The following is a 56,018-nucleotide window of genomic DNA, read 5'->3' as shown; positions in this document are numbered from 1 at the left end:
CTGGTGTCGACCAGGCCCGCCACATCCTCGTTGGTGAGCACGCGGGCGGGCTGGTAGTGGCCGACAGCGGCGATACGCGAGCCGTTCATACGGGTGGGCCCCCCAAGGGTTCCGGGTCCGGGATCCACCAGTCTGATCAGTGACTCACGGGTATGGCGGCACGGGATGCCACAGGATTCACCCGCCCGAGTTGTCGGTTTCTATCAGCACCGACACGGCCCGCACGGCGTCCCCGGGCCCGCGAGGCCCTTCTCACCCGGTGAACAGCTGGGTCGCCTTCCGGGCCAGCTCAAGGATTCCGTAGGCCAGCGGCAGCCCGACCCAGAGCCAGGCGAACACGATCAGCGGACGGCGGTCAGGCGGACTCTGGCTGCGCTCGCCGGACATCGGCGGCCTCCCCGGGAACGTGGTGGTGGCGGGTGTGGACGGGCCGGACCAGCTCATTGGCGACAAAGCCGACGACCAGCAGCCCGATCATGATGAGGAAGGACAGTCCGTACAGCTCGGCGCCGGTCTTCCCGGCGCTCTCCTGCCGGTCGGCGATCCAGTTGACGATCAGCGGGCCGAGCACCCCGGCGATGGACCAGGCGGTGAGCAGCCGGCCGTGGATGGCACCGACCTGGTAGGTGCCGAAGAGATCCTTCAGATACGCGGGGACGGTGGCGAAGCCGCCGCCGTAGAAGGACAGGACGACCAGCGCGCACAGCACGAACAGCGGCTTCGAGGAGTCGCCGTAGAGGGCGATGAGGCCGTACATCAGGGCGCCGGCACCCAGGTAGAGGCGGTAGATGTTCTTGCGGCCGACGAGGTCGGAGGTGGAGGACCAGCCGATGCGTCCCGCCATGTTCGCGGCGGAGAGGAGCGCCACGAATCCGGCGGCTGCCGCCGCCGAGACCGGGGTGGGGGTGTCCGCGAAGAAGTCGGTGATCATGGGGGCGGCCTTTTCGAGGATGCCGATGCCCGCGGTGACATTCATGCACAGGACGATCCACAGGCACCAGAACTGGGGGGTGCGGAGGGCTTGGTCCGCGGTCACCTGGGGGCCGGTGGGGGTTGAGCGCGCCCGCGCGGCGGAGTCGCCGACCGCTGCGTCCCGCGCCCCTGGGAGGGGCGTCGGGGGGACCCTGACCAGCAGGACACCCAGTGTCATGAAGACCGCGTAGGTCAGGCCGTGGATCAGGAACGCCAGGGCGATTCCGTCACTGTCCGTGCCGAAGGAGTCCAGCATCCGGGCCGACCAGGGGGACGCGATCAGCGCGCCGCCGCCGAAGCCCATGATGGCGATGCCCGTGGCCATGCCGGGGCGATCCGGGAACCACTTGATCAGAGTGGAGACCGGCGAGATGTAGCCGATGCCCAGGCCGATGCCGCCGACGAAGCCGTAGCCGAAGACGATCAGCCAGTACTGCTCGGTGGCCGCGCCGAGGGCGGAGAGCAGGAAGCCGGAGCAGAAGCAGACCAGGGCGACGGTCATCGCCCAGCGGGGGCCCCGGCGTTCGACCAGGGTGCCGCCGAACGCGGCGGACAGGCCGAGCATCACGATGCCGAGCTGGAAGGGCAGCGCGCTCTGGGTGCCGCTGAGCCCGAGCGCCGATTCGAGCGGTGGCTTGAACACGCTCCAGGCGTACGCCTGGCCGATGGACAGATGGACGGACAGCGCTGCGGGGGGAACGAGCCAGCGGCTCCAGCCCACGGGAGCGATGGGGGGACTCATGATCCGGAACCGTAGGCAGACTCGGGGGCGTTGGAAAGCCGACGGTCAACCGTATGCGATGAGCGGTATGCACCGCGCGGCGAACGGTCGCGCCGGGAACGGTGGTTGCGCGGACCCTTGTCGACCCAACCTCCATACTGTAGACAATATTCCGTCGACCTGCTCGCCCTCCCGGCTTGCTCGCTCCCCCGACCTACTCGCTCTCCCGCCTGCTCGCTCTCCCGGCCATGTCGCTCTCCCTCTCCCCACCTCCCGACCACCTCCGCGGTATCCCTCAAACCGAACGGAGTTGTCCCCGTGAAAGTCGCAGTTCTCGGCGCCGGTGCGATCGGCGCCTATGTGGGTGCCGCGCTGCACCGCGCGGGTGCCGACGTCCATCTCGTCGCCCGTGGACCGCATCTCGCGGCCATGAGGCAGCACGGCGTCCAGGTGCTCAGTCCGCGCGGTGACTTCGTCGCCCGGCCCCATGCCACCGACGACCCGGCCTCGATCGGCCCGGTCGATTTCGTCTTCCTCGGCCTGAAGGCCAACTCGTACGCGGCGTGCGGGCCGCTGATCGAGCCGCTGCTGCACGACCGGACGGCGGTCATCGCCGCCCAGAACGGCATTCCGTGGTGGTACTTCCACCGCCACGGTGGACCGTACGACGGCCACCGGATCGAGAGCGTCGACCCGGGCGGTGCGGTCAGTGCGGTACTGGCCCCGGAGCGGGCCATCGGCTGTGTTGTGTACGCGGCCACCGAGCTGGAGGGCCCCGGCGTCGTCCGCCACTTGGAGGGCACCCGGTTCTCCATCGGGGAGCCCGACCGCAGTGTGTCGCCACGCTGTACGGACTTCAGCGAGGCGATGGTGACCGGCGGGCTGAAGTGCCCGGTCGAGCCGGAGTTGCGCAACGACATCTGGCTGAAGCTGCTCGGCAACATCTCCTTCAACCCGATCAGCGCGCTGGCCCGCGCCACCATGCGGCAGATGTGTCTGCACGGGGGCACCCGCAAGGTCATCGAGATCATGATGACCGAGACGCTCTCGGTCGCCGAGGCGCTCGGCTGCGAGGTCGGGGTGTCCATCGAGCGCCGCCTCGCCGGCGCGGAGAAGGTCGGCGACCACCGCACCTCCACGCTCCAGGACCTGGAGCGCGGCAAGCCGCTGGAACTGGACGTGCTGCTCGCGGCCGTCGTGGAGCTGGCGGAGATCACCGGCGTCCAGGTGCCCACCCTGCGCACCGTGCACGCCATCTCGGACCTGCTCGCGCTGAGGAGCGCCGCATGAGGAAACCCGGCAACAGTCCGCGCAAGGACCGCGAGGACCGCGAGGACCGCCAAGACCGCCGCGAGAACCGCGAGAACCGCAAGGACCGCGCGCCCAAGAGCTACACCCGCCTCACCCACCCCCTCGTCCGCGACTCCCGTGACGAGCCGTTCCGGCGGGCGACCTGGGAGGAGGCGCTGGAGCGCGCGGCCCGGGGCATCGAACGCCACCGGGGCGCCTTCGGCATGTTCTCCTGCGCCCGCGCCACCAACGAGATGAACTACGTGGCGCAGAAGTTCACCCGCGTGGTGATGGGCACCAACAACGTCGACTCCTGCAACCGCACCTGTCACGCCCCGAGCGTGGCCGGGCTGTCGGCGGCGTTCGGCTCCGGCGGCGGGACCTCGTCGTACGAGGAGATCGAGCACACCGATGTCATCGTGATGTGGGGGTCCAACGCCCGCTTCGCGCATCCGATCTTCTTCCAGCGTGTGCTGCGGGGGATCCGCGACGGCGCCCGGATGTACGCGGTCGATCCGCGCCGCACCTCCACCGCCGAGTGGGCGGAGAGCTGGCTCGGGCTGAATGTCGGCACGGACATCCCGATGGCGCACGCGATCGGGCGCGAGATCATCCACGCGGGCCTGGCCAACGAGGCGTTCATCGCGCGGGCGACGACCGGCTTCGAGGAGTACCGGGCGCTGGTCGAGCCATGGACGCTGTCGCTGGCCGAGAAGGTGACCGGGGTGCCCGCGCGGGCGATCCGGGAGCTGGCGCACGCCTATGCCCGCGCCGAGCGCGCCCAGTTGTGCTGGACGCTGGGCATCACCGAGCACCACAACGGCACCGACAACGTCCGGGCGCTGATCAATCTGTCGCTGCTGACCGGGCAGGTCGGGCGGTTCGGCTCGGGGCTCCAGCCGCTGCGCGGGCAGAACAACGTCCAGGGCGGCGGGGACATGGGGGCGATCCCGAACCGGCTGCCCGGCTTCCAGGACATCCTCGACCCGGACACCCGGCTGAAGTTCGAGAGCGCCTGGGACACGGTGATCCAGCCGCACCACGGGCTGACTCTGACCGAGATGTTCGAGGCGATGGAGGAGGGCTCGCTCCGGGCGGTCTACTGCATCGGCGAGAACCCGGCCCAGTCCGAGGCGGACAGCGAGCAGGCGGTCCGGCGGCTGGGGATGCTGGACTTCCTGGTGGTCCAGGACATCTTCCTCACCAGGACCGCGCAGCTCGCCGATGTGGTGCTGCCGGCGACCGCCGGGTGGGCGGAGACCGACGGCACCACCACCAACAGCGAACGCCGGGTGCAGCGGGTGCGGCGGGCGGTCAGCCCGCCCGGCGAGGCCCGGGAGGACATCGACATCCTGTGCGAGCTGGCGTCCCGGCTGGGCCACGACTGGAAGTACGCGGACGCGGAGGCGGTCTGGAACGAGCTGCGCTCGGTGTCCCCGGACCACTACGGGATGACCTATGCGCGGCTGGCCGAGGAGCAGGGCATCCAGTGGCCCTGCCCGTCCACCGACCGCCTGGAGCCGACCTATCTGCACGGCAGGCTGTGGGCCGACGACCCCGCCGAGCGCGGGCGGCTCGCGCCGTTCGGGCTGGTCCAGCACGATCCTCCGGTCGATCTCACCGACGAGGACTTTCCCGTACGGCTCACCACCGGCCGCCGTCTGGACTCCTACAACACCGGCGTGCAGTCCAGCGGGTTCGCCTCGCCGCTGCGGCGCGGGGAGTACATCGAGCTGAGCCCGGAGGACGCCGAGCGGTACGGGGTGGCGGTGGGCGAGGAGGTCCAGGTGTCCTCGCGGCGCGGCGCGGTGGTCGCGCCGGTCTGGGTGGATCCGGCGCTGCGGCCCGGTCTGGCCTTTATGACCATGCACTTTCCCGACGAGGTGGACACCAACCAGCTGACGATCGAGGCCAATTGCCCGATCGCGGGCACGGCGGAGTTCAAGGCGTCGGCGATCCGGATCGAGAAACTGCCCGTCGCGACCATCGTGAGGTGACACCCCGTGGATCTGCACTTCGGTGACAGCAAACCGACGGACGAGGAGCGGGCGGCAATCGACGCGCTGCTCGGTCCGCCGGAGTCCTCCTGGGAGGGGGCGGACCGCAGCGATGCCGATCTGAGGTGGGCCTGCGGCGGGCGGGAGGCCCGGGACCGCCGCGATCTGCTGTTGCCGGGGCTGCACGCGATCAACGACCGGGTGGGCTGGATCAGCGGCGGCGCGCTGGACTATCTGTGCCGCCGGCTGACCGTGCCCCCGGCGGAGGCGTACGGGGTGGCCACCTTCTACGCCCTGTTCGCGGTGACGCCGCGCCCGGCGACCGTGCTGCACATCTGCACGGACCTCGCCTGCGCGGCGGCCGGGGCGCCGGAGCTGTGCGCGGGCGTCGAGGCCCGGCTCGGGTCCGGTGTCCGTGTCGAGCGCGGCCCCTGTCTGGGGCTGTGCGAACGGGCCCCGGCCGCGCTCGCGATCCGGGCGGGCGATCCGGTCCGTACGGCCGTCTCCGCGCCGGCCACCGTGGAGACGGCCGTACTCGCCGCGACGGCGCCCGACTCGGCGCCCGAGGAGCCGCCGGCGGCGCTGGCGGTGCCGCAGGCGGGGGCGCCGGAGCTGATGCTGCTGCGCAGGGTGGGGGTGGTGGACCCGGCCTCGCTGGACGAGTACCGGGCGCACGGCGGGTACGCGGCGCTGCGGGAGGCGTTCCGGCTGGGTCCGGCCGGGGTGATCCGGGAGGTGACCGACTCGGGGCTGGTGGGGCGGGGCGGGGCGGCCTTCCCGACCGGCCGGAAATGGCAGGCGACGGCGGCCCAGCCGGACCATCCGCACTATGTGGTGTGCAACGCCGATGAATCGGAGCCCGGCACCTTCAAGGACCGGGTGATCATGGAGGGCGATCCCTACGCGCTGATCGAGTCCATGACCATCGCCGGGTACGCGACCGGCGCACACCTCGGCTATCTCTATCTGCGCGGGGAGTATCCCCGGGCGCTGGCCCGGCTGGAGCACGCCCTCGCGCAGTGCCGGGCGCGGGGGCTGCTCGGGGACGATGTCCTCGGGCAGGGCTACGTCTTCGACATCGAGATCCGGCGGGGCGCGGGCGCCTATATCTGCGGTGAGGAGACGGCGCTGTTCAACTCCATCGAGGGCTACCGGGGCGAGCCGCGCTCCAAGCCGCCGTTCCCGGTGGAGAAGGGCCTGTTCGGCAAGCCGACGGTGGAGAACAACGTCGAGACGCTGGTCAACGTCCTGCCGATCCTGACGAGGGGCGCCCCCGCGTACGCGGCGATCGGCACCGGCCGCTCCACCGGCCCCAAGCTGTTCTGCGTCTCGGGTGCCGTGGCCCGCCCGGGGATCTACGAGCTGCCGTTCGGGGCGACGCTGGGGGAGCTGCTGACGCTTGCCGGGGTGCGCGAGGGGCTGCGGGCGGTGCTGCTGGGCGGTGCGGCGGGCGGGTTCGTCCGGCCGGACGAGACGGACATCCCGCTGACCTTCGAGGGCACCCGGGAGGCGGGCACCACGCTGGGCTCGGGGGTCGTGATGGCCTTCGGCTCCGCCGTGCCGCTGCCCCGGCTGCTGCTGCGGATCGCCGAGTTCTTCCGGGACGAGTCGTGCGGGCAGTGCGTGCCGTGCCGGGTGGGGACGGTCCGGCAGGAGGAGGCGCTGCACCGGATCGTGGAGCGCACCGGCGCCGAGGCCGCCGGGGACATCGCGCTGCTGCGGGAGGTGGGCCGGGCGATGCGGGACGCCTCGATCTGCGGTCTGGGCCAGACCGCGTGGAACGCCGTGGAATCCGCCATCGACCGTCTGGGAGCGTACGAATGACGGCCGCCGCCGGCAGGAATCCCGTCCTCGGGGCGGGCGTCGACCACTTTCGGGGAGCGCACTCATGACCGTGACCGAGCTGGGCATCCCGCGCCGGCTGCTGGAGTTCACCCTCGACGGGGAGCAGGTGCGGGCCCAGGAGGGGGCGACGATCCTGGACGCCTGCCGGGCCGCCGGGAAGGACATCCCGACCCTGTGCCACGGCGACACCCTCACCCCGAAGAACGCGTGCCGGGTGTGTGTGGTCGAGGTGGAGGGGGCGCGGACGCTGGTCCCGGCGTGCTCGCGCCGGGCGGAGCCGGGCATGGAGGTCCGTACGGACACCGAGCGGGCCCGGCACAGCCGGAAGGTCGTGATCGAGCTGCTGGCGTCCTCGGTCGATCTGTCGACCACCCCGCAGGTCGCCGGCTGGATCAAGGAGTACGGGGCGGAGCCGGACCGGTTCGGCCCCGACGCGGCCCGGCTCGGCGAGGACCCCCGGGTCGACAACGACCTGTACGTCCGGGACTACGACAAGTGCATCCTCTGCTACAAATGCGTCGACGCCTGCGGCGACCAGTGGCAGAACTCCTTCGCGATCTCGGTCGCGGGCCGGGGATTCGACGCCCGGATCGCGGTCGAGCACGACGGCCCGCTGACCGACTCGGCATGTGTGTACTGCGGGAACTGCATCGAGGTGTGCCCGACGGGGGCGCTGTCGTTCAAGTCGGAGTTCGACATGCGGGCGGCCGGCACCTGGGACGAGGAGCGGCAGACGGAGACCACCACGGTGTGCGCGTACTGCGGTGTGGGCTGCAACCTCACGCTCCATGTGCAGGACAATGAGATCGTGAAGGTCACTTCTCCGCATGACAATCCGGTGACCCACGGCAACCTCTGTATCAAGGGACGCTTCGGCTACCAGCACGTACAGAACCGGGACTGAACGGACTGATCGGGACCATGGGACGAGTCACGGAACGACGCAAGGTGATCCGCATCCGCGACGGGGCGGTCTCGACCCGCCCGGACACGCTGGTCGCCGAGGAACCGATGGAGATCCGGCTCAACGGCAAGCCCCTCGCGATCACCATGCGCACCCCGGGGGACGATTTCGCGCTCGCCGCCGGGTTCCTGGTCAGCGAGGGCGTCCTCGCCGAGCGGGCGGACCTCCAGAACATCGTCTACTGCGCGGGGGCCACGGCCGACGGCTCGAACACCTACAACGTGGTGGATGTGCGGACGGGCCCGGGGGTGGTGATCCCGGACATCACCCTGGAGCGGAACGTCTACACCACCTCGTCGTGCGGTCTGTGCGGCAAGGCCAGCCTGGACGCGGTGCGCACCACCGCGCGCTGGCCGATCTCCGACACTCCCCCGGTCCGGGTCGGGCCCGAACTGCTCGCCGGCCTCCCCGACCGGCTGCGGGCGGCGCAGCGGGTCTTCGACCGGACCGGGGGCCTGCACGCGGCGGCGCTGTTCAGCGAGGAGGGTGAGTTGCTGGACGTCCGGGAGGACGTGGGGCGGCACAACGCGGTCGACAAGCTGGTCGGCCGGGCGCTCCAGAGCGGCGGGCTGCCGCTGTCGCGGGCGGTGCTGCTGGTGTCCGGGCGGGCCTCGTTCGAGCTGGCGCAGAAGGCGGTGATGGCGGGGATACCGGTGCTGGCGGCGGTGTCGGCGCCGTCGTCGCTGGCGGTGGACCTGGCGGCGGAGTCGGGGCTGACGCTGGTGGGCTTTCTGCGGGGCGGTTCCATGAACGTGTACGCGGGTGAGCACCGGATCGCCCTGCGGGCCCCGGCCGCTCAGGGCTGAGCCCGGCTCACCGCGACACGGCGGCGGGGCCCCGACCGGCGGGGAGCGCCCCCTGCGCCGCAGGGGCCCCGCCTCACCCTGGCCGCTCCACGGCTCGCTTCACGGTCCGGTCAGCGGTCGTCGGCCGCGATCCGCCCGAGCAGCCGGACGAACTGTTCCCGCTCCGTCGCGCTGAGCGGCGCGAGCAGCACATCGTTGGCCTCGCGGGCGAGCCGCTCGCAGCGGCGCAGCAGCAGATCGCCCTTGCCGGTGAGGGACACGGCGTTCTTGCGGCGGTCGCGGGGGTCGGGCTCGCGGACGACGAACCCGGCGGACTGGAGTTCGTTCAGTATCCCGACGATGTCCTTGGGGTCGAGGCCGACGCCCCGGCCCACGTCCGCCTGGGCGACCGGGCCGAGGTCGCGCACGGCGGACAGCACCAGATGGTGCCAGGTGCGCATACCCTCGGCGGCGAGGGCCTCGGCGACCAGTGCCCGGCCGCGCGCGGCGGCCCGGCCCAGCAGCCAGCTCGGCAGCGAGCGGATCGCGGGCGCGGATGCATCGGCCATGGCCACAGACTAACCTGAAGTTGTTGGACTTTCCTATGATCGTGTGTTAATCATTGGTACCTCCCACGATCTTGGTGGGAACCCCAACGATTACGGAGGACGGTGTCCATGCCCCGTGGCCTTCACGCCCCTCTGAGAACCGTCCTCGTCACCGTCGTCGCCTCCCTGGTGGCGGCCCTGACCCCGGCGACCGGCACGGCGTCCGAGTCCGGCCCGTCCAGGTCCGGGACCGCCTCGGGATTCGAGCAGCAGGTGCTGTTCAAGGCGTCCCAGGACCCCGGCTACGCCTGCTTCCGCATCCCGGCGATCGTCCGCACCACCCGGGGCACCCTGCTGGCCTTCGCCGAGGGCCGGGTCCTGAACTGCGGGGACGCCACCGACATCGACCTCGTCGTCAAGCGCTCCACCGACGGCGGGCGCACCTGGGGCCCGCTCCAGGTGGTCAGCGAGGGCGGCGGCGACACCCATGGCAACCCCTCGCCGCTGGTGGACCGGGAGACCGGGCGGATCCTGCTGGCCCAGACCCGCAACCCCGGCCGCACCGACAGCGCCAGCTGCGAGATCCCCTGCCCGCGCACGCCCTACCTCCAGTACAGCGACGACGACGGCCGCACCTGGTCCGCGCCGCGCGATCTGAGCGCCCAGATCCAGCCCGCGCGCTGGAACTCCTGGTACGCCACCGGCCCGGTGCACGGCGTGCAGATCGACTCCGGCCCCTACGCCGGACGGCTGGTCTTCGGGGTGAACGCCGAGACCTGGAACGGCAGCCGGGTCACCGCCAACGACGCCGCCCTGATCATCAGCGACGACGGCGGCACCACCTGGCGGGTCGGCGCCACCGACTCCTGGCCGATCGCCGCCGACGGCACCTTCGGCCAGAAGCCCTCCGAGGTGACCCTGGAGGCGCAGGCCGACGGCAGTCTGCTGATCAGCGCCCGCGAGCAGGACGGCACCGCCCTCGGCCACCGCAGCCAGGCGGTCAGCACCACCGGCGGCAGCAGCTTCGACACCCCCTTCCAGCACGTCCCCGACCTCTACACCCCGCAGGTGCAGGGCGCGCTGCTGCGGTTCGGCGACCGGATGCTGCTGGCCTGCCCGGCCGACCCGGACCGCCGCCGCACGATGATGGTCCGCTCCTCCTACGACGGCGGACGCACCTGGGACAGCGTCGACCGGGGCACGGTCGTCAGCCGCGACTGGGCCGGCTACTCCGATCTCGCCGACCTCGGCTCGTCCACCGTGGGCCTGCTCTACGAGGGCGGCGCGGTCGACGCCCGCGACGAGATCCGCTTCGCCCGGTTCACCGAGGACTGGCTCGCCCCGCGCCGCGGCCCCGACCCCACCACCGCCGACCAGGCCCCGTCCGCGCCGCCCGCCGCGGTCCTCGGCGGCGCCGCCACCACCCCCGGCGTCCGCGGCAACGCCCTCGCCCTCGACGGCGTGGACGACGCGGTACGGCTGCCCTATGACGCCCGGCTGCCGCTCGGCGCCAAGGACTTCACCGCCTCCCTGTGGTTCCGCTACACCGCGACCACCGGGGAGCAGCCGATGCTGTGGATGGGCGGCACAGGGGTCAATCAGCCGCAGGTGTGGCTGCGCGGCGAACCGGCGAACGGCCGGGTGCGCGGTCTGATCACCACCCGGACCGGCGCCACCGCCTGGCACTCGACGTCCCTGAGCACCTCCGGCGCCCACAACGACGGCGTCTGGCACCATCTGGCGCTGCGCCGCGGCGGCGGTGAACTCACCCTGTCCCTGGACGGCGAGTCGGTCACCACCGCCGATGTCACCGGCTCGGTGAGCCGCAACTCGCCCTTCGGGGTGCACATCGGCCAGCGGATGGACAGCCGCGCCCACTTCACCGGCGCCCTGGACGACGTACGGGTGTACGACAAGGCGCTGACCGACGGGGAGCTGACGGCGTTGCGGCTGACGGGTGTCGGGCCGTACGCCACCCCGGTGCTGCATCTGCCCATGGACCGGATCATCGCGGGCGGCTAACGTCGCGGAGCGTGCCCGACGACGAAGCCCGCCGACGCGGGGGCGTCGGGGCCGGTGTGGTGCTGCTGGCCCTGGTGCTCGCCGCCGTCCTGCTGACCGCCCTGCCCGACGGCGGCGGCCCGGATCCCGACACGGAGGCGTGCGGCCCCCTCACCGTCACCGACTGGTCCCAGGACGAGGGGCTCACCGGCGAGTTCGCCCGCTACGGCGACGACCCGGCCCGCACCGACGACTGGACCGGCGGGGACGGCACCCACTCGGTGCGGCTGCCGGACGGCCGGCTGCTGTGGCTGTTCTCCGACACCTTCCTCGGCCGGGTGTACGGCCCGCCCAACCCGGCCGGCGAGTCGCACACCTGGCGGGACTCCGCCGCCCCGATGGTCCGCAACTCGGCCGTGGTGATGGACGGCGACCGGCTGGACACCACCCTCGCCGCCCCGCTCTTCCCCGACCCGGCCCCGGACCGCTGGCGCTGGCCGGTCGCCGCCCGGGTCGAACCCCGCGCGCCCGGCTCCGCCGAACAGGTGGTCCGGGTCCTGCTCTGGGTGCGGGCGGCCGGGCAGCCGCCCTGGATCTACGGGGTGCCCACCGCCACCGAGGTCGCCACCCTGTCGCTGCCCGCCCTGCGGGTCGAGTCGATCACGACGGTGTTCGACCAGAGCCTGCTGCCGGACCCGTCCCGCCGGGTGCTCTTCGGCACCACCCTGATCGAGGAGGACGGCTGGACGTACGTCTACGGCGGTGACGACGGGCAGGCGGTGTCCCGGCCGGTGTCCTCGGCGTATGTGGCGCGGGTGCCCGAGGGGCGGCTCGGCGATCCGGCGGCCTGGCGGTTCTGGACCGGCTCGGCGTGGAGCGCGCGGGACGGGCCGCGCCCGGTGCTGGGGGACGAGCGGGAGACCGGGGTGGGCAGCGCCTTCTCGGTGGTGCGCGACGGGGGGACCTACGTCCTGTTCACCATGGCGGCGGGCGCGGCGGGTCTGTCGACGGTGACCTCGTACTGGTCCTGCTCCCCCACCGGGCCCTGGCACGGTCCCGGCGAGGGGTTCGCCCCGGCCCTGCCGCGCGCCGGGGTCGCCGCCTACAACCCGCAGGTCCATCCCGAGGTGAGCGGCGCGGACGGGCGGCTGGTGCTCAGCCACGACGTCAACTGGCTGGACACCACGGGCGCGGCGGCGCAGCTCAACGGGAATGTGTCCCTGTACCGACCGCGGTTCGTGACGCTGCGGCTGGCGCCTGCCCGGTGACCGGCGGCAGGGGGTCGCGCGCCCGGCGCTTGGCGATGACCGCGCAGACCATCAGCTGCATCTGGTGGAACAGCATCAGCGGCACCACGGCGAGCGCGGCCTGCGGCCCGAACAGCACACTGGCCATGGGCAGTCCGGCGGCCAGGGACTTCTTGGACCCGGCGAACTGGATCGCGATCCGGTCCTCGCGCCCGAACCGCAGCGCCTTGGCCCCGTACCAGGTCACCGAGAGCAGCACGGCCAGCAGCACCGCCTCGACGACCAGCAGTCCGGCGAGTTCGGCGGGGCTGATCCGGCTCCAGATGCCGTGCACCATGCCCTCGCTGAAGGCGGCGTAGACGACCAGCAGGATCGAGCCGCGGTCGATCAGTCCGAGCACCTTCTTGTGCCGGGTGACGAAGGGGCCGATCCAGCGGCGCAGCCACTGCCCGGCGAGGAACGGCACCAGCAGCATCAGCACGATCTCCAGCACCGACCCGGCCGCGAACCCGCCCGCGCTCCCGCCCAGCAGCGACGCCGCCAGCAGCGGGGTGACGACGATGCCGAGCAGGGAGGAGAAGGACCCGGCGCAGATCGCGGCGGCGACATTGCCCCGGGCGATCGAGGTGAAGGCGATGGACGACTGGATGGTGGAGGGCACCAGGGTGAGGAAGAGCAGGCCCTGGTAGAGCGGGTCGGTGAGCAGCACCGGGACCAGTCCCCGGGCGGCGAGGCCGAGCAGCGGGAAGAGGACGAAGGTGCACACCAGCACAGTGAGGTGGAGCCGCCAGTGCTTGAGGCCGTCGACCGCCTCCCGGGTGGACAGCCGGGTGCCGTAGAGGAAGAAGAGCAGGGCGATGGCGCCGGTCGAGGCGCCCTCCACGGTGTCCGCGGCCACCCCGCGGGCGGGCAGCAGCGCGGCGAACCCCACGGTGGCCAGCATCAGCAGGATGTAGGGGTCGATCGGCATCCAGGCGGGCCATCGCAGGCGTTTCACGGTGCTCCACTTAACTCTGTCCGTCGGCGGTGCTGTCACTCGGCGCGGAGCCCGCGGGCCCCCCGTCCGATTGTGCTCCTCCCTTCCTTGATCGGGAATCCCGCATACCACTCTCACTGTCATCATGATCCGCGATGACCTGGGCTAGCCTCACCCCTATGTACGACCCGACCCAGCTGCGGACCTTCCTCGCGGTGTCCCAGACGCTGAGCTTCACCCAGGCGGCCCGGCGGCTCGGGCTGCGCCAGTCCACCGTGAGCCAGCATGTGCGGCGGCTGGAGGACGCGGCGGGGCGCCCGCTGTTCACCCGGGACACCCACTCCGTGGAGCTGACCGAGGACGGCGAGGCCATGCTCGGCTTCGCCCGGCGGCTGCTGGAGGTGCACGAGCAGGCGACCGCGTTCTTCACCGGCACCCGGGTGCGCGGCAGGCTGCGCTTCGGTGCCTCGGAGGACTTCGTGCTCACCCGGCTGCCGGAGATCCTGGAGGGCTTCCGGCACGACCACCCCGAGGTCGATCTGGAGCTGACCGTCGAACTCTCCGGCACCCTGCACGAGATGCTGGCCGCCGGGAAGCTGGACCTGGTGCTGGCCAAGCGGCGGCGCGGCGACACCCAGGGCGAGCTGGTCTGGCACGACCGGCTGGTGTGGATCGGCGCGGAGCGGCTGCGGCTGGACGCCGAGCGGGCCGTCCCGCTGATCGTCTACCCGCCGCCCGGCCTCACCCGGGCGCTCGCGCTCCAGGCGCTGGAGCGGCAGGGGCGGGAGTGGCGGATCGTGTGCACCAGCGGCAGCCTCAACGGGCTGATCGCGGCGGCCCGCGCGGGCCTGGGGGTGATGGCCCACTCCCGGGGCTTCGTCCCGCCGGGGCTGGTCCGGGTGCCGGACCGGGCCGGGCTGCCGGAGCTGGGGCCGGTGGACTTCGTGCTGGTGCACGGGCGGCGCGGGCCCTCCTCGGCGGGCGCCGCCGACGCGCTGGCCGGGGCGATCCTGGCGGCGGGCGCGGGACTGCATCGCGGGCCGTCACCGCGCCCCTGAGCGGGTCATCGGGTCGTACAGATTCGGTGGAGATTACGGAGCCGAAACTTACTCCTCCGTCAGATACCCGTCCGACACCTCCTCTTATGCGCTGTTCGCCCTACCCCGTCCAGCGCGTTCCCCGCCCCGCGCACCTCTCCCCCCTGTCCCGACCGTGCGGTAACTTTCACGCCCTGTGAGGATCGGCACGGTCACCGGGGAGCGGGTTTGCGCGAGTTCACCAATCCTTCGCCCTCGTCGGCCCGGCCGGTGGGCGGTCTGGCCGACACGGTCTTCCAGCGTGCCCAGGACGACCCCGGGCACCGCACGCTGGGCCGCAAGGACGACACCGGGCGGTGGCGCGATGTCACCGCCGCCGCCTTCCGGGACGAGGTCCTCGCCCTCGCCAAGGGACTCCTCGCCCAGGGTGTGCGGTTCGGCGACCGGGTCGCCCTGATGTCCCGCACCCGCTACGAGTGGACCCTCTTCGACTACGCCCTGTGGACGATCGGCGCCCAGGTGGTGCCCGTCTACCCCACCTCGTCGGCCGAGCAGTGCTCCTGGATACTCTCCGACGCCGAGGTGAGCGCGGTGGTCGTCGAGCACGAGGACCACGCGATGACCCTCGCCACCGTCATCGACCGGCTCCCGGCGCTGCGCCGACTGTGGCAGCTCGACACCGGCGCGGTGCGGGAGCTGTCCGAGGCGGGCGCGGCGATCGGCGACGACGTGGTGCACCGCCACCGGCGGGCCGTCACCCCCGACTCGGTGGCCACCGTCCTCTACACCTCCGGCACCACCGGCCGCCCCAAGGGCTGTGTCCTCACCCACGGCAACTTCATGCACGAGGCGGACACGCTCACCACGCACTGGGAGCCGGTGTTCCGCTCCCGCCGGGGCGACGAGGCGGCCACCCTGCTGTTCCTTCCCCTGGCGCATGTCTTCGGGCGGATGGTGCAGGTCGCGGCGGTCCGGCACGGGGTGCGGTTCGGGCACCAGCCGGAGCTGACCGCCGCCGCCCTGCTGCCCGACCTGGCGCTGTTCCGGCCGACGTTCGTCCTGGCCGTGCCGTACATCTTCGAGAGAGTGTTCCGGGCGGCCCGCCGCAAGGCGGAGCGGGAGGGGCGCCCTGGGCCGTTCGAGAAGGCGGTGGAGGTGGCGGTGCGCTACGCCGACGCGGTGGAGGCCCGCGCCTGGGGCACCGGGCCGGGTCCCTCGGCGGCGCTGCGGATGCAGCACCGGGTCTTCGACCGGCTGGTGTACGCCAAGGTGCGCGCGGCGCTGGGCGGGCGGCTGCGCACCGCCATGTCCGGCGGTGCCGCCATGAACCGCCGCCTGGGCCTGTTCTTCGCGGGCGCGGGCGTCCGGATCTACGAGGGCTACGGGCTGACCGAGTCGACCGCCGCCGCCACCGCCAACCCGCCCGGCCGCACCCGCTACGGCACGGTCGGCCGCCCCATCCCCGGCGTCAGCGTCCGCATCGCCGACGACGGTGAGGTGTGGCTGCGCGGCGGCACCGTCTTCCAGGGCTATCTGAACGACCCCGAGGCCACCGGGGAGGCCCTGCGCGACGGCTGGCTCGCCACCGGTGACCTGGGCACGCTGGACGACGACGGCTATCTCACCCTGACCGGCCGCAAGAAGGAGATCCTGGTGACGGCCGGTGGCAAGAGCCTCTCACCGGCTCCGCTGGAGGCCCGGGTCCGGGACCATCCGCTGGTCAGCCAGTGCCTGGTGGTCGGCGACGACCGGCCGTTCGTCGCCGCCCTGATCACCCTGGACCCGGAGGCGGTCGCGCACTGGCTCCAGCTCCAGGGCAGACCGCAGCCGGGGCCGGAGCGGCTGGTGCGGGACGCGGAGCTGGAGGCGGAGGTGCGGCGCGCGGTGGTGGCCGCCAACACCCTGGTCTCGCAGGCCGAGTCGATCCGCACCTTCCGTATCCTCGCCCGGCCGTTCACCGAGGAGCAGGGGCTGCTCACGCCGTCGCTGAAGCCGAAGCGCAGGGCGATCATGCGCGCCTACGCCGACGAGGTGGAGGCGCTGTACCGGTCGTGACGGCCCTGACAGGGCGCCCGCCGGTCACTCGACGGCTGGTTTGTGCCGTCAGGAATGCGGGACCGCCTTTGATCGTTGACGATGGGAGTTCACCGGACAACGACTTCGAAGGATCGAGAGCGCGTGAGCAGCAAGGTCCCCCCGATCATCCTCAACAACGGCGTCGAGATGCCCCAGCTGGGCTTCGGCGTGTGGCAGGTGCCGGACGCGGAGGCCGAGCGGGCCGTGTCCACCGCGCTGGAGGCCGGCTACCGCAGCATCGACACCGCCGCGATCTACGGCAACGAGAAGGGCACCGGACGGGCCGTCGCCGCCGCCGGCGTCCCCCGCGAGGAACTGTTCATCACCACCAAGCTCTGGAACAGCGACCAGGGCTACGACGCCACCCTCCGGGCGTTCGACACCTCGCTGGCCAAACTGGGCCTGGACTATGTGGACCTGTATCTGATCCACTGGCCGGCCCCCGCCAAGGACCGGTACCTGGACAGCTACAAGGCGTTCGAGAAGCTGTACGCCGACGGCCGGGTCAAGGCGATCGGCGTGTCCAACTTCGAGCGGGAGCACCTGGAGCGGCTGATCGCCGAGACCTCGGTCATCCCGGCCGTCGACCAGATCGAACTGCACCCCCATCTCCAGCAGCACGCGGCCCGCGAGTACCACGCGGAGCAGGGCATCGCCACGGAGGCATGGTCGCCGCTGGGCTCCGGAAAGGGCCTGCTGGAGGTCCCGGCGATCGTGGCGATCGGCCAGAAGCACAACCGCACCCCGGCCCAGATCGTGCTGCGCTGGCATCTTCAGCTGGGCAATGTGGTGATCCCCAAGTCGGTGACCCCGTCGCGGATCCGGGAGAACATCGACGTCTTCGACTTCACCCTGGACGCGGAGGACCTGGCGGCGATCAGCGCGCTGAACGAGGGCCGGCGCACGGGCGCGGACCCGTCGACGTTCAACGTCGGCTGACGCGGGGACCGAGGGGGCGTCTCAGCCGCCGTCCGTGTCCGCGCAGAGGTCCCGGTGCGGTCCCGAGCCGGGGAGGTACTGGGACCACTCGACCTCGTCGGGGCCGCCCCCGGCCCGTACGCAGAGCCGGGCGGCGGCCCGTTCGGGGGTCAGCTCCCGGGTGCGGGCGGTGAGATGGGGCGTGTCGACGGTCAGCCGGCCGTCCCGGTCGACGCGCAGCGCGCGGACCGGCCCGTCGCCGACCGGGAGCACGGTCGGGGCCAGCTCCGGTGACGCGGTCTCCCACACCAGCACGGACCCGTCGGCCGCGCTCGCCGCGAGGAGACCGCCGTCGGGGGAGAACGCCAGGGCCCGGCGGTGCAGATTGTTGGAGTCCATGTGGAGCACGGCGAGCCGCCGCCGGGTCCGGATGTCCCACAGCGTCAGCCGCCCGTGGAGATCGCTGACCGCGAGCAGTTCCCCATCGGCGCTGAAGGCGCCCGCCGCCAGCAGATCCTCACCGGAGACCACCCGCTGGGGGATGTCGATGCCGCCGCCCACGAGATCCCCCTCGAGAGTGAGTGTGCGGCCGGTACCGGGCTGGACGGCGACCACATCCCCCGACTCGCCCGGTTTCCCCGGGTCCGCGCGCTCCGGGTGCCAGGACGCTCCGGTCAGCCCCTGGAGGGACACCGTCCGGATCACCTCGTTCTGGCCTCCGGCGCGATGGCGCAGCACCCCAGCGGGCAGGTCCAGCCGGAGATCGTCGACCACCGCCCCGGCGAGGGGCTGGGTGAACACCGGCTCGCGCGGGGCGCCGTCCGGCGGGGCGGGGGTGTCGGTGCGCCACAGGGCCAGCTCGCCGGTCCGCGAGGTCAGCGCGTAGGGCCCGGCGAACGTCACCTCCCGCACCCCGCCCGCGACCGGCAGCCGGGGCCGCTCGCGGTGGGCGGCGAGGTCCCAGGTGACCACTCCCTCGTCGGTGGCCGCGGCGAGGCCGTCGCCGTCCGAGGTGAAGACCAGATCGCCCGCGCCGCACAGCAGCCGTTCGGTGGCGCGCGGCACGGAGAGGGCGAGCGGGTCGCCGGTGGCGATGTCGAGGACGAGCAGCGCGTCGCCCTCCGAGCACCAGGCGAACCGGTCGGCGCCGGGCGCGAGGACCGGGATCGGGCCGTGGCCGAGGTACCCGTCGTGCCGCAGCAGGAGCCGCCGCCGGGTCAGGTCCCACACCTCCAGCTCGGCCCGCCCGTCCGTGTCCGGCAGGGTCCGGCGCAGCAGCAGGGAATCGCCGTCCGGACCGAACTCCACATCCGTGTCCGCGCCGGTGGCGGTGGTGATGCTGCGGGTGGTGCCCGCGGTGAGATCCGTGATCAGCAGCTCCCTCCCATCCGCGCTCCGGTGGGCGAGGAGCCGCCCGTCGGGGCCGACGGCGAACACGCCCTCCGTGACCCCCGGCAGGGACAGCTCTCCCAGTTGCCGCCCGCTGGGCACGTCCCACCGCACCACCCGGTCGTCGCTCGCCACGAAGGTCAGCGTCCGCCCGTCCCGGCTGAGCCAGCTCGGCTCGTTGTCGTACGGCGATCCGCCCTCCGGCCGGGTGAACGCGTCCTGGTCGCTCTGGGCCGCCGCCGCGCGCAGGGCCCGCCGGGTCTCCGGCAGATCGGCGAGGTGCCAGGAGGCGAGGGCGAGCCGCATCGCGGTACGGGGCTCACCGGTGCGCAGGGTCTCGGCGAGGGCGGCGACCCGGCGGGCCTCCGTCTCCCGCTGGCGGCGGTCGCCGACCTCGTTCTGCCGCCAGGCGGTCAGTCCGGCGACGGCGGCCAGGCACAGCAGCGCGGCGAGCCCGGCCAGCAGGGCGCGGGTGCGGCGCGCGGCCCGGGTCGCGGCCCGCCGGGCGCGGTCGTCGGCGGCGGTGCTGGCGGTGAGGAACGCGGCCTCCGGCCCGGTCAGCTCGGCGGGACCGGCACCGGACGGCGTCCCGAACAGCTCCCGCGCCTCGGCCAGCCGGACGCCCCGGTACAGGGCGCCGTCGTCGCGGCCGAGTTCGTGCCACGCCCCGGCGGCCTGGGTGAGCCTGCGGTGGGCGCGCAGCCGTTCCCGGTCCTCGGTGAGCCAGCCGCCCAGCCGGGGCCAGGCGACGAGCAGCGCCTCATGGGCCAGATCGACGGTGTCGCCGTCGACGGTCAGCAGCCGGGCCCGCACCAGCCGTTCCAGCACCTCGGCGGTGACCGGGTCGGCGCCGAGTTCGGCCCGGTCGGCGGGGCGGCGGGTGTCGGCGGTGCCGTCGCCCGGGGTGACCAGCCGCAGCAGCAGCCGGCGCAGGGCGGTCCGCTCGGCGGGCCCGAGCCCGGCGTAGAGGGTCTCGGCGGTGTGCGCGACGGCTCCGTCGACCCCGCCGATCGCCTCGTACGCGGTGAGGGTGAGGGTCTTGCCGGTGCGGCGGCGCCAGACCTCGCGCAGGGCGTGCGCCATCAGCGGCAGTCCGCCGGGCTGTCCTTCGACATCGGCGACGATCCGGGCGGTGAGGGCGCGTTCGACGATCAGCCGCCGGGCGCCCGCGGGCCGGACCACCGCCTCCCGGAGCTGAGCCGCCGCCATCGGGCCGACCAGGAGGGTGGAGTCCCGCAGCGCCGCCGCGAGCGGCCCGTGCTCGGCGCACCGCCCGTAGAAGTCGGCGCGTACGGCGATCAGGACGCGCAGCCGGTTCGCGGGGTCCAGGGCGGACAGCAGCAGCGTGACGAACCGCTCCCGCTCGGCCGGGTCCCGGCACAGCGCGAAGGTCTCCTCGAACTGGTCGACCACGACGAGGGTGTCCCCGCCACCGGCGCCGGGATGCGGGACGAAGCGCTCCGCGTGGGTGCGGGCGGGGTGGGCGCCGGGGGTGACGACCCGGATGGCGGCGGGCCCGTCCGGTGTGCGGGTCGCGCGCAGGGCGGGGACGAGTCCGGCGCGCAGCAGCGAGGACTTGCCGCTGCCGGACGCGCCGACCACCGCCAGGACGCGGCGGCGGGCGGTGAGGGCGACGAGTTCGGCGATCAGGTCGTCCCGGCCGTGGAAGTGGTCGCCGTCGCCGGTCTCGAAGCGGGCGAGGCCGGGATAGGGGCTGTCGGTGCCGTCGGGGCCATCGGGGGCGGCCGGTTCGGCGGACTCGGCGACGGCCGCCCGCCAGCGCGCGGTCCAGTCGGCCTCGTCGGCCTCGTCGCCGCCGCAGGCCCGGACGTACGCGAGGAGCACCGGCAGGGTCGGCAGCCGCTCCCCCGCCGCCGCGGCGGACAGGGTCGGGCCGGAGTAGCCCGCGCGGGCGGCCATGGCCCGGTAGGTCGGGGCGCCCGCCTCGTCGCGCAGCTTGCGCAGCTCGAAGGCGAAGCGCTGGACGGCCCCCGCGGCCGGATCGAGCGGCTTCTCCCTACGACCCATCTCCCTCATCCCCCCTGACCGGCCGTTCCCACGCTAGCAATCCGCCCCCGCCGATTGATCGGCGCTCCGGAAGGGGGCTGCCCATCAATCGTCCGGCGCCTGGACTCGACGTCTGTCCCTGCCGACGTCATCGCACCGGAGCCCGTCATCGCCACGCTTGAGCACCCCCGCGCCACCACCCGCCGCCCCGCCCCTGCCGCCCGGGACCGGACCCGCGCCGCGCGGGTGGCGGTCCTCGTCCCGGCCGCCGTCTCCCTCGCCCTCGGCCTGTGGGGCGTCCGGCGCGGCGGCACCCTGTGGCGGGACGAGGCGGTGACGTACGACATGGCCCGGCGGGCGCTGCCGGACCTGTGGGGCACGCTCGGCGGGGCGGACGCCGTGCACGGCCTGTACTACCTGCTGATGCACGCCCTGTTCCGGCTGACCGGCGACAGCGATCCGCTGCTGGTCATGCGGCTGCCGTCGGTGCTGGCGACCGCCGTCGCCTGCGGCACCCTCGCCCTGCTCGGCCTGCGCCTCGCGGGCCCCCGGACGGGCCTGGCGGCCGGGCTCACCTTCGCCCTCCTGCCCCCGGTCCAGCGCTACGCCCAGGAGGGCAGGTCGTACGCGCTGGTCTGCGCGCTGGTGATCGGGGCGACGTATCTCCTGGCCCGCGCGGCGGCCACGGGGTCCCGCCGGACCTGGGCCGGGTACGCGGCGGTCCTGCTGACGGCCTGCCTCCTGCACGAGTTCGCGGTCCTGGTGCTCCTGGCGCACGCGGTGGCGGTCCCCGCGCGTGCCCGCCGGGCCTGGCTGACGGCGGCCCTGCCGGTGTGCGCGCTGCTGACCCCGCTGGTGCTGCTGAGCGTCGGGCAGTCGGAGCAGGTGGCGTGGATCGGGGGGATCGAGGGGGGCGCGGTGGCGGGCTTCGCGGGCATGTCGGCGGTGGGGGTGCTGTGCGCGGCGCTGCTCCGCCGGGGACGCCCTTCCCCGGGCGGCCTGCCCGCGCTGTCCCTCGCCCTGCTGGTGGTCCCGCCGTCGGTCCTGCTCCTGGCGTCCCTGGCCAAGCCGCTGTACGTGGACCGGTACGTCCTGTACTCCCAGGCGGGCGCGGCCCTGCTGATCGGCGCGGTACTGGGCCGGGCCCGGCCCCGGGTGCTGCTGGTGGCCGGGGCGGCGGTGCTGGCGCTGGTGCCGTACTCCCTGCATCTGCGCACCCCGGACAGCAGGCTGGACGATGTGACGGCGATATCCGACACCCTCCGCGCGGCGGGCCGGAACGCGGACGGTGTGCTGTACCTCCCCGGCCGGCGCCGGGTCTGGACCCTGGCCGACCCGTCCTCGGTGGCGGGCCTGCGGGACCTCGCCCTGGCCTCCGGCCCGGCCGCCTCCCGCACCCTCTACGGCACGGAGACGGACCCGGCCACCCTCCGCGCCCGCCTGCTCGCGACCCCCCGCGTCCTCGCCGTGAGCGACCCGCAGGGCCAGCCCTTGGACCAGACCCCGTTGGAACGCACCAAACGGGAGGTCCTGGCGACGGCGTTCGAGCCGTGCGGGGAGTGGGGGTTGCGGGGGGCGCGGGTGGTGTTGTTCGTGCGGGTGGGGGGGTGTTGAGGGGTTGATGGGGGGGTGTTGATGGGGGGGTGTTGATGGGGGGGTGTTGATGGGGGGGTGTTGATGGGGGGTGTTGATGGGGGGGGTGTTTCGGGCGCGGGCGCACCCGGCGGGGCCGGGCGGGCGGGGCGGGGTGCTGCCGTCGGAGGGAGCGTCGGCTCGGCGCGGGGCGCCGGGGCGCGGAACCGCCCGCTCCGGGTCGGTCGAGCGGGCACGAGGGTGCCGAGCGCCGGGGCGCGAGCCCCCGGGCGCACGCGGCGGGGATCCTCGGGCGGCGGACACCGCACCCCGGGATCGGCGCAGACACCCTCCGTCCCCCGCGCCCGCCCCACCCCGCCTACGACTCCAGCGCCCGCGTCGCCGTGTGGACCGTCTGTGCCTCCAGGAGGAAGACGTCCGGGCGTCGGTGGACGCTCGCCGGGTCCTCGGGGTCGAGGAGGCGGTCGAGGGTGGTGCGGTCGGTGGGGTCGAGCTGGTCGGCGAAGCCCTCGCGCAGACGGCCGAGGACCTGGGCGACATAGACGCGGGCCCGGTCCGGGGCCGGGGCGGGCAGGTCCAGGAGGAAGCTGCGGGTGCCGGTCGGCTTCAGCCCGGCGGCGGTCAGCAGCGCCTGCCAGTCCTCGGCCTCGGCGACCGAGCCCGGCAGCGACGCGCGCATCTCGGCGAACCGCTCCTCGTGCAGCGCGTCCAGCCGGGCCTGGAGACCGGGGCGGCCGATACCGAGGTCCCGGGGGAGGAAGCGGGCCGGGAGGCCGCCCTCCATCAGGGCCAGGGTGCCGCCGGGCGCGAGGTGCTCCGCAAACGCGGCGAGCGCCGCCCGCTGGTCGCCGAGGTGATGCAGGCTGCGGCTGGCCCAGAGGAGGTCGACGGGGTAGTCGAGGTCGCCCAGCGCGTCCGGCAGGTCCCCCGTCAGCGTGCTGAACCGGTCGGCCACCCCCAGCCGTGCCGCCCGCGCCCGCGCCCGCTCCAGCAGCGGTGCGGCACCGTCGACGGCGACGACCCGGGCCCCGGGGAACGTCTCGGCGAACAGACAGGCGATGACGCCGGGGCCGCTGCCCGCGTCGACGATCAGTCCCGGCGCGGTCTGCCGCTTGCCCAGCCAGGCCACCGCCCGCTCGTTGAGCGGCGCGAACAGCTCCGCCTGGGTCTCCAGGAGGGGGGCCATGGCGGACCAGTCGATGTCCATGTCGCCGTGGCCGTGCCCGTGATGGTGGCCGTCCTGGCCGTGGCCGCTGGTGCCGCTGCCGTGACCGGCCTGGTCGCCGTGGCCGCTGGTGCCGTTGCCGTGACCGGCGCGGTCGCCGTGGCCGCTGGTGCCGTTGCCGTGACCGGCGCGGTCGCCGTGGCCGCTGGTGCCGTTGCCGTGTGCGGCGCGGTCGCCGTGGTCGCCGTGAGCCATGGGGCCGTCTCTCCTCGCCTCGGGGTGCTGTCAGCCTGCCGTGCGCCTCACCGGCAAGCAAATACCTTTGCCGTACCGGCAAAGCCGGGCGCAGATCCGCGCGGGCCCGCGGTGCGGGTGGGACCCGGAGCCAGGGGGGCGGCGGCCGACCGGCACGGTCACACACGCCCCCGCCCACCGACCCACCCGACTCCCACGGCGACGGCCGGAGCAGGCCCGCCATGCGGACGGCACCGGACCCAAGGCGGACCGACGGCCGACCGGCACGCTCACACACGGCCGGGTCCCCGACATCCCACGCCCGGCTGGTGGCGGGGGCTGGTAGGCCCGGGGCTGGCCCTGGACACCGACCGCTGGTTCGTGGTCGCCCCGAACGTCCTGGGCGGCTGCCAGGGCAGCACGGGCCCGTCGTCGCCCCGCCCGGGGGCACGGGCGGTTCCCTGGCGGGTTCGGGCGGCTTCCTGGCTGGCCCGGCGGCTTTCCTGGCGGGCGGGGCGACGTCCGTTGCGGGCCCGGCGGCGTCCGTCGCGGGCTCGGCGGCTTCCCTGGCAGACGCGGCGGCATCCGCTGCGGGCTCTGCGGCTTCCCTGGCAGACGCGGCGGCATCCGTTGCGGGCTCGGCGGCTTCCCTGGCAGACGCGGCGGCATTCCTTGCGGGCTCGGCGGCTTCCCTGGCAGACGCGGCGGCATCCGTTGCGGGCTCGGCGGCTTCCCTGGCGGGCGGGGCAGCGTCTGTCGCGGGCTCGGCAGCGTCTGTCGCGGGACCGGTCCCCCGCCGACCGGCACTGCTCCCACGGCGGCGGCCAGAGCGGACCCGCCATGCGGACGAACCCCGGACCCAAAGCAGGCCGACGGCCGACCGGCACGGCCACGCGCGGCGGGTCCCCCCGCCCACCGACCCGGCCCCCACAGCGACGGACATGGCAGGCCCACCATGCGGACGAACCCCGGACCCAAGGCAGGCCAGCGGCCGACCGGCACGCTCACACACCGCCGGCCCCCGCCGACCGACCCGGCCCCCACAGCGACGCCCAGAGCAAGCCCGCCCAGTGGCCTCACCCGCCCGCATCACAAGGCCGACGGCGTACGCATCGACCCGCGACCCGCCGCAGCGCGCCCTCACGGCGGAGTCCCGCACGCGCCGCGGCGACGCCGCCCCCAGCGCCGCCCCCCTTCACATCACCCCTCCCCCTTTACGTCACCCCTCCCCCCCTCTTCTTCACATCACCCCCTCCCCCCTACCCCCCCCGCCTTCCGAAACCCCCGTAACGCGAACCACGGTTCCGGCCGGTCCCTGTCCTGGTCCGGGAGCGCGGCCAGGCGTTCCGCGTAGCCGTCCGCGCGCGGGTCGCCCGGCGGGAGCGTCATGAACCAGCCCCGGCGCAGATCCGTGACCGCCCGCCGGGGGCTGCGGCCCTGGCCGCGACCGGCGAAACGGGTCCGGCCCGCCGGGACCAGCCCCGCATCGGCCGCGTACCCGGCGACCGCCTCCGAGGCGTCGTGCGCCGGGCCGCGCGGCCGGGTGGCCAGCACGGCGTCGATGTCGCTGCCCACGTTGTGGGAGGCCGCCTTGTCGACCGTGGTGACATACACCCCGCCGGGCCGCAGCACCCGGGCGCACTCGGCGACGACCGCGGCGACCTCCGCCGGGCCGTCCAGCAGATGCAGCAGCCACACACTGCTCACCGCGTCGAACTCGCCGTCCCGGAACGGCAGTCGCCGGCTGTCGGCGAGGACCACCGCGCCGGGCAGCCGGGCGACGGCGTGCCGGGCCATCTCGGGGGTGAGGTCGGCGCCGGTCACCCGCATCGCGGGCCGCGCGGCGGCGAGCCGCCGGGTGACGATCCCGGTGCCGCAGGCCACGTCGAGCAGCCCGCGCGCGTCGGGCGGTATCAGGCTCAGTACGCCCTCGGCCGCCGCCTCGGCCCGGGGCTCGCCGCCGCGCAGGGCGTCGTAGCGGGCCGCCTCCTGCCGGTAGTCGAGCACGGCGGGTTCACTCGGCGCCGTGCGCGGGCGCCAGGGCCTGGACCCGGGTGGCCAGCTCGAAGTCCTTCACGGTGAGCGCGCCGCCCGCGCTGTGGGTGTGCACGGACAGGGTGACGGTGTTGTAGCCGAGGGCGAGGTCGGAGTGGTGGTTCAGCTCCTCCTGCACCTGGGCGATGTGCACGACCAGCGCGGTCGCGGCCAGGTGCGAGGCGAGCCGGTAGGTGCGGCCGATGCGGTCGCCGTCCAGGGTCCAGCCCGGCAGCGCGGCGAGCCGCGCCTCGACGTCCTGCGATGACAGCACTTCAGCACCCATGACCGGACTCCCTCCGAGGAATGGCTCGTCACTTCAGCGTGCCATGCCGAGACCGCCGGTGCCCGGCACCGGCTCAGCGCGGCCCAGCGCGGCCCACGGTCCGGCTCAGCGCGGCCCAGCGCGGCCCACGGTCCGGCTCAGCCCGGTAGAACCCGGCGCATAGTCGTTCGTCCCCCGCCTCCGCCTCGGTTACCGTCGGGGACATGGCCACGCGCACCCCCGTCCCCCCGCCCGTCACCCCCGCCGACCAGGGCGTCGGTCCGCTGCTGCGGGCCTGGCGGGAGGAGCGGCGGGTGAGCCAGTTGGAGCTGTCGCTGCGGGCGGACTCCTCGGCGCGGCACATCAGCTTCATCGAGACGGGGCGTTCCCGGCCGAGTGAGGAGATGGTGCTGCGGCTGGCGGAGCATCTGGAGGTGCCGATGCGGGAGCGCAACGCGCTGCTGCTGGCGGCCGGTTACGCGCCCCGCTTCCCGGAGACCCCGCTCGACGACCCGGCGATGGGACCGCTGCGGGAGGGCATCGAGCGGCTGATCCAGGGGTTCGAGCCGTATCCGGCGCTGGTGGTGGACGCGCACTACACGGTGGTGGCGGCCAACCGGGGCATCGCGATGATCCTGGACGGGCTGCCGGAGCATCTGCTGACCCCGCCGGTGAACGTCGTACGGATCACCCTGCACCCGGAGGGGCTCGCCCCGCGGATCCGGAATCTGGCGGAGTGGCGGGGGCATCTGCTGCACCAGATGCGGGGCCAGATCGCGCTGCGCCGCTCGCGCGCGCTGCGGGAGCTGTACGAGGAGGTCGCGGCCTATCCGGTGCCGGACGCCCCGGCGCACCGCGCCGAGGAGCGGCCCGCCGTGCCGTACATCGCGCTGCCGATGGTGCTGGAGCACGCGGGGCACACCCTGTCGTTCGTGTCGTCGATCTCGACGTTCAACACGCCGATGGATGTGACGGTCGCCGAGCTGGCCATCGAGACACTGCTCCCGGCCGACCCGGCGACGGTCAAGTACCTTCACTCGCTGCTGGCCTGACGGTGGCGCAGGGCCGCCCACTGGAGGGCGGCGAAGCCGCCGACGGTGAGCGCCTGGAGGACGGTCCAGACGGCTCCGGCGGTGGTCGGGGTCAGCCACAGCGCCAGGGCGACCAGGCTGAGCGCGGTCCAGGCGAGGTTGATCTCCACGACGGCTTTCACGGGCAGGACCGCCGGGCGGGGCCGGGTGGCGAGCACCCCGACGGCGGCGCCGTAGGCCGTCAGGATCGCGCCAAGGGTGAGCAGCAGCCCGGAATCGGCGCCGAGGAACCTGCCGAGGGGGCCGGAGGCGGCCAGATAGGCGAGGCCGTTGGCGCCGGTGACCATCGCGTCGAGGGCGAGGAAGCGGCGCAGCATGGGGTCGGGGCCGGAGGTACGGGCGAGCGCGGCGAGTGTGGTCGCGGACATGGCTGGTCACCCTTCGTCGAGGTGGAGGCGCCGCCGCGGCGGCGGGAACCCCGGGTCCGGAGCGGAGTGCGCCGCCCCGGAACCCGGTGCCCCTACGATCGCCCGGCCGGGGGCGGGGGTCGATTACGCGGGAGGTAATGGGCGGGCGCCGGGAGGGGCAACGGCCTTGACGGCGCGGTCCCTTGATCCGAACAAGGTGGCGAGCATCTCTCGCCACACAGGTGATTCGGCCACCGGGACATGACAGACTGCTCGCGTTCTTTCGGCGCGTAGGGGAGGCGTGGCGTGAGTGAGCGGCGGCCCGCGCCGACCGTCGGCCAAGTGGTGCTCGGCAAACGGCTTCAGGAACTGCGGGAGGCGGCCGGTCTGCGGCGTGAGGAGGCGGCCCGGGTTCTGCGGGTGGCCCCGGCGACCGTGCGCCGGATGGAGATGGCCGAGGTCTCGCTGCGGATCCCGTACGTCCAGATCCTGCTGGAGACCTATGGGGTGCCGGCGGACGAGACCGGGGCGTTCGTGGCGCTGGCCGAGGAGGCGAACAAGCCGGGCTGGTGGCAGCGGTTCCACGATGTGCTGCCGGACTGGTTCAGTCTGTATGTCAGCCTGGAGGGCGCGGCCCGGATGATCCGCTCCTACGAGCCGCATTTCGTGCCGGGGCTGCTCCAGACCGAGGACTACGCCCGCGCGGTGCTGGACGCGGGCACGATAGGCCAGGACGGTCCGGAGACCGTGGAGCGGCATGTGACGCTGCGGATGACCCGGCAGAAGCTGCTCCGGGAGCCGAGTCCGCCCCATCTGTGGGTGATCATGGACGAGACGGTGCTGGCGCGGCCGGTGTCCGCGCGGCCCGAGGTGATGCGGGAGCAGATCGACCGGCTGCTGGAGCACGCCGAGTCGGAGCGGATCACGCTCCAGATCGCCGAGTTCGCGGCGGGCCCGCATCCGGGGACCTACGCCCCGTTCTCGCTGTTCCGGTTCGCCGAGCCGGAGCTGCCGGACATGGTGTTCACGGAGTATCTGACCGGGGCGCTGTATCTGGACTCGCGGGCGGAGGTGTCCGCGCATCTGGAGGTGCTGGACAATCTGACCGCGCACGCGGCGTCGGCCTCGCGCACCAAGGACATCCTGCGGGAGTACCGCGACCGGCGGTGACGCCGGGTGCGCTGACCCGTACGGGCGCCGTGAACGGGTGCCTCCCCCCGCCCGCCCCTAGGTTCGGAACCACGGGCGAGCAAGGGAGCTGCCGTGACCGACACCCGGATGCGGGCCCTCGACCTGGACGGCACGCCGGACGCCTCGATCACGGCGGCCGTCGGCACGGACCGGGCCGCCGTCGAGCGGCTGTACCGCCCGCCGGCCATCGCCCCGTACGACGATGCCGTCCCGTGGGAGTCCTGATGCCCTCGGACGCCGTGCTGTACCAGGCCGCCGCGCTCTGTCTGACCTACCCCGACGACGACTTCCGGGCCCGGCTGCCGCTGCTGCGGGAGGCGGCCCCGCAGTTGCGGGAGTTCACCGACCACGCGGCCGTCACCCCCGCGCGGGAGCTGGCCGCGCACTATGCGGAGGTCTTCGACTCCGAGGACCGGCACAGTCTGCATCTGATCCGGTGGGAGGACGGCGACACCCGGCGGCGAGTTACGTCCCTGGTCCGTTTCGAGGAGGTCTACCGCGCCCACGGCCTGGAGCTGACCGGCGAGGAACTCCCCGACTTCCTCCCGGCGGTGCTGGAGTTCACCGCCCGCACCGGCGACACCGGACTCCTCACCGGGCACCGCGAAGCCCTCGACAGGCTCCGCACCCGCCTCACCGCCTTCGGCACCCCGTACGCCCGCGTCCTGGACGCGGTGTGCGCGACCCTGCCGACCACCCGCCCCGGAGCCCCCCGATGACGACCCGGCCGCAGGGCATCCTCCCCGGCACCGTCACGGACCCCCTCGCGGTCATCGACACAGCCCTTCAACGCCCCCGAAGGGGCGCGAGGAACTGCGCGACAAGCCACACACCACCCGCACCCGGCCCACAACCCCCACCCCCTCCCCCGCGAACAACAGTGCCGCACCCCCAACCCAGGGATGCGGCACCGAACTACCCCCCGGAGGGGCTACGCCAGCTTGGCCGACAGCGTGATCGTCGTCCCCGTGAGGGCCTGGCTGACCGGGCAGTTCGCCTTGGCGTCCTCCGCCGCGGAGACGAACGCCGCCTCATCGAGGCCCAGCACCTCACCCTCGACGGTCAGATGGATACCGGTGATGCCGGTGCCCGGCTGGAAGGTGACGTCCGCCGAGGTGGTGAGACGGGTGGGCGGGGTACCGGCGCCGCTCAGGCCGTGCGAGAGGGCCATGGAGAAGCAGCTGGAGTGGGCGGCGGCGATCAGCTCCTCCGGGCTGGTCTTGCCGTTCGCCGCCTCGGAGCGCGACGGCCACGACACCGGCTGCTCGCCGATGCCGGAGGAGTCGAAGGTGACGACGCCGCTTCCCTGGAGAAGGTTGCCTTCCCAGACGGTGTGTGCGGAGCGCGTGGTGGCCACGGTGTTTCCTTTCGCGATACGAGTCGCAGGTACTCACAACAAAGACTGCGCGCGATACGCCGACTGCGCGTACGCGCCCCCTATCCGATCACATTCCGGCTCAGCGCACGCGGAACACCGGTCCGCGTGCACTGAAAGGCAGGCGGGCGCCCTGGGGGATCAGATAGGCGTGCTCGCGCCGCACCCGCAGCACATCGCACCAGCCGTCGGTGATCACCAGGACCGGCGCCCCGGGCGGGAAGTCGTCGGCGCGGTGCAGCAGATCGATCCCGGGCTGGAGGACCGTACCGCCGCGGCCCCGGACCTTCACCCGGCCGGCGATCTCGGTGACCGGAACGTATCCGGCGTCGTGCGGGGCGGCGTCGCAGAAGACGACCCGGGCGGCCGGGACGTCCCGGGCGGCGGCGTAGGAGGCGATGGCGCCGAGGGCCTTGCCGAGCAGGGTGCGGTCCATGGAGCCGGAGGTGTCCAGGACCACCCCGAAGGTGCAGCGCGGGATCTCCTCGGGCGGGAAGTAGCGGCCCGCGCGGGGGATGTCGGGGGTGGCGGCCTGGCGGCGGGAGGGGCGGGCGTAGGAGCGGACCGGTTCGGGGCGGGGCACGAACTCGTCGAACCAGCGGGCGAGCCGGGCGTCCCAGGGCAGCGGGGGCTGGCTGAGCGCGCGGATCTCCTCGATCAGACCGCCGGGCAGCCGGCCGCGCTCCTGGGCGCCGTGCAGTTCCAGGCCCTGGGTGAGGCCGCGCCGGTAGAAGGCGTCCAGGTCGACATAGGCGCCCGGGGCGCCCAGCGGGCCGCCGAGGATGTCGCCGACGCCCTTGCCGCGCAGGGTGGACAGCCGCCGCAGCCGGCGCAGGTCACCGGCGATCCGGTCGTAGACCTCCTCGGCGGACAGCCCGGCCAGCGCGGGGTCGTGCAGGAGTCCCTCGGGCATGGTGCCGACCCGCATCTCGCCGAGCCAGCCGTTGATGACGTAGTCGGCGGCGACATTGAAGAGATACGGGTCGCGGGTGCCGCAGCGGTCGCCGTGGCGCAGGGCGGCGTGCAGCATCTCGTGGGCCAGCACGAACCGCCACTCCTCGTCGTCCAGTCCCTGGAGCGGATTGACGTAGATCTCGCCCGCCTCGGCGTTGACGGCGGCGACGGAGATGCCGTGGGCGCGGGCCAGTTCGGGGTCGGCGATCAGCTTGATGCCGGCGGCGATGCCACCGAGCAGCGGGTAGGAGGAGACGAACCAGCTCAGGGCGCGTTCCCAGGGCCGCTGCGGGACGAGGTCGCCGTCCAGGGAGTCACGGCGGCCACCGGCGAGGTCCAGGGCGGCGGACATGGTGCGGGTGAGGGCGTCGGCGAAGGCGAGCTGCCAGTCGGTGGGCGGCCCGAGCCAGGAGTTCCAGCCGATCAGCACCTGGTCCGGGGCGGATCCTGCGGTACCGAGCCGCTCGTGGGCGGCGGGGATGCCGTCGCGGCGCCAGCGGGCGGCGATGCGCTCCTCGTCGCCGTCGGGGTAGGCGCTGGGGAGTTCCTCGGGGGTGCGGCCGACCGGGAAGGTGAGCAGGAAGCGGTTGACGACCGCGCAGCGCGCCGCGAGGTCCGCCCGGTCGGGCTGCTCGCGTTCCCCCTTGGCCGCGGGGACATGGCCGAAGCCGAGATGGATGGCGGCGTGGGCGATGGCCCAGGCCCAGTCGCGCGGGTCGGCGACCCGGTCGGGGTGGGAGTGCAGGAAGCCGGCGGAGTCGACGCGGATCAGGCCGTCGCGGGGGGCGAGGTCGCAGCGCTCGTCGCGGCAGGTGCCGAAGTCGAGGGCGCGCAGGGCGGGGTTGGCCGTCACCAGCCGCATGCCCTCGGCGAACGTCTCCCCCGCCAGGTCCCGTTTGCGCTGCGCGGGGCTCCGGCCGCGGCTCACTTGCGGGCCTCCACCAGCCGGGGCATGTCCCGGGCCGCCTCGATCAGGAACCACGAGGGCAGGACGGGGTTGCCGTCGGCGTCACCGGCGATGACGGTCTGCGCGACCTCGACGGAGATCTCGGCGAGCTGCACCAGCAGCGACTTGGCGCGGTGCGCGGTCTGCCGCCCGGCCGCCGACATGTGCTCCTTGCTGACCGGGAGTTCCTTGACGAGCCGGCCGCGGAACGAGTCGGCGAGGTAGTACAGCAGATCGCGGTCCTCGATCCGGTGCGGCCAGCGGGCGTCGCCCTTGATGATCGCCTCGATGCCGAACCGGCTGCGCACGATCTTGACATAGCCGCAGAAGGCGGTGGCGTGGGCCGGGGTGAGCATGCCGTGGGCGAGGACCTTCAGGGTCTCCTCGTCCAGGTCCGGGCCGAAGGAGTGCAGGGCATCGGAGAGCATGTGCCAGGAGCGGGGGGTGGAGAACGGCTCCTCGGTCTTGGGCGGCTTGGACCAGAGGTGGTCGGGCCGGTCGGTGAGGTGGTCCTGGATCCAGGGGTGGATGCCGTTGGCCCCGGCCCAGCCCAGCCAGTCCTTCGGGGACGCCTCCAGATGGACATGGGCGAGCCGGTTGACCAGGGCGGAGGCGATGGGGCGGGCGAGGGCGTTGTCGGTGGCGCGGTTCCCGGCGCCGATCACGATCGACCCGGCGGGCAGCTCGTAGTCACCGATGCGGCGGTCCAGGATCAGCGAGTAGAACGCCTTCTGGACATCCGGGGTGGCCGCGTTCAGCTCGTCCAGGAAGAGGCAGTAGGGCTCGTCGCGGGCGATGGCCTCGGGCGGGCAGAACACCGAGCGGCCGTCGCGGATCTGGGGCACGCCGATCAGGTCCTCGGGCGCGAGCTGCGTCCCGAGCAGGCTCACGCACTCCAGGCCCAGCGACTCGGCGAACTCCCGCACCAGGGACGACTTCCCGATGCCGGGCGCCCCCCACAGGAACACCGGCCGTACGGTCGCCAGACCGAGGAGCAGTTCGGGTATCCGGGCGGGCGTGACGGTGACGGCTGCCTGCAAGAAGGGGCTCCTGGCTGATGAGGGAGGGCGGACACGCCGGGCGCGGTCCGGTGCGCCCAGTGTGCGGGGGGCGCGGGGCGTCGCGCAGCCGAATTAGCGGGCGTCGACCGGCGCGCCGCCCTCCCCGGCGTCGTCCGCGCGGTCCGTCGTGACCAGGGGCACCTGCGGGCCGTGGCACTCGCGCAGCCAGCGCCGCAGCACCCGGTGCACCCGCTCCGCGCCCACCAGGTCCCCGCCGTCGGCGACCGGCTCGGACAGATCGAGCGGCGACAGCAGGAACGGCTTCCCCTGGCACCCGCCCAGCCCCCCGTGCGACCCGATCTGCTCCTCGAACGCCAGCACCTCCCCGTCGGCCGGGTCGTGGAAGGAGTTCACCATGATGTCCGCGGTGTGCGGAAAGGTGTGCGTCCTGCGTACGGCGTCGGCGGCGCCCCGGCCGAACGGGGCGAGCGGCCCGCGCGCCCCGTCGGCCAGGTCCGCGACCGGGATCTCGGCCCCGTAGGCGCCCAGCACCACGCCCCCGTGCTCCTCGCTGCGCACCAGCAGGAAACCGACGCCGGGGTGGTTGGCGAGGGTCGGCAGCAGGGCCGGGTGGCGGGCGTCGATCTCCTCCTTGGACATCCGGTGCCCGACGTCCGGGAAGGAGACCAGACCGAGGTTGCCGGAGGCGAGCACCATCGGCTCGGAGCGGCGGGAGGGAGGCCGGTGCTCGCCGCCCTCCTCGACCGGGCGGCGCAGCGCGGCCCGGACCGCCGCGCGGGCCTCGGCGCCGCTGCGGGTGCGCCCGGCCCGGCGCGGCACGGGCAGCCCGCACCCGGCGCGCACCAGATCGCCCAGGGTGAGCCCGTAGCGGGCGCGGAAGGTCTCGCCGGGGCTCTGCCCGTGGTCGGACAGCACCACGATCCGGTAGGGCCGGGGCGCGTGCTCGGCGCACTTCTCGATCAGCGCGAGCGAGCGGTCGAGCCGGGCGAGCACCTTCTCGGCGTCCCGGCTGTGCGGCCCGGAGTGGTGCGCCACCTCGTCGTAGGCCACCAGGTCCGCGTAGACGGAGGTGCGTCCGGCGAGGATGTCGCCCATCACGGCGGCCACCACCACATCGCGTTCGACGACGGTGGCGAAGGCGCGGATCAGCGGGTAGAGGCCGCCGCGCGAGACCCGGGGGCGGTCCCCGCGCAGCCGGGCCCGGGTGGACTGGCCGATCTCCCGGCCCGCCTCGGCGACGAAGGACAGGGCGGTGCGGACGGCGTTGGCGGGGTCGGAGAAGTAGGCGAAGTATCCGGCGCGGGAGCGGTTCTCGCGGCTGCGGCGCTTGGTGGCGATGGACAGCACCAGCGCCTGTTCGTCGGCGCCGCCGCTGAAGAGATTGCCCCGGCTGGCGCCGTCGGCGGTGAGCAGTCCGCCGTCACCGGTGCGCTCGACGGCCCGGCGCTGGAGTTCGGCGGCGCTGGTCGGGCGGTTGCTGACCATGACCTCGCGCTGGTCCTTCTCGTACCAGCGGAAGGCGGGCACGTCGAAGGTGGAGCCGTGCAGGATGCCGAGCTGGCTGGCGCCGGTCTGGCTGGACCAGTCGGTGCGCCAGGGGGTGAGCCGGTGGGTGGGCGCCCGGTGGTCTCCTCCGGCGGCGAGCCAGCGGGCGACGGTGGGCATCAGGCCCTTGCGGACGGCGCTCTCCAGCACGTCGTGGCCGACGCCGTCGAGCTGGAGGAAGAGCGTGCCGTGGGTGAGCGGGCCGGGCAGCGGGGGTCTGCGGCGGCGGTCGGCGAGCCGGTAGAGGCGGCGGCGGTAGGCGTCGTCGTCCCGTACGGCGAGGGCGGCGCCGGTCGCGGAGGCCACGGCGGACATCACGGCCGCGACGACCACGGCGGTCTCCGGGGAGGCGTCGCCGCGGGCGGCCGGGTTCAGCCGGAGCGCGATCAGCAGCAGGGCCCCGTTGAGGAAGAACACCAGCAGACCGAGGACGAGGGCGGGCACCAGCAGCAGGAACCGCACCATCAGCGGCCACACCAGCGCCGAGAGCAGTCCGAAGCCACCGGCGCCGAGGGCGGCGGTGATCGCGATCCGGGTGGCGCTGTCGCCGTCGGCGGACTGGAGCTGGAAGTCGGGCAGGACACCGGCGAGGATCAGCATCGTGAGCGTGCTCACCGCCCACACCGTGGCGCTCCGCCCCAGCTGGCTCAGCACTGTTCGCAGGCGACCACCGCGCACGTTCCCCGCACCTCACGTCCCGGCCCGCCGGTTCCGGACGCGGGCCTGCCCTCCACCCTGTCACAACGCCGGGGGGAATCGATTCGCCACCGTGAGAGAGCAACCGGTCACCGAACGCCACCGGGCGGCGGTCACTGCCCGTCGTACCCGGCCGTCGGCATCGACAGCCGGCGATGGACCCGGGCCTTCATCCCGGCGTCGTACGAGGGTTCCTCGCGGCCGACGGTCTCCACCCGCACCCCGCGCCGCGCGCACTCCTCGGTGAACTCCTCCACGGACGCCAGCGCGCTCTCCAGCACCCGCCTGCTCGGCGCGACGAACACATCGCGCCCCGGCCGGATGTCGTCCCACAGGATGCCGTGGTCCGGACGCAGACCGGAGACCAGTAACTGCCGGGTGACGACATATCCGCGCTCCGCCGCCCAGCGGGCGCACATGGCGTGCTGGCTGCGCGAGTCCACGAGGAACGGATCGGTGTCCAGCTCCTCCAGCGGCGTCAGACTGGCGATCGTCGTGACCCGCGTGCCGGAGGCACCGCTCTGTTCTCCCATGGAGTCCCCCTCACCTCCGGGTTTCGCCGCCGACCCTACCGCTGCGCGTACCCTTCGGGGGAGTCGCGCGAAGGAGTCAAAGGGGTGCCGGTGGAGATCACCTGGTGGGGTCACGCCACCTGCACGGTCGAGGATTCGGACGTACGCGTCCTCACCGATCCCCTGTTCGCCCGCCGGCTCGCCCATCTGCGCCGCCGCCGCGGTGACGTACCCCCGGACGACGCCCGGCGCGCGGATGTCGCCCTGGTCTCCCATCTGCACGCCGACCATCTCCATGTGCCCTCCCTCGCCGCCCTGGCGCCGGGTACCCGGGTGCTGGTGCCCCGGGGCGCGCTCCGGGCCGTGCCGGGTCTGCGGCGCCTGTCCCGGCTGCGGATCGAGGAGGTGACGCCGGGCGAGACGGTCACGGTCGGGGAGGTCGTGGTCCGGGCGGTGCCCGCGCGGCACGACGGGCGGCGGCTGCCGGTCGGACGGCACCGGGCGCCCGCGCTCGGCTATGTGGTGGAGGGCGAGGCGCGGACGTACTTCGCCGGGGACACCGGGCTGTTCGCGTCCATGGCCGAGGAGGTCGGGCCGGTCGATGTGGCGCTGCTGCCGGTCGGCGGATGGGGCCCGTATCTGGGCGAGGAGCATCTCGACGCGGGGCGGGCGGCGGAGGCGCTGGCCCGGCTGGGGGCGCACAGCGCGGTGCCGGTGCACTACGGCACGTTCTGGCCGATCGGTATGGACGCCGTGCGCCCGCATGAATTCCACGCGCCGGGTGACGAGTTCGTCCGGCTGGCGGCGGAGCGGGCGCCGGGGGTGGCGGTGCACCGGCTGGGGCACGGCGAACGGGTGCGGCCGGAGGTCGCCCGGTGAACTGGCTGGCGGCGGCGGCCGACAGTGTGCCGCAGGAGACCACCCAGCAGGCGATCGGCTATCCCACGCTGTTCGTGCTGGTGCTGCTGGGGGCGCTGGTGCCGGTGGTGCCGACCGGGGCGCTGGTGAGTTCGGCAACGGTGGTGGCGTTCCATCAGACGGCGCCGTTCTCGATGGCGCTGGTGTTCGTGACGGCCTCACTGGCGGCGTTCCTCGGTGACCTGGCGCTGTACTGGCTGGGGCGGCGCGGAATGGGCTCCCGCAACGGGTCGCGCTGGCTGGAGGCGATACGGGCGCGGGCGCCGGAGGACCGACTGGAACAGGCGCAGACGAAGCTCCAGGAGCACGGGGTGGCGGTGCTGGTGCTGTCCCGCCTGGTGCCGGCGGGGCGGTTGCCGGTGATGCTGGCGTGTCTCCTCGCCCAGTGGCCGTTGCGGAGGTTCGCGCGGGGGGATGTGCCGGCGTGTCTGGCGTGGGCGGTGACGTATGGGTTGATCGGGGTTGCCGGGGGGTCGTTGTTCAGTGAGCCGTGGGAGGGGGTGGTGGCTGCGGTGGGGTTGACGTTGGCGATCAGTGCGGTGCCGGGGGTTTGGCGGCGGGTTCGGGGGCGGTGACGGTTGTGGGGGCGGTGCGGGTGGTGGTGGGCTGGTCGCGCAGTTCCCCGCGCCCCTAAGCGGCATCTGGTCCCCGGCGTTCATCGTCCAAGGTCCTTGAGGCGCCTACCGGTAGGTCCCACAAGTCCTCTCGTGCCAGGCCCGCCGATCGCCATGCCTCTCTCACTCGGGTCAAGGGCTCCAGGACCGGTTCCGCGGAGAGGATGAAGGTGGCCCAGTGCATGGGGGCCATGCGGGTCGCGCCCACGTCCTGGGCGGCGCGTACCGCCTCCTCCGGGTCGCAGTGGACATCGCTGAGCCACCAGCGCGGGGCGTAGGCGCCGATCGGGAGCAGGGCGAGGTCGATTCCGGGGTAGCGGCGGCCGATGCGGGTGAACCAGTGGCCGTAGCCGGTGTCGCCGGCGAAGTAGACGCGGTGGCCGTCGGGGGCGGTGAGGACCCAGCCGCCCCACAGGGTGCGGCAGGTGTCGGTCAGGGAGCGCTTGGACCAGTGGTGGGCGGGGACGAAGTCGAAGCGGACCCCGCGCAGTTCGGCCGCCTCCCACCAGTCCAGTTCGGTGACGGTGGTGAAGCCCCGGCGGCGGAACCAGGGGGCGAGCCCGGCGGGCGCGAACACGGGGGTGGCGCGCGGGAGGCGGCGCAGGGTGGGGGCGTCCAGGTGGTCGTAGTGGTTGTGGCTGATGACGACCGCGTCGACCGGCGGCAGGGCCTCCCAGTCCACCCCGACCGGGGTGATCCGCGCGGGTGTGCCGAGGATCCGGCGGGACCAGACCGGGTCGGTGAGCACGGTCAGCCCGCCGACGCTCAGCACCCAACTGGCGTGCCCGACCCAGGTGACGGCGAGCGTGCGGGCGTCGGCGCGGGGCAGCGGGCCGGGGGCGAAGGGCAGCCGGGGGATGTCGGCGAGACCCTCGCGGCCGGGGCGGACGGCGCCCTCGCGGGCGAAGCGGGTCATGGCCCTGATGCCGGGCAGGGGCGCGGTCAGCCGGTCGTGGAAGGCGCGCGGCCATACCCGGTGCTCGGCCAGCGGGCGGGGCTCGGCCAGCGGCGGCCAGGGCGCCGGGCCCGCGCCGGGGGACCTCGGGGCCGTGCTCGCGCCCGCGGCCGACTCGGACTGCTGCGTCATCGAGGGGACTCCCTTCGCCGGGCGCCGTCGTCGCGGAGATCGTCGAGGACCGATCTCAGGGTGGTCAACGCCTGCCGCACAGGTGGCAGTTCCCACGGCGAGGGGGAGGCGAGACCTTCCGCGCGTTCGGTGTCGGTGGCGCCGAGCAGCGGTCCCGTGGTCAGCCGGACCCGCAGCGCGGCGAGGTCGTCGCCGAAGCGGTGACCGCCCGCCGCGGGCATGCCGAGCCGGTGGGTGAGGTGGTCCTCCAGGTCCTGGGCGTCCCCGATGCCCCGCGCGACGAGCGCGGGCCGCAGCGGGCCCAGATCGGCGTAGAGCTGGCGCCCCGCGCGCGGGGGCAGGGCCAGGGCCCCGGCGTCCACCACGGCCTCGTGCAGGGCCCGCGCCAGGCGGGCGTGCAGCCGGACGGCGGCGGCGACGCGGGCGGTGACCGGGGCGGGCTCGCTGAGCGCGTAGCCCGCGGCGGCGGCGACCGGGCCCGCCAGCGGGGCGCCCAGCGCGGTCAGCACATCGAGGACGCGCGCGTGCAGGACCGTGCCCTCGGGTCCGGCGGGGAAGCGGGCGACGGCGGCGGGCCAGGCGGGCGGCAGCAGCGCCCCGGCCAGATCGCTGACGACGGTGACCCGCTCGGGCAGCATCTCGGCGGGGCTGAGCAGGACGGGGGCGGACGCGGGGGCCCCGTGGGGCGGGTGCAGGGTGTCCCGCCAGGTCTCGTCGCTGACCAGGTGCAGGCCCTCGCCCTCGGCGGCCTCGACCACCTGGTGCAGCAGTTCGGGCGGGGCCACGGTGCCGGTCGGGTCGTCGGCGACCGACAGCACCAGCAGCCGGGGCCGCCCGCCCTCGTCCCGCACCCGGCGCACGGTCTCCAGCAGCGCGTAGGGGTCGGGCACGCCCCCGCACTCGGCCGGGGTCGCCACATGGAACACCGGCCGCCCCAGCAGCCGCGCGTACGGCGCCCACCAGGCGGTGCAGGGGCGCGGCACCAGGACATCGCCGCCGAGCGCGGCGGTCAGGGCCAGCAGCAGGCTGGGGGCGCCCGGTCCGGCGGCGACCTGGTCGGGGTGGGTGCGCAGTCCGCGGCGCGACCAGTAGCCGCAGGCCGCCTCCAGCAGGGCCCGGCCGCCGCCGACGGGCTCGGTACGGGCGCGTCCCGCGGCGGCGGCGAGGACGCCGGTCAGCTCCGGCAGCGGCGGCAGCCCGTCGTCCGGCAGATGGGGCCCGTACCGGACGGGGCCGTGGTTCTCCGGGTCGGTGCGCCGCATCCCGTACCTCCCTTGGATCCCCGTTCCCGTATCCGGCCCTCGGGACGTCAGCCCCGGGCGCGGGCCGTCCCGCGGCGCAGCCGGTAGGCGGCCCCGCCGCAGGCGCCCGCGATCAGCAGCCCGCCGCCCACCAGCGCGGGCACCGAGTCGGTGAAGGTGCCGCCGGAGCCCGCGTGGACGCCGTGCTCGGCGGGCGGCGGTTCGCAGGACCCGGAGCCGCGCCCGGCCTCTCCCGGCCCGTACGCCGACCACTCGCGCCCCTGCTCGGGCGGGCAGGGCCGATGCGTGATCCCACCCCCGCCCCCGCCGTCCTCTCGTCCACCGTCATCTCCCCCACCGTCCTGTCCCCCGCCATCTTGTCCCCCGCCGCTCTTCTCGACGGTGAAGGTGGCGCTCCACTGCCTGCCCTTGCCGCCGCCCCGGGACGCCGGGCACGTGCCGTCCACGGTCCAGGCCGCGTCACGGGCGCCGCCGTCGGGGTGCACGGCGGTACCGATCCGCGCGGTGCCCCGGTAGCGGGTCCCGGAGCGCCCGTCCCCGCCGGACTCGGACCGCAGGGTGATCCGGCCCTCGGCGAACGCCCGCGAGGTGGCCTCCAGGGTCCTGGGTGCCTCCCCGTCGGCGGGATCGCAGGTGACGGAGACGGTGACACTGCCGCCCGGCCGCGCCCGCGCCGGGCTCACCTCGGCGGCCGGTTCGGCGGCCACGCCCGGCGCGCCACCGAGCACGACGGCTCCGGCCACCAGGACCAGGGACACAAGACGGGGGCTGCGGCACATGGCACGAACTCCTCGACCGACGGCAACGGGAAACGACCTCCCGCCCCCATCAGATCCCCCACCCCTTCACCCCGCGCGCCCCCAAAGCCCATTGGCCCAACCCCCCGAGCCAACCGAGTGAAACCCGCCCACTGAACAAACGCCGGTCACCCCCATCGCCCTCAAGGGGCGCGAGGAACTGCGCGCCCAGCCCCCACAACCCGCACACACCCACAAATCCCCAGCCCCCACCCCTCAGGGGCGCTGGGGGTACCCCCTCTGGGGGAGGAACTGCGCGAAAACCCCCCACAACCCGCACCCGCCCCCAACCCCCATTCCGCCTACGGGGCGGTGCCCCGACGCGCGCCCTCCCTGGTACGCCCAGCCGCCACAAACCTCCCGGGATTGCGCCGCAGGTACTCCCCCTCAAGCTGCGCCATCCGCTCGTCGTGCGCCCGCAGCGCGTCATCGGCCCCGTACAGCAGCGTGTCGTGGCGCGTGCGGTGGATGGTCTCCAGCTCTCTCATGAGCTGCTGGTCGTCCAGCCGACCAGGGTCGACTCCGGTCATGTGGTGCCCCGATCGTCGTGTCCGTCCCTGCTCCTCCACTGTACGAACATTCACTTCACCCCGCCCGGAAGCCACCGCCGACGGACCACCGCCGACAGGCCACGGCCCGGGAGCCCACCGCTACCGAGCCCGCTCCACCCTCCGCTCGTCCCACACAGGTCCGGAGGACTCCCGTACTTTTCCGTCGCTGCCGAACACCAGGAACCGGTCGAAGGAGCGGGCGAACCAGCGGTCGTGGGTAACGGCCAGCACCGTGCCGTCGAAGGCCTCCAGCCCTTCCTGGAGCGCCTCGGCCGACTCCAGGTCGAGGTTGTCCGTCGGCTCGTCCAGAAGCAGCGCGGTGACCCCCTGGAGCTCCAGCAGCAGGATCTGGAAGCGGGCCTGCTGTCCGCCGGAGAGCCGTTCGAAGGTCTGCTCGGCCTGCCGGGTCAGCTCATAGCGCCGCAGCCGGTTCATCGCGGCGCCGCGATCCTGGGCGTACTCCTTCCAGAGGATGTCCAGGAGGGTGCGGTCGAGCAGCTCGGGGTGGGCGTGGGTCTGGGCGAAGTGGCCGGGGACGACCCGCGCGCCGAGCTTCCAGGTGCCGGTGTGGGCGACCTCGCCACCGGCGAGCAGCCGCAGGAAGTGGGACTTGCCGGAGCCGTTGGAGCCGAGGACGGCGACCCGTTCGCCGTAGAAGACCTCCAGGTCGAACGGTCGCATCAGGCCGGTCAGCTCCAGGCCGGCGCAGGTGACCGCGCGGACCCCGGTCCGGCCGCCCTTGAGCCGCATCCGGATGTCCTGCTCGCGGGGCGGCTCCGGCGGCGGCCCGGCCTCCTCGAACTTGCGCAGCCGGGTCTGGGCGGCGCGGTAGCGGGAGGCCATGGCGTCGCTGTTGGTGGCGGCCTGACGCAGGTTCAGGACGAGCTTCTTGAGCTGGGCGTGTTTCTCGTCCCAGCGCAGGCGCAGTTCCTCGAAGCGGGCGAAGCGCTCGCGGCGGGCCTCCTGGAAGGTGGCGAAGCCGCCGCCGTGCACCCAGGCGTCGGCGCCGGCCGGGCCGGGCTCCACGGAGACGATCTTGTCGGCGGCGCGGGCGAGGAGTTCCCGGTCGTGGGAGACGAACAGGACCGTCTTGGCGGTCTCCTTGATCCGCTCCTCCAGCCAGCGCTTGCCGGGTACGTCGAGATAGTTGTCCGGCTCGTCCAGGAGGAGGACCTCGTCGGTGCCGCGCAGCAGCGCCTCCAGGACCAGGCGTTTCTGCTCGCCGCCGGAGAGGGTGCGGACCTGGCGCCACTGGGCCCGGTCGTAGGGCATGCCGAGGGCGGCGGTGGTGCAGATGTCCCAGAGGGTCTCGGCCTCGTAGCCGCGGGCCTCGGCCCAGTCGGCGAGGGCCTGGGCGTAGCGGAGCTGGGCGGCCTCGTCGTCGACGGTCATGATGCCGTGCTCGGCCGTGTCGACGGCCTTGGCCGCCTCCCGGATGCGCGGCGGCGCGACCGACACCAGCAGGTCCCGTACGGTCGTCTCGTCACGTACGGAGCCGACGAACTGGCGCATCACACCGAGGCCGCCACTGACGGTGACGGTGCCGCCGTGGGGTTTCAGCTCGCCGGAGATCATCCGCAGCAGGGTGGTCTTCCCGGCGCCGTTGGGGCCGACCAGGGCGACGGCGGCACCCTCGCCGACCCGGAACGAGACATCGCCCAGCAGCGCCCTCCCGTCGGGGAGGTAGTACTCAAGATGCGCGGCTTCCAGATGTCCCATGGGGCGCATTGTGGGCGGCGCCCGGGGGCGCGGGCAACCGGATATCGGACGGATACGACACGACACTGGACAGACACCGCACAGGCACCGGCACGGTCACCGGACAGACGCCGGTACGGTCACCGGACGGATACCGGACGTGGCCGCTCAGCCCACCGGATGCCCCATGGGCCCGCCCTCCCCGGAGGGTCCCGGTGCCATGCCCGCCCAGCTCAGAGCCTTGAAGCCGTCCCCAGGGGCGCCCTCCAGCAGGACGGCGCCGGTGTTCTCCAGCCGGTGGGCGGCGGCGAAGGCGGCGTCGAGGTTGGCGGCGCGGACGGCGCTCCAGAGCCGGATGACGGCACCGTGGCTGACCATGGCGACCGTCGCGGCGCCGCTGGCGGCGGCCTCGGCGACCACGGCGTCGTAGCGGGCGAGGACCTCGTCGCCGCTCTCCCCGCTGGGCATCCGCACCCCGGTGTCGCCGTTCATCCACGCGAACACCGTGCGCATATAGCGCTCGCCCTCGCCGGACTCGCCGGGGAGCATCTCCAGGGCGCCCGCGGTGATCTCGCGGAGGCCGTCGCGGACCCGGATGTCCAGGCCGCGGGCGGCGGCGAGCGGGGCGGCGGTGTGCTGGGTGCGGGTGAGGGTGGAGGCGTAGAGGGCCTCGATGGGCTCGTCGGCCAGGGCCCCGGGCAGGGCGGCGGCCTGTCGCCGTCCGAGATCGGTCAGCCCGGCACCGGGGACCGCCGTGTCGAGCAGCAGCTCCACATTGGCCGTGGTCTGGCCGTGACGGATCAGGATCAGGCGCATGTGGGCATTCTTCTGTCTCTCGGGGACAAGAACGGCCACTTCAGGGTAACCGTGACCCATGAACCCTGATGTCGATCTCACCGCCCCCCGACCCGGCCGCCACGGTCTGCGCGACCGCCTCCTCGCGCTCGACTACCGGCTCTTCGAGTTCGCCGCCGAGCGGGAGTGGCCGTATGCCGAGCGGGTGCTGCCGCGGCTGAGCCGGTTCGCGAACCACGGGGTGCTGTGGGGGGTGACGGCGGCGGCGATAGCGGCGAGCCGCACCCCGAGGGGGCGCCGGGCCGCCGCGCGCGGGCTGGCGTCGCTGGCGCTGGCGTCCGCGACGATCAACACGGTCGGCAAGCGCAGTGTGCGCCGGCCGCGACCGCCTCTGGGCCCGGTTCCGGCCGCCCGGCAGCTGAAGCGGCAGCCGATCACCACCTCGTTCCCGTCCGGGCACGCGGCGTCGGCGGCGGCGTTCGGCGCCGGGGTGGCGATGGAGTCGCCGCAGTGGGGCGCGGTGGTGGCGCCGGTGGCGTACTCGGTGGCGATGTCCCGGGTCTACACGGGGGTGCACTTCCCGAGCGATGTCCTCGCGGGCGCCGCGCTGGGCATCGGCGCCGCCCTCGTCGTACGGGCCCTGGTGCCGCCGCACGCGCACGCGGTGCGGCCCGCGCATCCGCGGGCCGAGGCACCGGCGCTGGCGGCGGGTGAGGGGCTGACGCTGGTGGTGAACCGGGCGTCGGGGACCGCGGACCGGGCGCGCGGGCTCGGCGACGCGCTGCCCCGGGCGCGGATCGTGGAGTGCGCGCCGGACGAGGTGGCGGCGGAGCTGGAGAAGGCGGCGGCCGGTTCCCGGGTGCTCGGGGTGTGCGGCGGCGACGGCACGGTGAACACGGCGGCGGAGATCGCGCTGCGGCACGGGCTGCCGCTGGCGGTGCTGCCCGGCGGCACCCTGAACCACTTCGCCCTGGACCTGGGCGTGGAGGACGCGCGGGCGCTGGGCCGGGCGGTGGAGCGGGGCGAGGCCGTGCAGGTGGACATCGGCCGGTTCAGCAGCGGTGAGCGGCGGGGGATCTTTCTGAACACGCTCAGTCTCGGGGTGTATCCGGAGCTGGTGCGGGAGCGGGACCGCTGGTCGGGGCGGATCGGGGGCTGGCCCGCCGGGGTGGTGGCGGCGGCCCGGGTGCTGCGCGCGGACCGGCATCCGCTGCTCGCCGGGTTCGGGGGGCGGGTGCGGCCGATGTGGCTGCTGTTCGCGGGCAACGGCACGTACCACCGGATGGGGCTGGTGCCGGGGCGGCGGGCGGATCTGGCGGACGGGCGGCTGGACGTCCGGGTGGTGCACGGGGGCCGGTATCCGGCGCTGCGGCTGCTGGCGGCGGCCGTGGCGGGCCCGCTGACCCGCTCCCCCGCCCATGCCGCCGTCCAGGTCGGCGGTCTGCGGCTGACCGATGTCCCGCCGGGCACGCTGCTGGCGTACGACGGCGAGGTCACCGCGGTCGGCGGCGAGGTGACCCTGCGCAAGCACCACCGGGCGCTGGTGGTGTACCGGCCGCACGACTCCGACCCGGAACCGGTGCTGGACGACGAGTGACCCACCGGACCGAGGGACCGTCAGTCCATATAGAGAGACATGGGGTCTCAGCATTCAGAATGCGGCGTAGCGTGCGGAGGCAGGCGGGGATCAGCGGGGCCACGGACCTCGCAGCTCCCGCGGACCTGACACAGGAGGCGGACCCGACACGGGACGCAGACCTGACACAGAAAGGTGCCAGCCATGCCGGAAGCCACTCCGCGAGCGCGGGAGACGGCCGTCTACACCCACGGCCACCACGAGTCGGTGCTGCGGTCGCACACCTGGCGGACCGCCGCCAACTCCGCCGCCTATCTGCTCGGCTCGCTCCGCCCCGAGGACCGGATCCTGGACATCGGCTGCGGCCCCGGCACCATCACCGCCGATCTGGCCGCGCTGGTCCCCGACGGGCACGTCACCGGCCTGGACCACGCCCCCGGCATCGTGGACCGGGCCCGCGCCACCGCCGCCGCCCGCGGGCTGGCCAACACCGCCTTCACCACCGGGGACGTGCACGCCCTGGACTTCCCCGACCACAGCTTCGACGTGGTCCACGCCCACCAGGTGCTCCAGCATGTCGGGGACCCGGTCGGCGCCCTGCGCGAGATGGCCAGGGTGACCCGGCCGGGCGGGATCGTCGCCGTACGGGACTCCGACTACGCGGCGATGACCTGGTACCCGGCCTCGCCGGGGCTGGACGCCTGGCTGGACCTGTACCGCCGGGTGGCGCGGGCCAACGGCGGGGAGCCGGACGCCGGGCGGCGGCTGAAGTCCTGGGCGCTGGCGGCCGGGCTGACCGATCTCACGGCCACGTCCGCCACCTGGACGTTCGCCACCGACGAGGAGCGGGACTGGTGGAGCGGGCTGTGGGCGGACCGTACCGTCGCCTCGGCGTACGCGGAGCGGGCGACCGGTGGCGGGCACACCGACGAGGAGGGGCTGCGGGCGGTGTCACAGGCGTGGCGGGAGTGGGACGCGCAGGCCGACGGCTGGTTCTGTGTACTGCACGGGGAGATCCTCTGCCGAAAGCGTGACTGAAATCCGAATTCCGGGACACCCGCATTCCAGGAGGTTGATACATAATGGTTCCCATCCTGCTGGTACTGCTTCTCGCACTGCTTCTGTTCGGTGTCGGATTCGCGGCGAAGGTGCTCTGGTGGATCGCCCTCGCGGTACTCGCCGTCTGGCTGCTCGGCTTTCTGGTGCGCGGTACGACGGCGGCCGGCGGCCGGGGCCGCTGGTATCGCTGGTGAGTACCACCGGCAGCCCACCGCCCCCGTGGATGCGGCGGCTCAGGAGTCTTCGGCGGCGAATGAATAGGCCGCCGACGGGCCGGTGAGTTCCACCAGAATTCCCGGCTCGGTATTCTTCGACCGATCCACGATCTCCACGAATTCCTCGGCCTGCGCCCGGGGCACCAGATAGGCCGCGTTCAGTACATTGCGGCCCGCGGTGCCTCCGGGCGCTCGGTGGTGCAGCGGATAGGCATGGGATTGATCGGCCCGCGCGGAGAGTGCCTTGTGCAGTCGCGCGGAGAATTCCTCGCCCCGACTCTTCCACTCCGCCGGATCCCCCGGCCCCTCGGGCCCGTTCTCGTCCAGGTAGACCCTGACTCCCCATTCCACCCGGCCCGCCAGCCGGTCGAGGGTGCGGCGCAGTTCGTCCTCGCGCACCTCGATCATCAGCCGGACCCCGCTGTCGTCACGGAACACGGTGGCCGGGCGCAGCGGCAGCGGGGAGGTGACGGTGGTGAGCGCGTCGATGACGCCCTGGTGCAGCCGGGCCACGCCCGCGAGCCACTCCTCGTCCGTCTCCCCGGCGCGCAGCCGCGCCTCGTCGAACTCCGCCTCCGGCACATGGCTGACGACGGCCACCAGCCCATGGTGGCGCAGCAGTCTCGGCGGGGCGCCCGCGACGCCCGTGAGCTGGGACTGGAGCGCCGCGTCGAAGGGCCGGCAGACGGCGTACACATACCGCGATGTGGTCATGAGGTCTCCTGGAGGGGTCCTTGAAGGGGACCTACCCGCTCGGGGACCCATGACGCGCGCCGCACCCGCCACCCGCGCCACACCTCACCCGGGCGCCCGCCCCGCCCGCCCCCTCCGCCCCCTCCGCCCCGGTCACGGCACCGCCACCTGCTCCACCAGCAGCCGTACGGCGGTGGCGACGGCCTCGGCGTCGATCCCGGCGGCGCGCAGCTGCTCCCCGGGCGTCGCGGAGCCCGGCATGGAGTCCACACCGAGCCGGACGAGACGGGGCACCGGGCCGCCGTCCGCGAAGGCGTCGGCGACGGCGTCCCCGAGGCCGCCCTCGGGGTGGTGGTCCTCCACGGTGAGCAGGCACCCGGTGTCGGCGGCGGCCTGGCGCAGGGTGGCCTCGTCGACCGGCTTGACCGAGTACAGGTCGATCACCCGGACGGCGATCCCGGCGGCGTCGAGGAGATCGGCGGCGGCGAGGGCCTCGGGCACGGTGACCCCGGCGGCGACGACCGTCACCCGGTCCAGGTCGGAGGAGCGCAGCACCTTGCTGCCGCCGACCGGGAAGGTCTCACCGGGGCCGTAGAGCACCGGGGTGGCACCGCGCGAGGTGCGCAGATAGCGCACGCCGTCCAGATCGGCCATGGCGGTGACCAGGTGCGCGGTCTGGTTGGCGTCGCACGGGTAGAGGACGGTGGAGCCGTGCACGGCCCGGAACATCGCCAGGTCCTCCAGACCCATCTGGGAGGGCCCGTCCTGGCCGATGGCGACCCCGGCGTGCGAGCCGACCAGATTGATCCCGGCGCCGCTCACCGACGCCATCCGCACGAAGTCGAACGCCCGGGTCAGAAACGCGGCGAAGGTGCCCGCGTACGGCACCCAGCCCCGCGCGGCCATCCCGACCGCCGCGGCCACCATCTGCTGCTCGGCGATGTAGCACTCGAAGTAGCGGTCGGGGAACTCCTTGGCGAAGTACTCGGTGCGGGTGGAGTCGCCGACCTCGCCGTCCAGGGCGACGACATCGCCGCGCGCCGCGCCGAGCGCGGTGAGGGCCCGGCCGTAGGCGTCGCGGGTGGGGACGTCCTCGCCGCGTTCCCAGCGGGGGGTCTCGGGGCCGGGGTGGAAGCCGGGGCGCGGGACGGGTGCGGGGGGCGGCTCGTGGACATGGACGCGCAGTTCGCGGGGGCCGCCGAGTTCGGCGATGGCCTGCTCGGGATCGGGCAGGGGCTTGCCGTGCAGTCCCTCGCGGTCCTGGACGTTCGCGACCCCCTTGCCCTTGAGGGTGCGGGCGAGGATCACGGTGGGGCGGCCCCTGGTCGACTCGGCCTCGCCGTAGGCCCGGTCGATGGCGGTCACGTCATGGCCGTCGATCTCGACGGTGTGCCAGCCGAACGCCGCGAAACGGCGGGCGTAGGCGTCCAGGTCGTGGCCGTGCCGGGTGGGGCCGCGCTGGCCCAGCCGGTTGACGTCCACGATCACGGTGAGGTTGTCGAGGTGCTCGTAGGCGGCGTGCTCGGCGGCCTCCCACACCGAGCCCTCCGCGAGTTCACCGTCCCCGCACAGCGTCCACACCCGGTAGCCGGTGCGGTCCAGCCGCTTCCCGGCGAGCGCGATGCCGACGGCGACGGGCAGGCCCTGGCCGAGGGAGCCGGTGGCGGTCTCCACCCAGGGCAGCCGCCGGGGTGTGGGGTGCCCCTCCAGCCGGCTGCCGAGGGCGCGGAAGGTGAGGAGTTCGGCGTCGTCGATGGCCCCGGCGGCCTTGTACGCGGAGTACAGCAGCGGCGAGGCGTGTCCCTTGGACAGCACGAACCGGTCGTTGCCGGGATGACCCGGGTGGTCGAAGTCGTAGCGCAGATGCCCGGCCAGGAGGACGGCCATCAGATCGGCGGCGGACATCGACGAGGTCGGATGCCCGGAGTCCGCCGCGGCGGCGGCACGCACACTGTCGACGCGCAACTGCTGTCCGAGTTCGGCGAGTTCACGGGTGTTCATCGTTCTCCCTCGGGGTCGGGGGCGGGATGAAGGCGGGGAGGGGGAGGGGCGTCAGGGGTCGGGGGCGGTGGGGCGGCCGGGGAACCGGGCCGGTTCCGGCGAGGGGCCGAGGCCGAGGTCCCGGCGCTGATGGGCCGAGCGTGCCCTCGCCGCCCTCGGGGTCGCGGTCGCGCACCACGCCCGCGTCCGGGTCGACGCCGTGGGCCTCGCCGGGGACCGGCCGGGTGCCGGGCAGCGGGAGTCGGTCGGCGACACGGTGACCGGGCCCGCTTCCAGGACCCCGGGGGCGACCCGGGGCAGCGGCGGCGGATACAGACCGTAGCCGGTCGGGTGCGGCGGGATGACATCGGTGGTCCGCCGGAGCTGCCGGGTGGCGGCCCTGGCAGCCCGGTACCCGGCGCATCCGGCCCCGACGATCACCACACGGGGACGCGTCACGTTCTCGCCTCCGATGACGGTCGGCAGCGGAACCCTCCGCGTGCCCCTCAGCCCCCGGCGCAAACACCGCGCGGGTCAGGGCGTGGGCGGGCCGTAGTGCACCAGGGTGGTGGGGATGACCGTGCGGTGGGGGGCAGCCCCGGGGGCGCGCATCCGGGCCATCAGCAGGCGCCCCGCCTCGCGGCCGACGGCGGCGCGGACCCGGGGCGCCGTCGCGGGCGCCCCCCGTGGGTCGTCGCGGAGCACCCGCGAGACGGTCATCGCGCTGACCTGAGCCTCCAGCCCTGCCGGTATCCCGGCCCCGCCCGGCGGATTCCCGACCCCTTCCGACGGGATCCCCGACCCACCCGGCCGGGGGCCGTCAAGGGGTGGGACGGGAGAAAGTGCCGGCGCGGGCAGGGGCGACCGGCAGGGGAAGGAGAGTCGCTCTCAGCAGCTCCCGTGGAGCTACTCTCAGTAACTCCCCGGAGAGTTACTCTCAGCAACCCCCGGCGTCAGTGACGGCACCCCCCTCAGTCCCCGCCGCCCATCCCCCGCTCCCCGAACCCGTCCACCACCACATCCGCCAGCAGCGCCCCCGCCGTGCCCTCCGGGTCGAGGTCGGGATCGTAGATGGTGACATTGAGCCCGACGCACCGGGGGGACGCCAGCAGGGGCCTGAGCAGGGCGACCACCTCGTCCGGCGTCAGCCCGTCCGGGTCGGGGGCGTCGACGGCCGGCATCACCCCGGGGTCGAGCACATCGGCGTCCAGATGCACCCAGAACCCGTCGAGCGCGGGCACCTCGAACGCCTGGGCGGTGGCACGGGCGAGGGCGTCCGCGCCCCACTCCCGTACATCACCCACGGTCACCACCGGGATCTTCAGGGCGGCGAGTTCAGCACGGTCGTCCTCGAAGACGTCCCGGATGCCGAAGAACCGGACGTCCTCGTCGCGCAGATAGGGCCGCAGCCCCTCCAGATCGGTCAGCTCGGCCTGGCCGCGCCCGGTGGCGAGGGCGACCTCCTCGCCCCCGGCGGCGCCGATGATGTCGGACTCGGTGGCGTTGCCGGGGTGGCGGAAGTCCGGGGAGGCGTCGAGGGCGGCGAGCCCGTAGCGGCCGAGCCGGCGCAGGGCGAGGGAGGCACCGAGCTGGATCGAGCAGTCACCGCCGAGCACGACGGGGAAGTCCCCGGCGCGCACATGATGCTCGATCCGGTCGGCGAGCCTCGGCGTGTACGCGGCGAGCGCGGCGGCGTGGAACACCCCGTCCCCCGGGGCCCACTCCCCCCGGTCGTAGCGCGGCGGGACGACGACCCCGCCCTCCAGCGCCCCCAGTCGCTGCACGATCCGCTGCTCCCTCAGGGCACCGGCGAGCTTGTAGCAGCCGGGGACGGTGCCGGGCGCGGGCGGGCGCAGCCCGAGGTTGGAGGGGGCGCCGACGACCACGAGATGGCGTATCTCCCCATCCTCGGTCACCGGCCCGAAGGGATCAACGCCCGGGACCTGCGGACGGCGGCGCAGGCCGATCCCGGCCCGCTGCGCTACCGTCGGTCTCCGTGGAGAACGTGGAGAACACAGCCAAGCTGGCGGTCCTGATCGACGCCGACAACGCCAAGCCCGCGGCCCTGGAAGAACTGCTCGCGGAGGTCGCCAAGTACGGGACCGCGCATGTCAAGCGCGCGTACGGGGACTGGACGGGGACGCAGCTGAAGGGCTGGAAGGAGCAGTTGCTCACCCAGTCGATCCAGCCGATCCAGCAGTTCGCCTACACCACCGGCAAGAACGCCACCGACTCGGCGATGGTCATCGACGCCATGGACCTGCTGTACTCGGGACGCTTCGACGGATTCTGCATCGTCTCCAGCGACAGTGACTTCACCCGGCTCGCGGCCCGGATCCGGGAGTCCGGGCTGACGGTGTACGGGTTCGGTGAGCGCAAGACGCCGAAGCCGTTCGTGGCGGCCTGCGACAAGTTCCTGTACGTCGAGAATCTGAAGGGTGCCACCGCCCCGGTCGAGGCGAAGTCGGCCGCGCGGGCCACGGCGGCCAAGCTGAAGAGCGACACCACGCTGGTCAATCTGCTGCGGCACGCGGTGGAGGCGGCGTCCGACGACGACGGCTGGGCCGCGCTCGGCAGCGTCGGCCAGATCATCACCAATCAGCGCTCCGACTTCGACTCCCGCACCTACGGCTACACCAAGCTGAGCGATCTGCTGGCCGCCACCGCCCTGTTCGAGATGGACCGCCGCACCCCGCCGGGCGGCGGAAAGACCGCGATCCTCTACACCCGGGACAAGCGCCACACGGGCTCCACCCGGCAGCCGTCGTCCGAGGGGTGAGCGGCCCCGGCCCGGAGCCCGGTCCGGAGCCCGGTGATATTCCCGCGCGCCGCCCGCCCCGCACGGCATAGCGTCGACCGGTCACTCCACCCCGGAAGCGGAAGCAGACCATGACCGAACACCACACCTACCGCGTGATCGTGCGCGGCACCTGGGACGCCCTCACCGAGGAGGCGCGGGCCCGGCTGCTCACCGAGGCCCCCGACCACGGCATGACCAGCATGCGCTTCACCGAGGAGGGCTCCCTGTCGTACGAACCGGCACCGCTGAAGCACTTCTCGATGCGGTACGTGGTGGTCTCGGACGCGGCGGACGGCGAGGAGATGGCCGCCGCCCTCGCCGAGGACCGGGCGGAGACCGCGCTGCGCGCCCTGGGCTACGGGTTCACCGGGCTGCGCTCCACGGTCACCGATCTCGACACCATGAAGATCAACCGGAAGCGCGCATCTCGGCGGTGAGCGCGAACCGCTCATGATCGCGCCAGGCCCCGTCGATGAACAGCATCTTCGGGGAGAATCCCTCGTGCCGGAACCCCTGGCCGCGGGCCAGCGCGAGGGAGGCGGTGTTGCCCGGCTGCACATTGATCTCCAGCCGGTGCAGCCGCATCGCCCCGAAGGCATGGTCCACCACCAGCCCCAGCCCCTCCCCCATCAGCCCCCGCCGGGCCGCGTGCGCGAACGCCCCGTAGGCGACCGCGCCGCTCTGGAAGGCCCCCAGGACGATGTTGTTGATCGTGACGAACCCGGCGATGCCCCCGCCCTCCCGCTCGCACACCAGGAACCCGGCCTTGCCCGGATCCTCGATCAGCAGCCGCGCGTAGGCGGTGTACGCGGCGGCCGTACCGGGCGGGAAGAGCCACGGCTGATGCAGCGCCTTGCTCTCCCGCACCCGCGCGGTGAACTCCTCGCCGTCGTCGTGGGTGAACGCCCGGATACCGACACGGGGGCCTTCGGCGAGAAAGAGCGGGGGCGCGGGGTTCGGCATGCGGTCAGGGTACGGGCGCCGGATATGGGGTGCGTTCGCGGAGACGCCGGGCGCGGGCCGGTGAGTGGCCGGTCGCGCAGTTCCCCGCGCCCCTGAAGAGACCCGTCCGCCACGTCCCAGGGGCGCGGGGAACTGCGCGAGAACCACCCACGGACCCGCACCCGGCGTCGAACCATCACCACGCAGACGCATCCCGCGTCCCGCACCCGCACCCGCACCCGCACCCGCACCCGCACCCGCACCCGCACCCGCACCCGCACCCGCACCCGCACCCGCACCCGCACCCGGAGGGAACCCCCTCACCCCAGCGCCGGTTCCCCCAGCACCAGCGTCCCCGCCCCCGCGTCCAGCTCCGCCCGCACCCCGAAGGGGATCGTCAGCGCCCCGGGCCCGTGCCCGAAGCCGAACTCCTCCGCGACCGGGACGCCGAGCCCGCCCAGCCGGTCGGCGAGGACGGCCCGGACGCGGTCGTAGGGGCCGCAGTCCTGCCAGGAGCCGAGGAGGATCCCGGCCACGCCGTCCAGCCAGCCCGCGCGCAGCAACTGGGTGAGGTCCCGGTCCAGGCGGTACGGCTCCTCCCCCACGTCCTCCAGGCAGAGCAGGCCGCCGGAAGCGCCGGGCCGGGCGTGGGGGGTGCCGAGGTCGGCGGCCAGGAGGGAGAGGCAGCCGCCGAGGAGGACGCCGTCCGCCCGGCCGGGGACCAGTGCCCGCCCGCCGGAGGTGAGGGTCATGACCGTCTCCGGGGCGAACAGGGTGGCCCGCAGCTGGTCCTGGGCCCGGGTGTTCTTGAGGAGGTCGACGCCCGCCGCCATCGGCCCGTGCAGGGTGACCAGGCCGAGGCGGACGGCGAACGCCTCGTGCAGCGCGGTGATGTCGCTGAAGCCGACGAAGACCTTGGGCCCGGCGGCGCGCATCGCGTCCCAGTCGAGCAGGTCCACCATGCGCTGGGCGCCGTAGCCGCCCCGGGCGCACAGCACCGCGTCCACGGCCGGGTCGCACCAGGCACGCTGGAGGTCGGCGGCGCGGTCGGCGTCGGTGCCGGCGAGGTGGTCGAGCCCGGGGTGCCGGTCCAGGACGTGGGGCAGGGCGACCGGGTCGAGGTCCCAGCCGCGCAGCAGGTCCAGGCCCGCCTGGAGGCGGTCCTCGGGGACCGGGCCGCTGGGGGCGACGACGGCCACCCGGGCGCCGGGCGCGAGACGGGCGGGCCGCCGTAGTTCCGTCACCGTGCGGGTCATGGGGTCAGCTCCAGGGGTGGGGTGCCGTCGGCGGGGTCGAAGCCGAAGACCTGGGCGTAGAGGGAGAGTTCGGCCTGAAGGGCGCGGATCATGGTGTCGGCGCGGCGGAAGCCGTGCCCCTCGCCCTCGAAGGCGAGATAGGCGTGCGGGACTCCGCGCCCCGCCATCCGGGCGATGAGCCGCTCGGCCTGGACCGGCGGGCAGATCACGTCGTCCAGCCCCTGGAGCAGCAGGAAGGGCGCGGTGATCCGCTCGGCGTGCGCGATCGGGGAGCGGGCCGTGTAGAGGGCGGGTTCGTAGGGTCCGACGAGGCTGTGCAGGTACTGGGACTCGAAGTCGTGGGTGCCGTCGGTGGCCCAGCCGGTGAGGTCGAGCACGGGATAGATGATCGTGCCGCAGGCGTAGACATCGGTGGTGGCGAGGGAGGCGGCGGAGGTCCAGCCCCCCGCGCTGCCGCCCCGGATCGCGAGCCGGGCCGGGTCGGCGGTGCCGTCGGCGGCGAGGGCGCGGGCGACGGCCGCGCAGTCCTCGACGTCCACCACGCCCCACTGGCCGCGCAGCCGGTCGCGGTAGGCGCGGCCGTAGCCGGTGGAGCCGCCGTAGTTGACCTCGGCGACCCCGATGCCCCGGGAGGTGAAGTAGGCGATCTCCAGGTCCAGGACCAGCGGGCTGCGGCTGGTCGGCCCGCCGTGCGCCCACACCACGTACGGCGGGAGTTCGCCGTCGGGCGCGGTGTGCGCGGGGTGGTGGGGCGGGTGGAGGTGGGCGTGGATGTCGCGTCCGCCGGGGCCGGTGAGGACACGGGCCTCGGGGCGGGGGTAGTGGGCGGGGTCGACGGCGTCGTGGTGGGGGGCGCCGACGACCCGGGTGCGACCGGTGACGGTGTCGAGTTCGACGACCTCGGCGCCGCGCTGCGGCCCGGCGCCGACGGCCACCACGCGCTCCCCGGCGGCGGCGAGGGTGCCGCCGAACTCGGTCCAGGGGCCGGGGGCGTCCACGATCCTGCCGCGCTCGGGGTCGAGCAGGCCGAGCGCGGTGCCGCCCCGGCCGTGCAGAACGGCGATCCGGCCGTCGGCGAGGGGGGCGAACCAGCGCAGCCCGATCTTCCACAGCGGCCCGCCGAACTCCTCCTCGCGCGGGCACAGAGGCCGTCCGTCGCGGTAGAGGTTCCACCAGCCGGTGCGGTCGCCGGAGTACAGCAGGGCCCCGTCGGCGGCGAACTCGGCCTGCGCGATGGACTCCCCTGGCCCGCCCGCGACCGTGCGCGCCTCGGTGAGGGTGCCGTCGTCGGCCACCTCGGCGAGCTGGAGTTCGGTGCCGTCCCAGGGCATCCGGGGATGGTCCCAGCCGAGCCAGACCGCGCGCCGCCCGTCGGGCGAGAGCCGGGGCCCGGTGACGAACCGGTGCCGCTCGGGCGCGAGTTCCCGCGCGGCGGCCCGGTCCCCGGCGGCCGATCCGTCGAGCGGTACGGCGGCCAGGACCCGGCGGACATCGGTGGGCCGTTCGCCGGTGAACTCCTCCAGCACGCACCACACCTCGCCCCGGTCGGCGAGGACGAGGGGGTCGGCCCAGCGCAGTCCGCCGCCGACCTTCGAGAGCGGGGTCAGCGGGACGGGGTCGCCGCCCGGCTCGTAGCGGTAGAGGCGCTGGTCGGCGCAGTGGACGAAGACCAGGACCGGCCCGGCGGCGGTCATGGTCCCGGCCCAGGGCCGGCCGCCGTACTCGATGACCCGGGTGCGGACGTTCCAGGGGGCGGGCAGGACGGATGCGGTGGTGCCGTCGCGGCGGCGGCGGATCAGGGCGCGGCGGCCGGCCTCGGTGGGCCGGGGTTCGGTCCACCAGATCTCGTCGCCGACGAAGCCCACGTACTCGGGGTGCCCGTCGTGCGCGGCGGCGAGGGCCGCGGTGACCGGGGACGGCCAGGAGCCGTACGGAAGGGTTGCCATGTCGTCGTTCTCCCCGTCGGTCAGGCGGTGCGCAGGAACCGGTCGAGCACCTGGACGCCGAAGCGCAGCGCCTCGACGGGCACCCG

Annotated in this window: 52 protein-coding genes and 1 pseudogene (2 of these 53 running past the window's edge); 23 read left to right on the top strand and 30 right to left on the bottom strand. The window is 74.0% G+C overall.

Annotation, left to right across the window (positions count from 1 at the left end; all coding sequences use genetic code 11):
* The 3 genes from ABZX40_RS12290 to ABZX40_RS12280 all read right to left on the bottom strand — a co-directional run.
* Positions 1–89, bottom strand: partial view of a beta-ketoacyl-ACP synthase III gene (locus ABZX40_RS12290; RefSeq protein WP_355732331.1) — the beginning only. It extends 865 nt beyond the left edge of the window; 89 of the gene's 954 nt are visible here — the first part of the coding sequence; its start codon is at positions 87–89; its stop codon lies off the left edge, out of view.
* Between the two features lie 163 nt (positions 90–252).
* Positions 253–387 carry a hypothetical protein gene (locus ABZX40_RS12285; protein ID WP_355732333.1) on the bottom strand — a complete coding sequence of 45 codons (135 nt, stop codon included), beginning with the start codon at positions 385–387 and terminating at the stop codon, positions 253–255.
* Positions 356–1,714, bottom strand: coding sequence for an OFA family MFS transporter (locus tag ABZX40_RS12280; protein ID WP_355732335.1), 1,359 nt, complete (start codon positions 1,712–1,714; stop codon positions 356–358). Before ABZX40_RS12280 ends, ABZX40_RS12285 begins: the two co-directional genes overlap by 32 nt.
* Before the next feature lie 297 nt (positions 1,715–2,011).
* On the opposite strand from ABZX40_RS12280, the gene ABZX40_RS12275 reads away from it, so the two are divergent.
* The 5 genes from ABZX40_RS12275 to fdhD all read left to right on the top strand — a co-directional run bounded on the left by ABZX40_RS12275 (position 2,012) and on the right by fdhD (position 8,595).
* Entirely contained in the window at positions 2,012–2,983 is a 972-nt protein-coding gene (locus ABZX40_RS12275) for a 2-dehydropantoate 2-reductase (protein ID WP_355732337.1), read from the top strand.
* Positions 2,980–4,980 carry a molybdopterin-dependent oxidoreductase gene (locus tag ABZX40_RS12270; RefSeq protein WP_355732339.1) on the top strand — a complete coding sequence of 667 codons (2,001 nt, stop codon included), beginning with the start codon at positions 2,980–2,982 and terminating at the stop codon, positions 4,978–4,980. The genes ABZX40_RS12275 and ABZX40_RS12270 overlap by 4 nt, the downstream gene beginning before the upstream one ends.
* A 6-nt stretch (positions 4,981–4,986) precedes the next feature.
* Positions 4,987–6,804 (top strand): NADH-ubiquinone oxidoreductase-F iron-sulfur binding region domain-containing protein, encoded by a 1,818-nt coding sequence (locus tag ABZX40_RS12265; RefSeq protein ID WP_355732341.1) that lies wholly within the window; start codon positions 4,987–4,989, stop codon positions 6,802–6,804.
* Between the two features lie 64 nt (positions 6,805–6,868).
* Entirely contained in the window at positions 6,869–7,729 is an 861-nt protein-coding gene (locus ABZX40_RS12260) for a 2Fe-2S iron-sulfur cluster-binding protein (RefSeq protein WP_355732343.1), read from the top strand.
* A gap of 17 nt (positions 7,730–7,746) precedes the next feature.
* Positions 7,747–8,595, top strand: coding sequence for a formate dehydrogenase accessory sulfurtransferase FdhD (gene fdhD, locus ABZX40_RS12255; protein ID WP_355732345.1), 849 nt, complete (start codon positions 7,747–7,749; stop codon positions 8,593–8,595).
* Positions 8,596–8,705: 110 nt separating this feature from the next.
* Here the strand turns inward: fdhD and ABZX40_RS12250 are convergent, their stop codons facing one another.
* Positions 8,706–9,143 (bottom strand): MarR family winged helix-turn-helix transcriptional regulator, encoded by a 438-nt coding sequence (locus tag ABZX40_RS12250; protein WP_355732347.1) that lies wholly within the window; start codon positions 9,141–9,143, stop codon positions 8,706–8,708.
* Positions 9,144–9,251: 108 nt separating this feature from the next.
* Between ABZX40_RS12250 and ABZX40_RS12245 the strand changes: the two genes are divergently transcribed.
* Positions 9,252–11,144, top strand: coding sequence for a sialidase family protein (locus ABZX40_RS12245; RefSeq protein WP_355732349.1), 1,893 nt, complete (start codon positions 9,252–9,254; stop codon positions 11,142–11,144).
* Between the two features lie 11 nt (positions 11,145–11,155).
* Positions 11,156–12,391, top strand: a complete 1,236-nt coding sequence (locus ABZX40_RS12240) for a DUF4185 domain-containing protein (RefSeq protein WP_355732351.1) — start codon at positions 11,156–11,158, stop codon at positions 12,389–12,391.
* On the opposite strand, the gene ABZX40_RS12235 is transcribed toward ABZX40_RS12240, so the two are convergent.
* Positions 12,327–13,340: a bile acid:sodium symporter family protein gene (locus ABZX40_RS12235; protein ID WP_355732706.1), complete on the bottom strand. Its 1,014-nt coding sequence runs from the start codon at positions 13,338–13,340 to the stop codon at positions 12,327–12,329. The two genes, ABZX40_RS12240 and ABZX40_RS12235, sit on opposite strands and share 65 nt — an antisense overlap.
* 185 nt (positions 13,341–13,525) lie before the next feature.
* On the opposite strand from ABZX40_RS12235, the gene ABZX40_RS12230 reads away from it, so the two are divergent.
* The 3 genes from ABZX40_RS12230 to ABZX40_RS12220 all read left to right on the top strand — a co-directional run bounded on the left by ABZX40_RS12230 (position 13,526) and on the right by ABZX40_RS12220 (position 17,398).
* Positions 13,526–14,404: a LysR substrate-binding domain-containing protein gene (locus tag ABZX40_RS12230; protein ID WP_355732353.1), complete on the top strand. Its 879-nt coding sequence runs from the start codon at positions 13,526–13,528 to the stop codon at positions 14,402–14,404.
* 207 nt (positions 14,405–14,611) lie between these two features.
* A complete protein-coding gene (locus ABZX40_RS12225) occupies positions 14,612–16,438 on the top strand; it encodes an AMP-dependent synthetase/ligase (RefSeq protein ID WP_355732354.1) in 1,827 nt (608 codons plus the stop codon).
* Positions 16,439–16,561: 123 nt separating this feature from the next.
* Positions 16,562–17,398, top strand: a complete 837-nt coding sequence (locus ABZX40_RS12220) for an aldo/keto reductase (RefSeq protein WP_355732356.1) — start codon at positions 16,562–16,564, stop codon at positions 17,396–17,398.
* Between the two features lie 21 nt (positions 17,399–17,419).
* On the opposite strand, the gene ABZX40_RS12215 is transcribed toward ABZX40_RS12220, so the two are convergent.
* Positions 17,420–20,794 (bottom strand): hypothetical protein, encoded by a 3,375-nt coding sequence (locus tag ABZX40_RS12215; protein ID WP_355732357.1) that lies wholly within the window; start codon positions 20,792–20,794, stop codon positions 17,420–17,422.
* A gap of 225 nt (positions 20,795–21,019) precedes the next feature.
* Here ABZX40_RS12215 and ABZX40_RS12210 point away from each other — a divergent pair, with 225 nt between their 5' ends.
* Positions 21,020–22,387 carry a glycosyltransferase family 39 protein gene (locus ABZX40_RS12210; RefSeq protein WP_355732359.1) on the top strand — a complete coding sequence of 456 codons (1,368 nt, stop codon included), beginning with the start codon at positions 21,020–21,022 and terminating at the stop codon, positions 22,385–22,387.
* Positions 22,388–22,724: 337 nt separating this feature from the next.
* On the opposite strand, the gene ABZX40_RS12205 is transcribed toward ABZX40_RS12210, so the two are convergent.
* On the bottom strand, positions 22,725–23,573 hold the full coding sequence (locus tag ABZX40_RS12205; RefSeq protein WP_355732709.1) for a class I SAM-dependent methyltransferase: 849 nt from the start codon (positions 23,571–23,573) through the stop codon (positions 22,725–22,727).
* Between the two features lie 495 nt (positions 23,574–24,068).
* Here ABZX40_RS12205 and ABZX40_RS12200 point away from each other — a divergent pair.
* A pseudogene (locus ABZX40_RS12200) lies at positions 24,069–24,212 on the top strand (homoserine O-acetyltransferase); the annotation flags it as partial.
* 798 nt (positions 24,213–25,010) lie between these two features.
* Here ABZX40_RS12200 and ABZX40_RS12195 read toward each other — a convergent pair.
* Entirely contained in the window at positions 25,011–25,772 is a 762-nt protein-coding gene (locus ABZX40_RS12195; protein ID WP_355732361.1) for a class I SAM-dependent methyltransferase, read from the bottom strand.
* Between the two features lie 7 nt (positions 25,773–25,779).
* Complete coding sequence (locus ABZX40_RS12190; protein WP_355732362.1) at positions 25,780–26,085, bottom strand: 4a-hydroxytetrahydrobiopterin dehydratase; 306 nt, start codon at positions 26,083–26,085, stop codon at positions 25,780–25,782.
* Between the two features lie 203 nt (positions 26,086–26,288).
* Here ABZX40_RS12190 and ABZX40_RS12185 point away from each other — a divergent pair, with 203 nt between their 5' ends.
* Positions 26,289–27,116 (top strand): helix-turn-helix transcriptional regulator, encoded by an 828-nt coding sequence (locus ABZX40_RS12185; RefSeq protein ID WP_355732364.1) that lies wholly within the window; start codon positions 26,289–26,291, stop codon positions 27,114–27,116.
* Here the strand turns inward: ABZX40_RS12185 and ABZX40_RS12180 are convergent.
* Positions 27,098–27,523: a hypothetical protein gene (locus ABZX40_RS12180; protein ID WP_355732366.1), complete on the bottom strand. Its 426-nt coding sequence runs from the start codon at positions 27,521–27,523 to the stop codon at positions 27,098–27,100. The two genes, ABZX40_RS12185 and ABZX40_RS12180, sit on opposite strands and share 19 nt — an antisense overlap.
* Positions 27,524–27,808: 285 nt before the next feature.
* Here ABZX40_RS12180 and ABZX40_RS12175 point away from each other — a divergent pair, with 285 nt between their 5' ends.
* The 3 genes from ABZX40_RS12175 to narJ all read left to right on the top strand — a co-directional run bounded on the left by ABZX40_RS12175 (position 27,809) and on the right by narJ (position 29,412).
* Entirely contained in the window at positions 27,809–28,672 is an 864-nt protein-coding gene (locus ABZX40_RS12175; protein ID WP_355732368.1) for a helix-turn-helix transcriptional regulator, read from the top strand.
* Positions 28,673–28,765: 93 nt separating this feature from the next.
* Positions 28,766–28,918, top strand: coding sequence for a hypothetical protein (locus ABZX40_RS12170; RefSeq protein WP_355732370.1), 153 nt, complete (start codon positions 28,766–28,768; stop codon positions 28,916–28,918).
* Positions 28,918–29,412, top strand: coding sequence for a nitrate reductase molybdenum cofactor assembly chaperone (gene narJ, locus ABZX40_RS12165; protein WP_355732371.1), 495 nt, complete (start codon positions 28,918–28,920; stop codon positions 29,410–29,412). Before ABZX40_RS12170 ends, narJ begins: the two co-directional genes overlap by 1 nt.
* A 212-nt stretch (positions 29,413–29,624) precedes the next feature.
* Here the strand turns inward: narJ and ABZX40_RS12160 are convergent, their stop codons facing one another.
* The 5 genes from ABZX40_RS12160 to ABZX40_RS12140 form a co-directional block, all read right to left on the bottom strand.
* Positions 29,625–30,050, bottom strand: a complete 426-nt coding sequence (locus ABZX40_RS12160; RefSeq protein WP_355732372.1) for an OsmC family protein — start codon at positions 30,048–30,050, stop codon at positions 29,625–29,627.
* A 100-nt stretch (positions 30,051–30,150) separates the two neighbouring features.
* A complete protein-coding gene (locus tag ABZX40_RS12155; RefSeq protein WP_355732712.1) occupies positions 30,151–31,884 on the bottom strand; it encodes a hypothetical protein in 1,734 nt (577 codons plus the stop codon).
* A 62-nt stretch (positions 31,885–31,946) separates the two neighbouring features.
* Positions 31,947–33,008 (bottom strand): MoxR family ATPase, encoded by a 1,062-nt coding sequence (locus ABZX40_RS12150; protein WP_355732373.1) that lies wholly within the window; start codon positions 33,006–33,008, stop codon positions 31,947–31,949.
* Positions 33,009–33,101: 93 nt separating this feature from the next.
* Positions 33,102–35,213, bottom strand: coding sequence for a phage holin family protein (locus ABZX40_RS12145; RefSeq protein WP_355732375.1), 2,112 nt, complete (start codon positions 35,211–35,213; stop codon positions 33,102–33,104).
* A 131-nt stretch (positions 35,214–35,344) separates the two neighbouring features.
* Positions 35,345–35,764: a hypothetical protein gene (locus tag ABZX40_RS12140; protein WP_355732378.1), complete on the bottom strand. Its 420-nt coding sequence runs from the start codon at positions 35,762–35,764 to the stop codon at positions 35,345–35,347.
* Between the two features lie 84 nt (positions 35,765–35,848).
* On the opposite strand from ABZX40_RS12140, the gene ABZX40_RS12135 reads away from it, so the two are divergent.
* Both ABZX40_RS12135 and ABZX40_RS12130 read left to right on the top strand, forming a co-directional pair.
* The gene (locus tag ABZX40_RS12135; protein ID WP_355732381.1) at positions 35,849–36,622 is read left to right on the top strand and encodes an MBL fold metallo-hydrolase; all 774 of its coding nucleotides are present in this window, start codon (positions 35,849–35,851) and stop codon (positions 36,620–36,622) included.
* Positions 36,619–37,236, top strand: a complete 618-nt coding sequence (locus ABZX40_RS12130) for a VTT domain-containing protein (protein ID WP_355732383.1) — start codon at positions 36,619–36,621, stop codon at positions 37,234–37,236. The genes ABZX40_RS12135 and ABZX40_RS12130 overlap by 4 nt, the downstream gene beginning before the upstream one ends.
* Positions 37,237–37,291: 55 nt before the next feature.
* On the opposite strand, the gene ABZX40_RS12125 is transcribed toward ABZX40_RS12130, so the two are convergent.
* From ABZX40_RS12125 to ABZX40_RS12100, 6 genes are all read right to left on the bottom strand, one after another.
* A complete protein-coding gene (locus ABZX40_RS12125) occupies positions 37,292–38,362 on the bottom strand; it encodes an MBL fold metallo-hydrolase (protein ID WP_355732386.1) in 1,071 nt (356 codons plus the stop codon).
* Positions 38,359–39,624, bottom strand: coding sequence for an aminotransferase class I/II-fold pyridoxal phosphate-dependent enzyme (locus tag ABZX40_RS12120; RefSeq protein ID WP_355732389.1), 1,266 nt, complete (start codon positions 39,622–39,624; stop codon positions 38,359–38,361). The genes ABZX40_RS12125 and ABZX40_RS12120 overlap by 4 nt, the downstream gene beginning before the upstream one ends.
* A gap of 47 nt (positions 39,625–39,671) precedes the next feature.
* Complete coding sequence (locus ABZX40_RS12115) at positions 39,672–40,403, bottom strand: hypothetical protein (RefSeq protein WP_355732392.1); 732 nt, start codon at positions 40,401–40,403, stop codon at positions 39,672–39,674.
* Positions 40,404–40,723: 320 nt separating this feature from the next.
* Positions 40,724–40,951 (bottom strand): DUF6158 family protein, encoded by a 228-nt coding sequence (locus ABZX40_RS12110; protein WP_355732395.1) that lies wholly within the window; start codon positions 40,949–40,951, stop codon positions 40,724–40,726.
* A gap of 120 nt (positions 40,952–41,071) precedes the next feature.
* Positions 41,072–42,691: an ATP-binding cassette domain-containing protein gene (locus tag ABZX40_RS12105; RefSeq protein ID WP_355732398.1), complete on the bottom strand. Its 1,620-nt coding sequence runs from the start codon at positions 42,689–42,691 to the stop codon at positions 41,072–41,074.
* A gap of 147 nt (positions 42,692–42,838) precedes the next feature.
* Positions 42,839–43,486: a histidine phosphatase family protein gene (locus tag ABZX40_RS12100; protein ID WP_355732401.1), complete on the bottom strand. Its 648-nt coding sequence runs from the start codon at positions 43,484–43,486 to the stop codon at positions 42,839–42,841.
* Positions 43,487–43,544: 58 nt separating this feature from the next.
* On the opposite strand from ABZX40_RS12100, the gene ABZX40_RS12095 reads away from it, so the two are divergent.
* The 3 genes from ABZX40_RS12095 to ABZX40_RS12085 all read left to right on the top strand — a co-directional run bounded on the left by ABZX40_RS12095 (position 43,545) and on the right by ABZX40_RS12085 (position 46,294).
* Positions 43,545–45,062 carry a phosphatase PAP2 family protein gene (locus tag ABZX40_RS12095; protein ID WP_355732403.1) on the top strand — a complete coding sequence of 506 codons (1,518 nt, stop codon included), beginning with the start codon at positions 43,545–43,547 and terminating at the stop codon, positions 45,060–45,062.
* A 183-nt stretch (positions 45,063–45,245) separates the two neighbouring features.
* Entirely contained in the window at positions 45,246–46,079 is an 834-nt protein-coding gene (locus ABZX40_RS12090) for a methyltransferase domain-containing protein (RefSeq protein ID WP_355732405.1), read from the top strand.
* A 44-nt stretch (positions 46,080–46,123) separates the two neighbouring features.
* The gene (locus ABZX40_RS12085; RefSeq protein ID WP_355732408.1) at positions 46,124–46,294 is read left to right on the top strand and encodes a hydrophobic protein; all 171 of its coding nucleotides are present in this window, start codon (positions 46,124–46,126) and stop codon (positions 46,292–46,294) included.
* Between the two features lie 39 nt (positions 46,295–46,333).
* Here the strand turns inward: ABZX40_RS12085 and ABZX40_RS12080 are convergent, their stop codons facing one another.
* The 5 genes from ABZX40_RS12080 to ABZX40_RS12060 all read right to left on the bottom strand — a co-directional run bounded on the left by ABZX40_RS12080 (position 46,334) and on the right by ABZX40_RS12060 (position 50,886).
* Positions 46,334–47,029 carry a GvpL/GvpF family gas vesicle protein gene (locus ABZX40_RS12080; protein ID WP_355732411.1) on the bottom strand — a complete coding sequence of 232 codons (696 nt, stop codon included), beginning with the start codon at positions 47,027–47,029 and terminating at the stop codon, positions 46,334–46,336.
* Between the two features lie 132 nt (positions 47,030–47,161).
* Positions 47,162–49,009, bottom strand: coding sequence for a transketolase (locus tag ABZX40_RS12075; protein WP_355732414.1), 1,848 nt, complete (start codon positions 49,007–49,009; stop codon positions 47,162–47,164).
* A 51-nt stretch (positions 49,010–49,060) separates the two neighbouring features.
* Positions 49,061–49,447, bottom strand: coding sequence for a hypothetical protein (locus ABZX40_RS12070; protein ID WP_355732417.1), 387 nt, complete (start codon positions 49,445–49,447; stop codon positions 49,061–49,063).
* A gap of 75 nt (positions 49,448–49,522) precedes the next feature.
* Positions 49,523–49,729: a LacI family DNA-binding transcriptional regulator gene (locus ABZX40_RS12065; protein ID WP_356162517.1), complete on the bottom strand. Its 207-nt coding sequence runs from the start codon at positions 49,727–49,729 to the stop codon at positions 49,523–49,525.
* Between the two features lie 230 nt (positions 49,730–49,959).
* The gene (locus ABZX40_RS12060) at positions 49,960–50,886 is read right to left on the bottom strand and encodes an arginase family protein (RefSeq protein WP_355732716.1); all 927 of its coding nucleotides are present in this window, start codon (positions 50,884–50,886) and stop codon (positions 49,960–49,962) included.
* 98 nt (positions 50,887–50,984) lie between these two features.
* Between ABZX40_RS12060 and ABZX40_RS12055 the strand changes: the two genes are divergently transcribed.
* Both ABZX40_RS12055 and ABZX40_RS12050 read left to right on the top strand, forming a co-directional pair.
* Positions 50,985–51,767, top strand: a complete 783-nt coding sequence (locus ABZX40_RS12055; protein ID WP_355732420.1) for an NYN domain-containing protein — start codon at positions 50,985–50,987, stop codon at positions 51,765–51,767.
* 110 nt (positions 51,768–51,877) lie between these two features.
* Positions 51,878–52,225 carry a DUF6204 family protein gene (locus ABZX40_RS12050; RefSeq protein ID WP_355732423.1) on the top strand — a complete coding sequence of 116 codons (348 nt, stop codon included), beginning with the start codon at positions 51,878–51,880 and terminating at the stop codon, positions 52,223–52,225.
* Here the strand turns inward: ABZX40_RS12050 and ABZX40_RS12045 are convergent.
* The 4 genes from ABZX40_RS12045 to ABZX40_RS12030 all read right to left on the bottom strand — a co-directional run.
* Positions 52,197–52,751: a GNAT family protein gene (locus ABZX40_RS12045; protein WP_355732425.1), complete on the bottom strand. Its 555-nt coding sequence runs from the start codon at positions 52,749–52,751 to the stop codon at positions 52,197–52,199. The genes ABZX40_RS12050 and ABZX40_RS12045 overlap by 29 nt on opposite strands.
* Before the next feature lie 299 nt (positions 52,752–53,050).
* Entirely contained in the window at positions 53,051–53,986 is a 936-nt protein-coding gene (locus tag ABZX40_RS12040) for an LD-carboxypeptidase (protein WP_355732428.1), read from the bottom strand.
* Positions 53,983–55,932 (bottom strand): prolyl oligopeptidase family serine peptidase, encoded by a 1,950-nt coding sequence (locus ABZX40_RS12035; protein WP_355732430.1) that lies wholly within the window; start codon positions 55,930–55,932, stop codon positions 53,983–53,985. The genes ABZX40_RS12040 and ABZX40_RS12035 overlap by 4 nt, the downstream gene beginning before the upstream one ends.
* 20 nt (positions 55,933–55,952) lie before the next feature.
* Positions 55,953–56,018: the 3' portion of a M20/M25/M40 family metallo-hydrolase gene (locus tag ABZX40_RS12030; RefSeq protein ID WP_355732433.1), read on the bottom strand. The gene runs 1,239 nt beyond the window's last position; the window shows 66 of its 1,305 coding nt (coding positions 1,240–1,305); the start codon falls outside the window, past its right edge — the gene reads right to left on this strand; its stop codon occupies positions 55,953–55,955.

This window comes from Streptomyces sp. NPDC004610 (assembly GCF_040609715.1).
Lineage (GTDB): Bacteria > Actinomycetota > Actinomycetes > Streptomycetales > Streptomycetaceae > Streptomyces.
Note: the sequence above shows the minus strand (reverse complement) of the source record. Positions and strands in the feature narration are given on the sequence as shown.

What these genes read in the sequence shown, in the direction of transcription:
- fdhD (WP_355732345.1), top strand. Translation starts at nt 7,747, where the DNA reads ATGGGACGAGTCACGGAACGACGCAAGGTGATCCGCATCCGCGACGGG.
- ABZX40_RS12090 (WP_355732405.1), top strand. Translation starts at nt 45,246, where the DNA reads ATGCCGGAAGCCACTCCGCGAGCGCGGGAGACGGCCGTCTACACCCAC.
- ABZX40_RS12045 (WP_355732425.1), bottom strand. Translation starts at nt 52,751, where the DNA reads ATGCCGAACCCCGCGCCCCCGCTCTTTCTCGCCGAAGGCCCCCGTGTC.
- ABZX40_RS12095 (WP_355732403.1), top strand. Translation starts at nt 43,545, where the DNA reads ATGAACCCTGATGTCGATCTCACCGCCCCCCGACCCGGCCGCCACGGT.
- ABZX40_RS12050 (WP_355732423.1), top strand. Translation starts at nt 51,878, where the DNA reads ATGACCGAACACCACACCTACCGCGTGATCGTGCGCGGCACCTGGGAC.
- ABZX40_RS12205 (WP_355732709.1), bottom strand. Translation starts at nt 23,573, where the DNA reads ATGGACATCGACTGGTCCGCCATGGCCCCCCTCCTGGAGACCCAGGCG.
- ABZX40_RS12125 (WP_355732386.1), bottom strand. Translation starts at nt 38,362, where the DNA reads ATGACGCAGCAGTCCGAGTCGGCCGCGGGCGCGAGCACGGCCCCGAGG.
- ABZX40_RS12245 (WP_355732349.1), top strand. Translation starts at nt 9,252, where the DNA reads ATGCCCCGTGGCCTTCACGCCCCTCTGAGAACCGTCCTCGTCACCGTC.
- ABZX40_RS12110 (WP_355732395.1), bottom strand. Translation starts at nt 40,951, where the DNA reads ATGACCGGAGTCGACCCTGGTCGGCTGGACGACCAGCAGCTCATGAGA.
- ABZX40_RS12120 (WP_355732389.1), bottom strand. Translation starts at nt 39,624, where the DNA reads ATGCGGCGCACCGACCCGGAGAACCACGGCCCCGTCCGGTACGGGCCC.
- ABZX40_RS12075 (WP_355732414.1), bottom strand. Translation starts at nt 49,009, where the DNA reads ATGAACACCCGTGAACTCGCCGAACTCGGACAGCAGTTGCGCGTCGAC.
- ABZX40_RS12100 (WP_355732401.1), bottom strand. Translation starts at nt 43,486, where the DNA reads ATGCGCCTGATCCTGATCCGTCACGGCCAGACCACGGCCAATGTGGAG.
- ABZX40_RS12080 (WP_355732411.1), bottom strand. Translation starts at nt 47,029, where the DNA reads ATGACCACATCGCGGTATGTGTACGCCGTCTGCCGGCCCTTCGACGCG.
- ABZX40_RS12270 (WP_355732339.1), top strand. Translation starts at nt 2,980, where the DNA reads ATGAGGAAACCCGGCAACAGTCCGCGCAAGGACCGCGAGGACCGCGAG.
- ABZX40_RS12155 (WP_355732712.1), bottom strand. Translation starts at nt 31,884, where the DNA reads ATGCGGCTGGTGACGGCCAACCCCGCCCTGCGCGCCCTCGACTTCGGC.
- ABZX40_RS12105 (WP_355732398.1), bottom strand. Translation starts at nt 42,691, where the DNA reads ATGGGACATCTGGAAGCCGCGCATCTTGAGTACTACCTCCCCGACGGG.
- ABZX40_RS12250 (WP_355732347.1), bottom strand. Translation starts at nt 9,143, where the DNA reads ATGGCCGATGCATCCGCGCCCGCGATCCGCTCGCTGCCGAGCTGGCTG.
- ABZX40_RS12180 (WP_355732366.1), bottom strand. Translation starts at nt 27,523, where the DNA reads ATGTCCGCGACCACACTCGCCGCGCTCGCCCGTACCTCCGGCCCCGAC.
- narJ (WP_355732371.1), top strand. Translation starts at nt 28,918, where the DNA reads ATGCCCTCGGACGCCGTGCTGTACCAGGCCGCCGCGCTCTGTCTGACC.
- ABZX40_RS12140 (WP_355732378.1), bottom strand. Translation starts at nt 35,764, where the DNA reads ATGGGAGAACAGAGCGGTGCCTCCGGCACGCGGGTCACGACGATCGCC.
- ABZX40_RS12230 (WP_355732353.1), top strand. Translation starts at nt 13,526, where the DNA reads ATGTACGACCCGACCCAGCTGCGGACCTTCCTCGCGGTGTCCCAGACG.
- ABZX40_RS12215 (WP_355732357.1), bottom strand. Translation starts at nt 20,794, where the DNA reads ATGGGTCGTAGGGAGAAGCCGCTCGATCCGGCCGCGGGGGCCGTCCAG.
- ABZX40_RS12235 (WP_355732706.1), bottom strand. Translation starts at nt 13,340, where the DNA reads ATGCCGATCGACCCCTACATCCTGCTGATGCTGGCCACCGTGGGGTTC.
- ABZX40_RS12285 (WP_355732333.1), bottom strand. Translation starts at nt 387, where the DNA reads ATGTCCGGCGAGCGCAGCCAGAGTCCGCCTGACCGCCGTCCGCTGATC.
- ABZX40_RS12035 (WP_355732430.1), bottom strand. Translation starts at nt 55,932, where the DNA reads ATGGCAACCCTTCCGTACGGCTCCTGGCCGTCCCCGGTCACCGCGGCC.
- ABZX40_RS12280 (WP_355732335.1), bottom strand. Translation starts at nt 1,714, where the DNA reads ATGAGTCCCCCCATCGCTCCCGTGGGCTGGAGCCGCTGGCTCGTTCCC.
- ABZX40_RS12115 (WP_355732392.1), bottom strand. Translation starts at nt 40,403, where the DNA reads ATGTGCCGCAGCCCCCGTCTTGTGTCCCTGGTCCTGGTGGCCGGAGCC.
- ABZX40_RS12085 (WP_355732408.1), top strand. Translation starts at nt 46,124, where the DNA reads ATGGTTCCCATCCTGCTGGTACTGCTTCTCGCACTGCTTCTGTTCGGT.
- ABZX40_RS12190 (WP_355732362.1), bottom strand. Translation starts at nt 26,085, where the DNA reads ATGGGTGCTGAAGTGCTGTCATCGCAGGACGTCGAGGCGCGGCTCGCC.
- ABZX40_RS12040 (WP_355732428.1), bottom strand. Translation starts at nt 53,986, where the DNA reads ATGACCCGCACGGTGACGGAACTACGGCGGCCCGCCCGTCTCGCGCCC.
- ABZX40_RS12260 (WP_355732343.1), top strand. Translation starts at nt 6,869, where the DNA reads ATGACCGTGACCGAGCTGGGCATCCCGCGCCGGCTGCTGGAGTTCACC.
- ABZX40_RS12185 (WP_355732364.1), top strand. Translation starts at nt 26,289, where the DNA reads ATGGCCACGCGCACCCCCGTCCCCCCGCCCGTCACCCCCGCCGACCAG.